The sequence below is a fragment of the Allofrancisella frigidaquae genome (assembly GCF_012222825.1).
In the GTDB taxonomy this organism is placed as follows: domain Bacteria; phylum Pseudomonadota; class Gammaproteobacteria; order Francisellales; family Francisellaceae; genus Francisella; species Francisella frigidaquae.
The window spans coordinates 115,344-173,014 of record NZ_CP038017.1 but is presented as its reverse complement, the minus strand read 5'-3'; the positions used below and the strand labels follow the sequence as shown (position 1 = coordinate 173,014).

Sequence of the window (57,671 nt, the reverse complement as noted above, 5' to 3'; positions counted from 1 at the left end):
CATAAAGCTAGTGTTAAGCTACTAAAAACTAGTGCAACCCAACGTGCAGCATCTCCGTGCAACTCTTTTGTTCTAGTAGCTAAAACTACAAAACCGCCTACAATAGGTAGCCAAATTATCAAGCTTAATAAGTAATTTCCTAAATTCATAGTATAAATCTATCCCCTAACTGCCTAAACTATTATTAGCAACATCATAAATAACAATACACCTATAATCATGATAAACGCATAATCATACACATAACCACGTTGCACTTTTCTAAAGTTATCACCTGTTTGGTATATTAGATTAGATGTACCATGCACAATTGTCTTATCTATAACCAATATATCTACAACCTTCCATAAAAAGGCGCTGATACATAAAAACACTCTCACAAAAACCACATCATACAAAAAGTCTATAAAATACTTTCTAACCAAAATATAGTATATAACTCCTACACCCGAACTAGTTTTTGATAAAAACTCTGGTATACGAGGAAACCAAACGTATAAAACATAAGCTAATACTAGCGCACTTAATGCTAACCAAAAAGGCAAGGTATCTATAGAGTGCTCCATAAAAGCAAAAGCAGCAGTAGTAAACGGTTCACTAGCTAAATGTGCAGTTACAGATACACCATGTAAACCAGTTTGGCTATATGCACTTATTGTATCTCCAAACAACCCATGATTTTGAGATAAAATACTATCAAAAAAGTATTCGCCAATAAAAGCTGATGGAATAGCTAGCAATATTAAAGGAATTAATATACTAATCGGAGATTCTTTAAGATGCGATTTTTCATCTTCAGACATTCTTTCTTTACCATGAAACACTAGAAAAAATGTTCTAAACATGTAAAACGAAGTTACAAAAGCGCATGCTAGAACCATGTAGTAAGCTAACTGATGACCAAATACAGTTGTACTTTGAGCAGCTTCGATAATTAAATCTTTTGAGAAAAATCCTGAAAATGGCGGTAATGCAGCTAAAGACCATGTTCCTATAAACATACATATATAAGTTACTGGCATATACTTTCTTAATCCACCCATTCTGCGAATATCTTGCTCATGATGCATTGCTACGATTACAGAACCTGCTGCTAAAAATAATAATGCCTTAAACATCGCATGTGTCATAAGGTGAAACATTCCTATAGAAAATGCTCCGGCACCTTGAGCCACCATCATGTAACCTAACTGTGATAAAGTACAATAAGCAATAACCCTTTTTATATCTGTTTGAACTATTGCTATAAGACCCATAAATAAGCAAGTAATTGCTCCAATTATAAGCACAAAACTCAAAGCCGCTTCTGATAATACAAACATCGGTGATAATCTAGCAACCATAAATACACCAGCAGTAACCATTGTAGCAGCATGTATCAAAGCTGAAATAGGAGTAGGACCCTCCATAGAGCCCTCTAGCCACGAGTGCAAAGGAAATTGAGCTGATTTACCCATAGCCCCGATAAATAAAAGCACACACATAAGCGTAACTGGACTAAAGCTCAAACCTAAGAAATGAACAACTTGAGTATTATCAATATTAGGCAAAGCTGCAAAAACAGTGCTGTAATCAACTGAACCTGTGTACAAAATTACTGCACCGATACCTAATAAAAATCCTAAGTCACCAACCCTATTTACAATAAAAGCTCTTAAGCTAGCAACATTTGCTTTCTCTCTATTAAAATAAAAACCTATCAATAAGTAAGAGAAAAGTCCTACTCCTTCCCAACCAAAAAATAACAATAGGAAATTATTACCCATTACTAAGCATAACATGGCAAAAGTAAAACCAGAGATATACGCAAAAAATCTCGCATACCCATCTTCACCTTTCATGTAACCTATAGAGTAAACATGCACCAAAGTAGATACAAATGTAACTATAAGCATCATGTAAACAGTTATTCTATTTACAGTAAACCCAACATCCAGAGAAAATTCTTTAGATATAGGTGCCCACTGATAAAAGCTTATATCATATACATGACCGTTAAAAACACCATATGCTAAAACTGCGCTAAGCACAAAAGAGAGTCCACATAAACAAATGGTAAAAAAGCTAACTCCTTCATTTTTGACAGACCTACCAAAAAAACCTGCAATAACAGCACCCAATAAAGGTGATAAAACTATAACTGCAATTAATACGGCTGCTATTTGATTATTTATTATCATTATTGCCTAGCCTCTCAAAGTATTAAGTTTACTCAAATCAATTGTCTTGCGCTTTCTAAATATTGCAACAACTATCGCTAAACCTATAGCTGTTTCAGCTGCTGCTACTGCCATGATAAAAAACACAAAAACTCCACCTACTGCTTGTTGGTGCATATTAGCAAATATTAAAAAATTAGTATTAACAGCTAAAAGCATTAACTCTATAGACATTAGTAAAATTAAGATATTTCTTCTGTTTATAATGACCCCAGCAATACTTATAACAAATAAAATAGTACTAAAAATCAAACCATTTGTTACTGAAACTGATATTAAGTTACTCATTTGTCTTACCTTTATTACTTGGTATTTTTACCATTGTTAAACGATCTTTTGCTCTAACTTTAACTTGTTTAGCTGGATCAACAGCTTTGTTATTTTTACGTTTAGACCTTAAAGTTAAAGTCACCGCTGCTACCATAGCTGCTAATAAAATAAAGTCAACTAGCTCAAAGACGTACAAATTGTTATCATTAAACATAGTAAAGCCTATAATTTTTAGACCACCCACACCAGCTTGCATCTGACTACCAGCAAACACATGTATAGCGGCATAACTTATAATAGTAGCAAATATAGTACAAACGATTATGGCGGCTAAAGCATAAAAAAACCTACCTACTCTACCTTGTTCTTCAACGTGTAAATCCAACATAAATACCACAAATAAAAACATTACAAGCACTGCGCCAACATACACCACAATCAACAGTAAAGCTAAATATACTTGTTGTAATACAATCCATACACATGCTGTAAATATAAATGTAAAAATCATAGCTATCACAGAATTAACAGGGTTATTAGCCAACACTAATACCAAAGCAGAAACAATAGCTAACGATGCAAAAATATAAAATAAAATGTCTGTTAAAAACATATTTCTACCTAAAATCCTTATCTTGTAGTCTATCTGCTGCTATTTGAGATTCATACTTATCGCCTATTGCTAAAAGTTTAGCTTTAGTCATGATATTTTCACCACGCTCTTCAAAATGGTATTCTAATATATTTGTTTCTACTATAGAGTCAACTGGACAAGATTCTTCACAGAAACCACAGAAAATACATTTAAACAAGTCTATTTCATAACTAGAGGTCCTACGTGAACCGTCTTCTCTTTCTGTTGACTGTATAGTAATAGCTAAAGCAGGGCACACTACTTCACATAATTTACATGCTATACATCTTTCTTCGCCATTCTCATAACGTCTAAGAGCATGTAGCCCCCTAAACCTATTAGATATAGGAGTTTTTTCATCTGGATACTGTACCGTAACTTTACGGGTAAAGAAGTGCTTACCAGTAACCTTAAGACCTTTTAATAGCTCCCACAATAAAAAGGTCTTAAAAAAAGTCGTTATATTTCTCATAATACTATCCTTTTTACCACCAAGGTCCCACACCAAATCTGACCATGCATGCTACCACCACTACCCAAATAAATGTTAGTGGAATAAATATTTTCCATCCAAGACGCATGATTTGGTCATATCTATATCTAGGATATGTCGCTCTTATCCATAAGAACATAAACATAAATATACCAGTTTTACCGAATAACCAAACTGTTGCTGGGACAATATCAAAGTAGCTTTCTAACGAAGTTCCTTGGAAAGGTGAATTCCAACCACCTAAAAACATAATTGCCGTTAGGATACTTATTAATATCATATTTGCGTATTCTGCCAAGAAAAATAACGCAAATCTAGATCCTGTATATTCTATATGGTGTCCAGCTACAATTTCAGATTCACCCTCCACAACGTCAAAAGGCGCTCTATTAGTTTCTGCAATTCCTGATATAAAATAAACTATAAATAGCGGAAATAACGGAATAAAATACCAATGTAAAATACCACCTTGCTGGGACTCTATAATACCAGTTATCCCCATTGAACCTGATGCTATTACAACGCCAACTATTGCAAAACCCATAGCTAATTCATATGAAATAACCTGAGCTCCTGCTCTTAATGCACCAAATAAAGAATATTTACTATTTGAAGCCCAACCAGCTATCACAATTCCATATATTGAAAAAGAAGTCATTGCTAAGATATATAATAACCCAAGATTCATATCTGATAGTACAACACCTTTTGCAAATGGTATAACTGCCCAAGCAGCATAAGCTGGTGCAAAAGCTAAAATAGGTGCTATAAAAAATAGATATCTATTAGAATTTGTTGGAATAATTATCTCTTTTAGAAAAAGTTTTAAAGCATCCATTATTGGCTGTAACAATCCAAAAGATCCAACCCTATTTGGACCTATCCTATCTTGCATATAGCCAATAACCTTTCTCTCAGCATAAGTATAATATGCAACCACTAAAATCAAAGGAACTATGATAAGCAAAACATAAAGTGAAGTCCAAAGAATATACTTTAACATGCCTATTCTCCTCCTTGAACAACTGTTTTAATATTAATATTAGAGTTATGAATGAAGGCTTTATTCAGACTCCTTGGTAACATAAAATTCTTAGAGTGCAAGCTAGGATCAACTATTACATCTAACTGCAACTCATTATTTATATCATAGATTTTTATACTTGCCTGAGTGTCTTGTAAACCTAGCTCACTTGCTAGAGCCTGAGATATTCTAACCCCCTTGAATCTTTGTGCGTCTTGGGTCTGTTGGAGTGGCTTAGCTCTTCTAAGTAAGCTTGAAGAATCATACATAGAGTTAGAGGCTACAAAAGCTACGCTTTTTTCATAATCAAGGTCGGTATTAAGAATTTGTCTCACATGATTTGGAGTAACACGCGCTCTAAAATTATAAGTATCATCTGAAATTTCTGTAATAGTATTATACTCAAAACCTTCTAAACCTAATAAATTACCCAAAACTCTTAAGATTCTCCAAAGTTCTTTATTATCTGCATATGGCTTAACAGCTTGCTTGAACTCTTTTTTATTACCGAAAATATCAATAAAACTACCTTCAGTCTCGTAATGAGTAGCTACTGGAATGATTATATCTGAAACATCCTTAGTAAATTTGTCTGCAAAAGAGGTAAAGCTTACAACAACGTCTATCTCATCTAGTGCTTGTTTAAGCTTATCTTCACCATATAAAGCATCCTTGGAAAGCTCTGTATGAGTAGTAAGTAGAAGTTTTGTCTTTGTTTGTCCATTCAAGCACTTATAAGTACTAAAATCAGCTTTAGATGAACTTAGAATCCTATCAGCTGCTACAGAGTTAACATTACTAGCTAAAAAGCCTCCTCTTACATGTGTAACTTTTTCAAGTATCGCAAATATACTAAACACTGTTTCAAAACAGTTATTATTTACTATATCTTGGCCAATTATAATCTTAGGATTATTTGCAGCAATTATCCTATCTGCAACATCTCTAACCTCACCTGCTGGATCGACTTTTCTCAAAATATCATTTAGCTCACCATAAGCAATATTTGCTCTAACAAAGATAGCCTTTAAAAGAGATAAAGTTATATAGCGAATGTGATCAGCTGCTAATTTAACCTGATTTACACTATAATTAAAATCATAATCGCAAATATTCCATGCAACGGCTTTAGCTGAATTCTTCTCAACAGCTTCCTTGATAGCTATATTTATTAGTGGGTATTCTTTTCTAACATTAGAGCCCAAAACAAGAATAAAATCACTATTTTTAATATCATCATATGAGCAGCTAAGCCCTTTACCAGAACTAACTCCCGCAGAATTAGTAAACTGTCTAATCCTAGCATCTATATTAGAAGAGCCTAAAGCTTGAATTAGCTTTTTCATCAAAAACATTTCTTCAGATGTGGATGTTTCTGAGACAATAGCAGATATACTATCAGCTGTATATTTTTCTCTTGTATGTTCGATAGCAACTTTCACAAAGTCCAGAGCTTCTTCCCAAGAAACTTCAACCCAGCTACCAGATTTCTTAATCATTGGTTGCTGAATTCTATCTTCACTATATAATCCTGCATACTCAAATCTATCTCTATCAGCTATCCATGTACCTGTTATCTGATTCTCTGCTGGTACAACTCGTATGAGCCTATTTTGGTACACATGTGCATTAATGTCTATGGCTAAACCATCTCCAGCGGATACTGTTGGAAACTGTTTTAATTCCCAAGCTCTTGCCTTAAACCTAAATGGCTTGGATGTAAGAGCTCCAACCGGACAAAGGTCTATAACGTTACCAGAAACTTCTGAATTAACCATATCTCCAGATATGTAGGTACTGATTTCAGAATGATCTGCTCGGCCGATAACACCTAATTCTTTAACCCCTGCAACCTCTTCACCGAAACGCACACAACGCGTACATAATATACACCTAGTCATGTCAGTCGCTATAAGTGGGCCAAGATTTGGATTAGCAACAGCTCTTTTAGATTCTTTATAATCAGATGTTGTTTTACCATAACCCATGGCTATATCTTGTAGTTCACATTCACCACCTTGGTCACATATCGGGCAATCAAGAGGGTGGTTTATGAGTAGAAACTCCATCACATCTTTTTGCATCTTAAGAGCCGTTTCAGAACGAGTTTTAATTTTCATCCCATCGGCAACTGGTGTAGCACATGCAGGAGATGAACGTCTTGCACCCTCTACATCAACCAAGCACATACGACAATTTGCTGCTACCGATAATTTTTTATGATAACAAAATCTAGGAATATAAATTCCGTTAGCATCAGCTATCTCAATTATAGATTGATTAGGTAAAGCTTCATAACTCTTACCATCAATCTCTATGTTTATTTTTTTGGACTCTTTATTGTCTGACACAAAACCACTCCAATCAACTATTGATCCACAATACTTTTACCATTATTTTCAATCATATAAACAAATTCTTCTCTGAATTTGCGTATATAGCTCTGTACTGGCCATGCTGCTGCATCACCTAAACCACAGATAGTATTACCCTCTATATTTGTAGCTACCCTTACTAAATTATCTATATCTTCAGGTTTTCCTTCGCCAGACATTATTCTATGTAATGTGCGTGACAACCACCCTGTACCTTCACGACATGGTGTACATTGACCACAAGACTCTTCATAATAAAAGTCTGCTAACCTAGCTAAGGTTTTAACCATACAAACAGTTTCATCCAATACCACTACTGCTCCTGATCCCAACATTGATCCAGCTGCAGAAATTGACTCATAGTCCATATTAACTTTCATCATTTCTTCACCTGTTAGAATCTGAGATGAACTTCCTCCAGGAATCACTGCTTTTAGTTTCTTGCCATTTCGCACACCACCACACATATCCAAAAGTTCACTAAACGGTGTACCTAAGCCAATTTCAACAACTCTTTGTTGTTTCACATGCCCAGAAACACAAAAAAGCTTGGTACCACCACTTTTTTCTGTTCCTAAATTCTTAAACCACTCTCCTCCGTGCTGTAGTATAGCCGGTACTGAGGCATAGGTTTCTGTATTATTGATATTTGTTGGTTTACCATATAACCCTTTAAATGCTGGAAATGGTGGCTTAAACCTTGGACGCCCTTTTTTTCCTTCAAGCGACTCTAAAAGCGCTGTTTCTTCACCACAAATATATGCTCCTGCACCAACTGCCGAATAAAGATCAAAAGAAATACCTGAAGATTTAATATTAGAGCCTAACAAACCAGCCTGATACGCCTCTATAAGAGCGTCCTCAAATCTTGCGATAGGTTCATAAAACTCTCCTCGTGTGTAATTGTAACCTACTGTTGCACCTACAACATACCCGGCTATAGCCATTCCTTCTATAAGTTGGTGAGGATTATTTCTAAGTATCTCTCTATCCTTACAAGTACCTGGCTCACCTTCATCTGAATTACAAACTACATACTTTTGACCTGGTAAACTACGAGGCATAAAGCTCCATTTTAAGCCAGTTGGGAATCCTGCACCACCCCTACCTCTTAATCCAGAGATCTTTAACTGTTCTATAATTTGTTCTGGCGGAATCTTTTCGGTTAAGATCTTGTTCCAATAAGAATATCCTCCCACAGATAAGTAAGACTCCAAACTGTATGGCTTATCTAAATGCAGGGTACGAAAACAAACTTCATTAGCCATTTTTACTCCAAAGAATCAATTATCTGATTCACTTTATCTATAGTTAGATTTTCATAAAAAACCTTATCCACCTCTAGCATAGGTGAACCACAGCAAGCTCCTTGGCACTCAACTTCTTTTAGAGTTATCCTACCATCATTTGTTGTTTGACCAGGCTTAATTCCTAACCTTTTTTCAATATGAGCCAAAATATCATAAGCTCCATTTAACATACATGATACATTGGTGCATAAATTAAGCTTATGTCTACCAACTGGTTCTAGATCATACATACAATAAAATGTAGCAACCTCATAAACATCCACCTTACTAACTTGCAAATATTCCGCCAAAGCAGTCTGCAAATCATCAGTTAGGTAGCCACCATTACTATCTTGCAATATATGTAAACCTTCTAAAATAGCAGATCTTCTTTGATCTACAGGAAATTTACTTAAAACTCTTTCTAATTCTTCTCTCGCTTGTGGCGGTATTAGTTCTATTAAAGACATTATTTTCTACCTATCTACATCACCAAACACAACATCTATTGTCGAAATGATAGCTGGAGTATCAGCTAACATATGCCCAGACAACATTTCATCCATAGCACTAATATGAGCAAAACCAGGTGCTCTCATCTTTAGTCTGTATGGCTTATTTGCACCATCTGATTTAATATATACGCCAAATTCACCTTTTGGATGCTCAGTTCCAACATATACCTCACCCTCCGGAGTACAGTAACCTTCAGAAAAAAGCTTAAAATGATGGATTAACTCTTCCATACCATTTTTCATAGCGTTTCTGCTTGGGGGAGCAATCTTATGATTGTCGGATAAAACTGGACCTGAATTAGCTCTTAACCAATCTATACACTGTTTTATAATTTTGTTAGACTCTCGCATCTCTGCCATTCTGACTAGATATCTATCGTAGCAGTCGCCATTTTTTCCTATAGGAATATCAAAATCAAGCTGATCGTAAACTTCATATGGTTGCGATTTTCTAAGGTCCCAAGCCACACCACTACCTCTTAGCATCGGGCCTGTAAACCCAAGAGCTTTTGCTCTGTCTGCAGTTACAACACCTATATCAACTGTCCTTTGTTTCCAAAGCCTATTGTCAGTAAGTAAAGTATCAATTTCATCAAGAGATTTCTCAAAATCCACAACAAAGTAGTCTAGAAAATCTAGCATACTTCCTTGTCTTGGTTTGTTCATTTTTTTAGTTTTTCTCTTACTAGAAAACCTACTTTTCTCATACTGTGGCATTTGATTAGGTAAATCTCTTGCTACCCCACCAGGCCTAAAATAAGTTGCGTGCATTCTAGCACCCGAAACTGCCTCATAACAGTCAAAAAGATCTTCTCTGACTCTAAAAGCATACAGAAATACTGTCATTGCTCCTAAATCAATTCCACAGGCAGCAACCCATAAAAGATGATTTAAAATTCTTGTCATTTCAGCAAACATTACTCTGATATACTTTGCTCTTTCTGGAATTTCTAAAGTAAGTAATTTTTCTATAGCCATGACATAAGCATGCTCATTACACATCATCGATACATAATCTAACCTATCCATATAGCCTATACTGTGGTTATATGGTTTAAATTCGGCTAGTTTTTCCGTACCTCTATGTAATAGCCCCACATGTGGATCAGCTCTAACTACAGTTTCACCATCAAGTTCTAATATAAGTCTTAATACACCGTGTGCTGCAGGGTGAACAGGTCCGAAATTTAACGTATAGTTTTTATATTCTGCCATTATCACAAATCCATAAATTATTTACTACGAATGACTCTAGGAGTATTAACCCTATCGTCAATCTCTACAGGTTCATAAACCACTTTACCAAGGTTTTCATCATATCGCATTTCAACATAACCTGTTTGTGGAAAGTCTTTTCTTAATGGATGCCCCACAAAACCATAATCAGTAAGCACTCGTCTTAGATCTGGGTGGTTATTAAAGTAAATACCAAACATGTCGTAAACTTCTCTTTCAGCCCAGTTTGCTGAAGGCCATAAATCATTCACAGAATCCACAATGATAATTTGCGCATCTTTTAGTTTACATTTAACTCTAACACGCACATTATTTGTCATACTCAAAAGCTGGTAAATAACTTCAAACCTGTTATCAAAACCACTTTCCACAAATCCCTGTTGGCGGCCACGAGAGAACCCTGTTTGAGAAACTTCTTTTCCAACCTGCCAATCAGTTTGACCATATGTCAGATAATCTACAGCAGTGATGTCGCTTAACTGCTCAAAAGAATACTCTTTTTTTAGTACCTGCAATACTTGGTATATGTCTTTTTGATGTTTTATAGCTACATTTATTTCTTTGTGAGCAATACAACAATAAGCATCAAATCCTTCTAGAACCTTTTTAATATTCTCTAAATGAGGATGTAAAGAAATACTCACACCTATTTCCTCGCTATAGTATTTGTTCTAATAATTTTATTCTGTAACTGAATAATCCCATAAACTAAAGCTTCAGCAGTAGGCGGGCAACCTGGAACATAAATATCAACTGGTACAATCCTATCACATCCTCTAACAACAGAATATGAGTAATGATAATAGCCACCACCATTTGCACAAGAACCCATAGATATTACCCACTTAGGGTCTGGCATCTGGTCATAAACTTGTCTTAGCGCCGGAGCCATCTTATTACAGAGGGTACCAGCCACTATAAGAACATCTGATTGCCTTGGCGATGGTCTAAAAACAACCCCAAATCTATCTAAGTCATATCTAGCAGCACCAGCGTGCATCATCTCTACCGCACAACAAGCCAGACCTGTAGTTACTGGCCACATAGAACCTGTACGCACCCAATTTATAAGAGCATCTGCACTAGCGGTAATAAAACCTTTATTTTCGTTACTTATTCCCATTCTAAAGCCCCTTTCTTCCAACCATAAATTAAGCCTAAAAATAGCACTACTAAAAATATAATCATTGCAAAAAATGCATGGTTAGATATTGCTGGTGCTATAGCTGTTGCTCTTAGGTTTATTCCCCACGGAATAACAAAAGCTAACTCCAAATCAAAAACCAAAAATAATACTGCAACCAAGTAAAATCGGACATCTAGTTTTTCTCTAGCATCCCCAAAAGTTGGAAAGCCACACTCAAACGTCTCATTTTTACTCTTACTTGGATTATTTGCACCCACAATAATAGAGATAACCTTACCAGCTATCGCAAAAGCAGCACCTACAGCAAAGGCTATAATCAAAAATATTAATATCGGAGCAAATTCTAAGTAAACATTTGTAGTCATAGAAAGAATTTTCATAAATAGATTAATCCCAATATAATACCACAATTGGAAATTAAGTACAAAATAACAGCAGCTGGATAAAGGGGAATATAAACATCAATCAATGAGAAGTCTAATAACAATTACGTTATACCATTTGCTTTTGCGTTATCTTTAAATAGAGCTACTTTGTTTAACTTCTTAGCAAAACACTGGATAAGTGGGCTAAGGAAGTGTTGCAGCTGGAACTAGGGTGTTAAACACTAAACAATGGTAGCTATAAAACGTTTTTGTGCTTGTAAAAACAATAATGTAGTTGACCGATTAGATTCACATATATAGTATTTCGTCAGCACCTCATCTAATTATTTAGCTTCGAAAACTATATTTAACTACATGCGGTGGTGCTATGTTATAAGAAATTTGGTTCATGAAGCCCAATCAATAAGTATGAAAAAAGTAGAAATATAATAAGGAGATATAATGCCTGCATATAATATAATCGAACCTAGTGATAACACTGCACAGTTAAATTGTACAATTTGTCTTGAGAGTTTACATAGTGAAAACCAAGAAGAACAAATGATAATATGTGAAACCAGTTGTAAACATTATTTTCATAAGCAATGTATTGACACATGGTTGGAGCGCTCAGAAGAGTGTCCATTATGCAAGACAAGCTTTGGAAATAGGCGACAACGGCCAGAGGATAACTTCAATATTGAAGAATTTCTGGAACAAGAACAGAATGCTAACGCTAATGCGCTGGGGCAGGAGGATGATTGTATAATTTGTCTTCAGCCATTAGATAGAAGGTTTAATATATCATGTCCAAATAATCATGACTGTTTTCACGAAGAGTGTGCTAGAGATTGGTTGTATACCTCTAATAGGTGTCCTATTTGCCGGCAAGATTGTCGACGAGATCGTCCTGCCAGAAATATAGCAAGAGTTATAAATTTAAACGTTCCAGAACCTATATACAGAACAAATTTAAATCCCTTATTGCCAAACCGGCAAGAATTTTTCCAAAATTTAGTGAACCAAGCCGTTCCACCTGAAAATATAAGTTTGCAAAACCTAAAGCAAGCCATTAGAACCGCAACTGAAAACTATTTAGCGTGGCGAGGAAATGGCAGAGGTTTTTTTCACAGAGGAAATACAGGCAAAGACAGGGCGTTGAATTTTAGAACCGAAATTAATAATTATAATGGAACAACTAGTGATTGTTGGCGACATATTGCTAATACTATTAGAGACTATCCTAGACACAATCATTCGTATACGTCATTTATTTTGAATAGCTTTAAAAATATTCCTGGTTTGAGACTTCGAAATCTTGACTATACATTAGATACTCGCGAGGTGAAAAAGGAGCGTTATCGATTGCTTGGTGGTGGATTATCGCAGATTAATATAGCTGAGCAACAAGCGCGTAATTTAAGAGCAATAATCCTTGGTAATACGCAAAGCCAACGTTTATTTTGGCGCATCTGTTTTAATGAAAATGAGCCCGCTGGTTTCTCTACAACAGGAATAGCAACAAAAACAGTTAATCTTCAAAATAATGACCGTTTAACTATGATGACTACTGCTGGGCAAGAACGCTTTAGAGTTTTTACAAGACCTCTCTACAGAAATGCGCAGATAATCATACTGATAGGTGATAATGACGAGCTTAGAGATCTTGCTTCGCGCATCCAAGATAACGATAGCGTCCCAGTGGTATGGGTGAGATTACCTAACTAATCTGTAAAAGTTTACCAAATTATTATTGTTGTATTTCTATTTAGAATCTGGGATTTAAGATAAAGCTGAAATTAAGTCGGTGAATCTCCTAATAAATCAAACATATTTGTATGAAAATCGCTAATAGGTTTTATAATACTTTTATAGTTATTATAAGCAGTTTCGCAGGACAGATTATAGATTGGAAAATCTATTAATTTTTCGCAAAGTTCTATAGTAATTTCCTCATTACATAGTCGCCAATACAATAACTCAAGATCGCGCTGAGTGACATTCCTTAGTTGAGCTTCTTTTTCTATATTTACCTTATGATTTATGTATTCTTTATGCTCAGTATCAACTTGTCGATGAGTTTTAAGATATGAAAATTTTTTATCCAAATTTAAACTATTTTCCCAGTAATTATCTTCCCTAACCTTATTCCAAGCTCCCTCCTTATTAAATAATAAAGTAGTTCCAGAATTACGGCGAACAAGCCCAAATTCAGGCCCTTGAACCTTTATATCAAACCTCAACTCAGATCTATCTTTTTTATGATTTGCAAAAGCAAGATTTCTAGTTTCATCATATGATGGATGTGAATGAGCAATAATTTGACGGCTCCAAAAATGATTGCTTAAAAATCCTGATGTATTTATGGTTGCACCTAGATTTTGATTTTTATCCACATCTTTATTACTTTGAACTTTCAGTCCCATAGTGGGAATAAGCATCTTTCTAGTTAAAGAATCTGGACGAAATGCTGGCGGGTATTTACCATTAAAAATTGATACGTGGTTACCAATATTATTGACATGCTCAGGATTTATAGATGGTTTAGCATAAAAAATACCAGCTTCACAATCAGGGCGCCCAAGTAATTTTGGAAGTGAGGCCATAGTTTTAAGAGTAACCCCAAGCTCTGGAATATTCCAGCATATAGTTTCTCCTTTAGCTAATGCTTCCAATATTTTAGCATTTAATTCTAATTCCACATTTAACTCCAGTTACTAACTAATACAGTATTTGTTTAATGAGAAAGGTTTAAAATTTACTCCAAAACTTTGCCTTAGTACTAAATATATTGATTGATTGCTGTAATACTAATTTCAAGATTAGATTTGTGTTAGGTTTTGTAATTGCTGCTCTATATTTTTGTCATATCCTTCTTTAAATTTATGGGTTTGGTACCACTCTAAAGCATCTCTGTTTTTAAACCTCACAGAATTACTTAAACTAGAACTATAATTATTTAAAAGCCACGATATGCTTCTATTATTCATAAAATAGCATCCTTGTATTAAAGGAGTTAAAGGTTCTGTTTTAATACTGTCTATAGGCATATTCCATACTGTATTGATATTATACATTGGGAAATATTTTTTTAAACTTTCTAATACCTTGTTATTTGAAAATTTATCACACCCGCCAATGAAGTATTGACTAATCATTCCTGCGGGATTTTTTAGTCTAGGATGTTGCAGTAGTAACTCGACTATCTCTACATGACCATTTTGGCAAGCAATATATAAAGGTGAAGAACCATCTGCTTTAAACTTGTTTGGGTTAGCATTATTTTGTAATAATAAATTGACTATCTCTGTATATCCTTGTTCACAAGCAATATATAAAGGTGAAGAACTATCTGCTTTAAACTTGTTCGGATTAGCATTATTTTGTAATAATAAATTGACTATCTCTATGTATCCTTGTTCACAAGCAATGTATAAAGGTGAAGAACTATCTGCTTTAAGCTTGGTCGGGTCAGCATTATTTTGTAATAATAAATTGACTATCTCTGTGTATCCTTGTTCGCAAGCAACGTGTAACGGCGATGATCCATCTGGTGTAAATTGGTTTGGGTTAGCATTATTTTGTAATAATAAATTGACTATGTCTGTATGACCACCTTGACAGGCAACATATAATAGTTCACTATCTTTCCAAGATGGAATTTTTGTGATGGTTTCAATAAGGTATGGTTTATAACTCCCAAGACCTACGTATTCTTTGAAGGTTTTTTCGGTATATTTTATAATTTCATGAGTTATATCGTAATACTCAGGCTTTTCACCTAATTTTTTAGCGGTATTATTATAATCATTATTATTTAGCTTTTGTCCATCTAACGCTAAAAGATTTTCTTTCTTAATATATGACAACATATCGCTTACGTTAGTAAAGCTCTTAAGTTTATCTACTAGCTTATGACCATGGCATATACTGTTTTTATTATCTAAGATTAAATTACAAGCATACTTTTTTATACTTTGAAGCTGTAATCTTTCATACTCATTACTATAAATAACTGAACTATAATTCTGCGGGCATTTCGGGTTCATATAGATTGATATATTTAAAGCTAATGCTTGAAAGTGATTTGAACCAAAACTAAAAGCATCAAATATTTCGTCGGCTAATTTTTTGTAATTTGCATTTAGTATGGTATTAGCTTTAAAGCTATTACGTTGCATTAGATTAGCATCATAAAATAACAGATTTGCACCGTCATGACTTATTGCCACAGCATGGTTAATGTTATTTAAGAAGAAGTAAAAATGAAATTTAGACTCTACACATTTAGTGATTAAAGATTCAAAAACGTCAGTGTAGTCTAAAACCTTGCCATAGAATGGTTGGTTGTATACCTGTAACAAAGGTGAGTTTTCTGTGTAAGTTACATTAAGATTTTTATTATAAACTTTACTAACGCTATGCGTTAATTCGCTATTTACAACATACGGAGATGTTTTTAATACATTTTGGTTTACTATTTTATAATCATTATTTAAGAGTGTGTTACTAGGCTTATGGTATGCTAATAATCCATCTAAAAATGCTCTTATTGATATGATGAGTTCGTATATAATCCTAGAATTTCCAAACTTCGGGTATAAATTAGCCTGACCAACTGATTTGTGCCTAGATAATTCTTTTTCAAATAAGCATACATCATTAATAAGATCAGTTAATTTGTTATATTCTTTACCGTTAAATGACATTTGCGGCATAGTTTTACTTGTAAGTATTCGTAATCTCTCATAGAATGTAACCACATCATTAGCTAAGATGGCTTGTCCCCACATGGCAGAAAGTCCAAAGCACAATCCACTTGGAAGACCTAAAGCATCATAATAGTTACCCCATTCACAGTTTTCTGATATGTTAAGTATATTTTTTTGAAGATTATTATAATAAGTCATTTAAGCTATTTTCTCCTAAACATAATTTCTTCGATTGTATTTTTAAATAGTTTAAACTTAGTTGAAAGATAGTTTAAGAATGTAGTTTATAGATTTGTGAAACCAAATAAACTAAAAGTAACTAAAAATGGCTAGCCATTTAACTCTTTCAGGTAGGTATTATATAGAAATTTACTTGAACTTGGATACATATAAGTGAAAATATGTAGCAAAATATGACTACAATCGTGTTAATTTTTGCTAAACCTTTTAGTTTTTTATAGTGTCTGGAAGCTGCTTTAATAGCTACCCATTGGCGCATTAATTCCTGCCCTTCATAAGCATGGTACCCCACCTGGCTTCATCCAGTAGGCACATCTTTCATTAAACCAAATTTAGCACCGGCTCCTCTACCTTAGTATGATCTTTGATGCCAGCATTGCCTGCTATCATATAATTAACTACTTGTAAAACGGCTATACTAGATGTAATCCAGCAAGGATGACTAGAAGGACAAAAGTTGTTTCTAAAAGTGAGAGAATGGTTAATAAAACCTTAAAACTTTGGGTCAACCTACTAAAACAAAAAGATTTTTTTGTTAAATTCCAACAAATTGCTCTAGCTATCTTTTATGTTTACACTCTCACAATTTATTTCTAAAAGCACCGATTTTGACGGTATATCACCCCAATATCTTAGTAACTGAAGTTACTAAGTTACAAATCAACTTGAACAATAGACCTAAAAAACGTTTAAATTACTTACCCCTAATGAGGTACATTTCGGAATCAATATAAACATTAAGAATACAATCTAGCTAATAAATCACCTTAGCAAAGGCAAATGTTTGCAATAACACTTACAATTATGTCAAAATTTATTAACAATTAGTTTTCAAAGAGAAAAAATGAACTCAAAAAATCTAGACCTGAAAGAATTTGGCTTTAAAATTACGCAGCCACGCTTAGAAATACTAAAATTATTTGAAAAAAATAAAGATAAACATCTAAGTCCTGATGATGTTTTCTCTAAACTTAAAACTCAAGGTAGTAGCATTGGTATTGCAACAGTGTATAGAGTTTTAGGACAATTTGAATCAGCCGGTATAATAAATCGACTTAAGCTTGATAATGAGCAAGTGATGTATGAGCTAAACCAAGGTGACCATCATGACCATATAATCTGTATCAAATGCAATAAGATACAAGAGTTTTATAGTGAAGAAATTGAAAAGCTTCAAAAACAAATAGTTGAGTCACTAGACGCAGAAATTATAGATCACAACCTTAATATATATGTTAAATGTAAATCTTGTCGAGGAAAATAATTTTTAAACAGTACTTATGACAAATTTTAACATCTATTAATTTAACTCAACTAAATAGCTCTAATAAGAGGTCCTTTTAAAGGCAAAAGAAGAAATTTTAAAGAAATTGATGTCTAATATACAGGAAAATCTTTTATTCCTAAGCGTTATAAAACAAGGTCATAATTATAAGCTAGTTATTGAAAACTCCTGTGGGCTGATACATCAAGTCTAGACCTTTACATTTTAAGATATCTTAGGTTTATTAATCTCTTTAAAATAGCGCCTTATACACTCTTTCCAAAACACGCTCACTATCTGTTAAAAAATATAAACTACTACCGTTAGCTCCATAACCAGACAGCTTTATATTAGAAATATTAGAAGCCTTTATGACCTTATTTAGAAGTTTTGGGAGTTTATCCAAATTGTTGCCTACAATAGCTGTTAGTGAAAGATTACGCTCTATCTCTATAATTATTTCATCTAATAAATTTAAATCTTTGATTATTAGCTGCTCAAGAGGCTCTCTAATTTGGGGAATAACAAAAGAAAGAGATGTTTCTGTTAGGTTAACTATATCCGGACTGATACTATATTTTTTTAAAACCAAGAATACACTATAAACTATACTTGAAACATCATTATTAGAAAATTTTACCTTTATTAGAGATTGACTTTTTCGCTCAGTAATAGCTCTGACTATACTTTTTTTACCTTTAGGTTCATTATCAATATATGTACCTCCTCTTTCTGGGGAAAAAGTGGAGCCTACAAATACTTTTGTACCACTTCGCATCACCGGCCAAAGTGTATCAGGGTGCAGAACTTTTGCCCCAAAATTTGTTAATTCAATAGCCTCATCAAAATTTATCTTTCTTATAACTTTTGATTTAGGTATTAACCTTGGATCTACCTGATGGATTCCAACAACATCTGTCCAAATATATAACAAATCGGCTTTAACAGCTTCGGCTATAAGTGCTGCAGAATAATCACTACCTCCTCTACCTAAAACTGTTGTCTCATTTTTTTCATTAGAACCAATAAACCCTTCTAATACCACTACTTCTTCATGATCTGGCATATAAAGTTTAGTCTGATCACTAATATCTTTTAGTAACGGTTTTGCCTTTGTATAATCACTATCTGTTTTAATAATTTTCCTTGCATCGATATGTGAAGATCTTATACCATTCTTTTTCAAAGCTTGATTAAAAAGGACTGCAGAAACTCTTTCACCAAAAGATAATATTTGCGCGTGCAGTTTTAAATCTAAGGGGTAACCTTGGTATAACTTATGACAAGAAATCTCAAGTTCTTTGAATAAGAAATCTACGTTGAACCTTTCATCATTACTCACATACTCAACTATAGGATCTATAATTTGATAAAGCTCAAGGAAAAGTCCTTTATAACTATCTACATTACTCACTATAAGTTTTTCAAGTAAATTAGTTACCCCAGCTTGGGCACTTACAATGATAATTTTTATATTTTTGTTGTTATTAATTATTTCTATGCATTTTTGAATAGCTGAAACACTACCTACACTAGTTCCACCAAATTTTGCCACACTAAATCGTTTTGTCATAAAAAGTTAAAAATATTTACTAATTAAGTATTGCATTAGAATATAATATAAATGATAATGATTATCAATATTAATTGTATAAAAAAGAAATAATGAATACCTCCATACAACAAGCTATGTTAAAAGATCAAGATAATTGGGAATCTAATGCTAGAAGCTACCCAAGAAAAAATCCTTTAGTGATAGAAAAAGCTCAAGGGATCTATCTAACAGATATTGAAGGAAAAGTATATATTGATTGCTTAGCTGGAGCTGGCACCATAGCTCTTGGGCATAATGATCCTGAAATTACAGATGCCTTATCCTCGACTTTAAGTAAAAAAGTGCCAATACACACATTAGACTTGCTTACTAAAGAAAAGCATACCTTTATGAATGATCTCCTAAATACATTACCTAAATCTTACCATGGAAATACAAAAGTACAGTTTTGCAGCCCCAGTGGAGCTGATGCTGTTGAAGCTGCTATTAAACTATGTAAAACAGCAACAGGTAGAGAAACCATAATAGCTTTTCATGGCGCTTATCATGGTATGACACAAGGAACACTATCTTTAATGGGAAACCTAGGCCCAAAACAACATATTAATGGTCTAACTCCGTATGTGCATTTTTTACCTTATCCATATGCTTATCGCTGCCCTTTTGGACTAAAAGGTGAACAAAGCATTGATGTAAATATCCAAATGATTTCACGTTTATTGAAAGATCCAGAAAGTGGCATAAAAAAACCAGCTGCAATTATTTTAGAGCCAGTACAAGGCGAAGGTGGAGCTATAGCTGCGCCATCTAAATGGTTAAAAGCTATTAGAGAAATTACTAAAGAGCTAGATATTCCTCTAATTGTTGATGAAGTTCAATGTGGTATAGGTAGAACAGGCTATTTATATGCCTTTGAAAAAGCTGGTATCGAGCCTGATGTAATAGTTTTATCAAAAGCTCTAGGAGGAGGCTTACCAATATCTGTAATTCTTTACAAAGAATACTTAGACAAATGGAGTCCTGGAGCCCATACAGGAACTTTTAGAGGTAATGTGTTAGCCATGGTTGCCGGTAGCATTGTTTTAAATAGAGTTAACAAACCTGAATTTCTAGAACATGTGAAAGAAACTGGTAAATACCTACTTGATAAACTACATGAATTAAAAAATAAATATAACATCATCGGAGATGTACGAGGTTCTGGCTTAATGATTGGTGTAGAAATTGTAGATACAACATCTAAACCAGACATTATAGGAAGTTTTCCTGCAGATGGAGAAAAAGCCTTAAAAATCAAAAAAACCTGCTTCGATAAAGGCCTTATCATTGAATTAGGAGGACGCTTTGGAGCAACTCTTAGATTCCTACCTCCTCTTACCATAAAAACAAAGCAAATTGACCAAGTAATTAAAATATTAGAAAGCTCGATTAAGGAAAATATATGAGCCTAGAACTTGATAAATATTTTTTAAACAACTCGATTCAAAGTATCGACACATATACCTATAGCATGCAAAAAGCTTTGAAGATAATCTCCAATAATTTAAAAAATAATGAGATTTTTAGTGCCAAAGCAGCAAAAGATTTAGAAAAAATAGCTAACCAGTTTGATATAGATGAAAACCCTAATGATATTAGTATAATTCTTGAAGAACAGTTAAATGATATTTTTAAACATTCTTTAAACGTAAACTCTCCAAAGTCGATGGCTCATCTACACTGCCCCGTAATGGTACCATCACTAGTTGCTGAAACCTTCATATCAGCTTTAAATCAATCTATGGATTCTTGGGATCAAAGCCCTATTGCCACATACATAGAGCAACACATTATTAACTGGTTAAGCTTATTAATCTACAAAAAGAGTAATTTATCTGATGGGGTATTTACTAGTGGAGGAACACAATCGAACTTAATGGGTTTACTTTTAGCTAGAGATCATTTCTGCAAAAATACTCTTAACCATAAAGTAGCAGATAAAGGTTTGCCAGATATTGCTAACAAATTTCGCATTCTATGCACAGAAAAAACACACTTCTCCGTGCATAAGTCACTAGCCCTTTTAGGCTTAGGTAAAAACTCTATTGAGATTGTAAATACAGATGATAATTTACAACTAGATACGCAAGACTTGGTAGTTAGGATAAGTAACCTTAAAGCCCAAAACTTAACACCAATATGTATAGTTACTACTGTAGGAGATACTGATTTTGGATGTATTGATAATATTAAAGAGATAGCAGAAATTGCAAAACATAATAATATCTGGCTTCATGCTGATGCTGCTGTTGGAGGAGCTTTACTCTTGTCAGATAAGCACAAATATCGACTTGATGGTTTAGAATTAGTTGATTCAGTAACCGTTGATTTTCACAAACTCTTCTTTCAGCCTATCAGCTGCGGAGCTTTCTTTTGTAAGGATAAGTCAATATTAAAACTTCTTAGCTACCATGCTGACTACCTTAATCCAGATAAAGATGGTTTTGACACTATAAATCTAGTAGATAAATCGATACAAACTACTAGAAGGTTTGATGCTCTTAAACTCTCTATTGCCTTAAAATGTAGTGGAACAAAATTATTTTCAGAATGGATTAATCATATTATTGAAACAACAACTAAAAGTATCCAATCATTTAGCAAAGATAAAAATCTACAATTAGCTTTTCATAAAACTCAACATCTTAACAATAGCCTTAACACTATTGTTTTTAGATACTTTGATGAAAATTTAAATCAAGAAATACTAAATGCGATTAATAGCAAGATTCATAAGGCTATCTTTCATAGTGGAAACTTTGCGATTGCACAAACAAAAGTAAATATGAATACGTACTTAAAGATTACCCTTGTCAATCCTATGGTTACATTGGAATTAGTAACTGAGTGTCTTAACCAAATAAAACTATATGGCAATTTATTTAAAAATCAAATAGGAGTAAATAATGATGATTAAATATGCCAATGAAATAACCCTTAAAAATTTTCTTAACTGCTATTATCGAGAATATGATAATTATAAATTACATAAGACCTCTAATGGTAATTACTGCTTTAGCATAGAGCTGGATACTATTAAATCCAAGTTTGAGATTTCAGCAAAAGTCTCTCCGATTTTAAGATCACCATCATGGCAGCTACCTTGCTACATCATTAAGAATGAAAGAAAATCAAAGCTAGATCCTCTTGAGGCGGTATTTTTAATTACTAAAGAACTCGATAAGACTAATGATAATGAAATTATAAATAGAATATCAAATTCAGCAATAAATATAGCTAAGATATTACAAACTAGAAAACACAAACTAGATGAAGTTTTTGGCTATAAAAATCCTTTTATTACAAATGAGCAAAATCTTTTAAGAGGCCATAGATTACAACCCGATCCCAAAAGCAGAGAAGGTTTCTCAGACGCTGAATTTATTAAATACTCTCCCGAAACAAACGGACAATTGCAACTTTATTATATGTATGTTGATAAAAGCATTTTAGAAACACAATCTTTACTTGACAAAACTACAAATGAACTATTTCTAAATTTTTTAGCAGGAAATGATCTACCTAAAAAGATAAATGAGAATTATGAACTTTTTATACTCCACCCATGGCAAGCTGCGTACCTAGCTAAACAAAACGAAATTCAAAAATACAAATCAGACAATAAAATTATTGATATAGGTATTACTGGACCCTGGTTTTACCCAACAACTTCTGTCAGAACTGTATATTCCCCAGAAGCTAATATTATGCTGAAATTTTCGCTAAATATTGCTATCACAAACTCTGTAAGAGTAAATCTTGCTAAAGAGTGTAAAAGAAGCATATCTGTACATAAGCTCTATACAAACCACCTTAAGCCTATTTTAGACAATCTGTTTCCTTACTTTAACATAATTACAGACCCAGCTTATTCAGCGATAAAGATAAATAATAAAATTCTTGACCCTAGTATATGTATTATTCGTAATGCTAATTTTAATCCACAAGATGATATAGCGTGTATTGCTAGCTTGACTGAACCAAACCCATTTAACGAAAGAACTCGTATCAGCTCATTAATTCAATATTTTAGTGTTCATAATAATTCTAACACCCATGATGCAGCACTTTGCTGGTTTGAAACATACCTTTGTGTAGCTATAGCTCCTGTACTTTGGTTATATTCAAAGTATGGCATTGCTCTAGAAGCTCATCAGCAGAATTTACTAATCAAATTAGAAGATGGTTTACCAGTAGAAAGCTTTTACCGCGATAGCCAAGGATACTATTACATAAAAGACCACGAAGGATTAAGAGAAGCTGACTTTGGTGATATTAAAGATCTCTGTGAAGGTTCACAAGACTTTATCGACCACCATTTTTGTTACTATTTTATAGTTAATCAACTAATTTCTGTAATAGAAGCTATAGCCAATACTGGTTTTATTAGTGAGCTAGATCTAGTAAAAATGACTATCGACTTTTTTAAGAACTTTCCTAATAAATATCAAATTTGCGATGAATTTATAAAAAAACTTCTAAGTCTAGATCAACTACCGTTAAAAGCTAACCTTCTTACGAGACTAAATGGTCTCGATGAGTTACAGGCCCCATTAGAAAAACAATCAATCTATGTTGATACAAAAAACCCATTTAAGGAAAACTATGAAAATTTATGATGTTATTGGAATAGGGATAGGACCATTTAACTTAGGGCTATCTGCTTTATTAAATGATAAACCTATAAATAGTATTTTCTTTGAGAAAAAAGAAAGCTTCAGCTGGCATCCAGGTTTAATGATGGATTGGACAACGCTACAAGTACCATTTCTTGGAGATTTAGTAACTATGGTTGACCCGACTAATAAATTTAGTTTTTTAAATTATTTACAGCAAAAAAATCGCCTTTATAAATTCTACTTTAAAGAAAATTTCTTTATCACTAGACAAGAATATAATGATTATTGCTTGTGGGTGGCTGAGAACTGTCAATCATGTAAATTTGGTTATGAAGTTACAAATATAAAGCATACAAGAATTTCAGGGGATGAAACTTGGGTTGTCACAGTTAAAAACATTAATAATAAAGAGCAACAATACCTAACAAAAAATATTGTATTAGGTCTAGGGACAAAACCTCACCTTCCATCTTACCTTTCTGACACAGAAAATGTACACCACAGTAGTGAGTATCTCGATATAAAAGCCCAAGCATTAAAAGATCAACATATAACGTTAATAGGTTCTGGGCAAAGCGCTGGGGAGATATTCTTAGATTTAATGAAATCAAAAAATGACTCTACCCAAATTAGCTGGGTAACAAGAAGTAAAGGATTTTTCCCTATGGAATACTCCAAACTTGGTTTAGAGCACTTCTCACCTGAGTATATTGATTATTTTTATAACCTTCCACAAACTAAGAAACCTAAGCTTTTAATGGAACAAGATTTACTCTATAAAGGGATTAGTGCAGAAACCATATCTAATATTTATGAGGTTCTTTATCAAGAAACAGTTCAAAATAAAAATAATGCTGAACTTATTTCAAATAGTGAGTTACGTAATACAGATTATAATAACGATAAACTTAACTGCTTTTTTTATCATAATCAACAAAATGAAGAGTTCTTAATTAAGACAGACAGAGTTATTGCAGCAACTGGCTATAAATCAGATATTACTCACTCACTTGCAAATATAGAGAAATTTATTACCAAAGACGAAAATGGTAATCTACTTATAACTAGAGATTATAAGTTAGTAACTCAAGACACGAATCTAAATATTTTCGTGCAAAATGCTGAAATGCACACTCATGGTGTAGGAACACCTGATTTAGGCTTAGGAGCATATAGAAATGCTGTAATAGCAAATAAATTACTGCAAAAAGAGATTTACAAAATTTCATCAAAAAATATCTTTTCTACATTTGGCGTGCCAAAGAAATATTTAACCCAAAAATCCAGTATCAAAGCTGCATAAGCATGCAAAAATTAGGAGATAATTACTATGAATACTAAAATAAACTACTATAAATTAGCAAGCACACGGCTTCTAGAAAAAATAATTTCTGAATTTAGTTATGAAGGAATTTTTGCTCCAGTTCAAAACGATGCTGATCAAGAGGTCTATACCATAAAAATAACCTCAGTTATATATTATAAATTTAAAGCTACTAAAAGAATTTATGGTAATTTGATCGTTCACCAAGACTCCACCATAAGACACGAAAATGACTGTTCAGAAGTTGCCGATGATGCTATAAGGTTTATTATAGATACTTTACCTATAACTAAAATCAATCCTGTAACAACTGCTCATTTTATAAAAGAATTAAATAATACTATATATGCAGATATTGCTATCTTACAAAAAGATAAACTCTCTGCTAGTGAGATTTATAAACTCCCTTATGCTTATATAGAAGGTAATATGACAGGACATCCTTGGTTTGTTATTAACAAAGGTCGCATTGGTTTTAATTCTTCTGATCATGCCAATTATGCTCCAGAGATGCAAAAAATAATAAATTTATCGTGGATTGCGGTAAATAAAGATCTAATAACTTTCTCATGTATTTCCAATCTAAGCTATTCAAAAATAACGCAAAAAGAGATACACCCTGATATTTTAGAAAGTTTTAATAAAACTATTATGACAAATAATAAAAATCCTGATGATTACTTTGTTTTACCAGTTCATCCATGGCAATGGGAAAATGTCCTAAAACAACAATTTACCAAATACATAGCTGATGGTGAAATCATATTTCTAGGCGAATCTACAGATCAGCATTTAGCTATGCAATCTATAAGGACTCTTTCAAACATATCTCACCCAGAAAAGCACAGTATAAAGCTCCCTCTTAATATATTAAACACTGCTGTTTATAGAGGATTACCTAAAAACCAAACCATCAATGCTCCGATGCTTACAGAATGGGTTAAAACGATAGCCAAAGAAGATGACTTTCTATCTACATGTAACTTTATTTTATTAGGTGAATTGGCAAGTGCATACTGCAAACATCCTTATTACTCAGACATATCAGAATCTCCTTACTACTTTACTGAGCAACTAGGAGCAATATGGCGAGAAAGCATTCATTCTAGGCTTAAAAACAATGAAAAAGCTATAACTATGGCAGCTTTAACTTACATTGACCCTGATGGTAAAAGTGTACTATGTGAAATGATAAAAGAGTCCTCTCTTAATGTAAGTCAATGGTTAGATATATTTTTTGAGAATACTATTCCTGCTTTGCTTCACTTTTTATATAAATATGGCATGGTATTTTCACCACATGGTGAGAATAGTATATTAATTATTGAAAATAATCTTCCCGTTGGTCTGGCTATGAAAGATTTCGTTGACGATATTAATATATGTAAAAACCCAGTTGAAGAATTAGCTACATTACCACAAGAAGTAAAAGATGTCATCCCTCAAGTAGATGATGACTATTTACTGCAATTTATTCATACTGGTCTCTTTGTGGTTCATTACAGATACATATCAACAATACTTGCTGATAAGCTTAACTTTCCAGAATTATATTTCTATCAAAAACTACACGAATGTGTTGAGCGCTACCAGACTAGTAATCCAGAATTAAAAGCTCGTTTTAAACGTTTTGATTTATATAAAAAAAACTTTGAGAAACTTTGCTTAAACAGATTAAGAATATTTGAGGTTGGATATGGTGATTATTCTTCTAGACCTAAAGTTATCTCAACAGGTCAACTTGAAAATCCTCTTTACCTTGGCAAACGTTTCAAAGAAATAAATACCCAAGAGTTCTACTACAACAAAGTATCATTTAGGCCTTTTTGCCTTGAGAAAGACTTAGACACTATTCATAAATGGATGAATAAACCACATGTGGCTAAATTCTGGAATCTTGATAAGCCTAAAGAACACCTAAAGAAACATTTTTGTAACATGTTATCAAACACCAATCAAAATCTATTTATGTTGTCAATAGATGGTAGAGAAATTGCATATGCAGAAATTTACAATGCTAAAAAAGATCGAATCGCTGAATATTTTCTTGCTAATGATAATGACTACGGTTGGCATCTTTTAATAGGCCCTGAAGATGCTATTGGCAGAGGGTATTCAAAACTACTCGTTGAAGCTCTTAGTAAATATTGCTTTTCTGAATTAGGCGCTGATAAGGTGGTTTTTGAACCTGATGTTAGAGTTATACCATTTCAGAAAATAGCACCTAAAATAGGCTATAAGAACCAAGGCCAAATAAATCTGCCAGAAAAACAAGCGTATTTATTTATTTGCTCAAAAGACTCTTTTAATGTTGGGAAAGAATTATGATTGAATGTGATACAACAAAGTGGCCTATTGTTAATATGCATTTTGGTAGCTACCCAACTTATAAGGACGCTCTTGATTGGCTTGATAATTGTAGTGAAATTCTTAGAAGGCAACAAAAGTTTCTAATAATCAGCACTTTCTCTGAAAACTATCAGTTTGAACATAAAGCTAGAATAAAGCAAGCAAAGTGGTTTAAACAGGCAAAATCAGAGCTTGCCAAATGGTGCCTTGGTATGATTAGAGTTACTCAAGACCCTATTATGATAAAAAAGATCAATACTCCCGCTATGCATAAAGGCATGCCTCTTAATTGTATAGCAGTCAAAGATATCTCTTCTGCAAAAGAAAAAGCTTATCAAATACTTATAGAAGGTAACTTAATATGAAAAAACAAAGTTTTGATCTTATAGTATTATACCTAGCTCAAGCTGTTTCTTTATATTTTTGTACTTTTGGGTTACCTACTATTTTAAGGTCTGAAGGTGTTTCTCTAGAAAAAATTGGGCTTTTCAGTATTTTACTATTACCTTGGGTTATAAAATTTTTATGGGCTCCATTTGTAGATAGAAAATACATACATAAAATAGGTAGAAGAAGAAGTTGGTTTTTAATAATGCAATTTTTTACGATATTACTATTTCTAATATTTTTCATTTATAATCCTAAAGATTATACAAACTATATTTTCTTATTTGCTTTTATACTGTCGACTATTGCAGCAACTCAAGATATTGCTGTTGACGGATTTTCAATTGAACAAACTAAAGTTAAAAACTTACAATGGAGTAATTTCTATAGAGTAATTGGCACAACCTTAGGTAGTTTAGTAGGAGGTGCATCCTTAATTGCTTTATATAATATACTTGGTTGGCATGAGATAATTTTATATTTAGCTATTCTAAGCATTGGTATTTGCTTATATATGTTTTCTATCAAAGAAAAAAATGAAAATGTCCAATATCAACATAATATACCCTCTATAAAATCCTTTTTTAAAAGAACTGAAACAAGAACTCTTTTAATAATTTGCCTAAGCTACAGAGCCTGTGAAGGACTGGTAATGGGTATGCAATCATCGTTTTTGGTAGACTTGCATATTCCTTTAAGCACAATAGGTGTGGTAATGGGAACTGGTAGTGCTATTATAGGAATCTTTGGTGCTGCTGTAATTAGCTATCTATTTAATTTTTATAAGGAAACAGCATTATTAACTTTATTAGCTATAATACGCGGTTTTTGCTATTTTTCTCTTGGTTTTATTAGCTTTAGTGGAATCGACAACTCTACAATAATATTTAGTATAGTATTACTAAATATGACTTCTCGTCTTATGGAAATGATTGTTCTATATACTATATTTATGAAATTTAGTTCAAAAAACCAAGCTGGAACAGACTTTACGATCTTAATTTGTTTTGAACTTCTAATATATATATTAGGGATGTCTGTAAGTGGCTTCTTAGCTGCAAATATAGGTTATAGCATGCTTTTCACGTTAGGTGGAGCTATTTCCATCCCAGGTTTTTTAATAGCTTATTTCTTTTTAAAGAAACTAAGCTACAAACGATTGTAAGATCCTAAACTAGGAACTCTAAAACTAGTACTTATAGTTAATAAAGCCTATAAACCCTTAAATTCAAAACCGATTTTTTGTTTTTTACAATAGAGTATTCCTTCTTCGTATTTTTCATTCAGTAGGTCGCAATTGCCATAGAACATTGGAACATCATGATTGCTTTTTAACGAATCTACAATCTCTTCGATCTCCCTACTGTGTTTATTTTCAATATTATGCATACCATTTCTTATACCTTCAGTTGCTAATTTTGAGTATGAACCTAACATTCTTTTTTCAGTTACTCCCCCTAAAATTTTAATAGCTAACTCTGGTGTCAGATTTACTTTGCCATTATAAACTTTAAGGAAAAATAAGTCATCAGAACCAAACAGTCCAGCTGAACCTTTCGATAATTCAGAACTTAGAATATCAGTTTTTTTATCCTTCCTTTTATCCACAATAGATCCAAAAAGTTTATAATAAATACTATGTTCTAATTTTATAGAATATGGTTCTGATTCAGTTATCCATGGGTCTATTACAATATGCTCGTAATTCTCAAAAGCATCCTTACGTCCATTTTCAGTTCTCCAGTCTATTGATTCTTCTATTGGCACAAAACGTGTAAATGAATTATCTTCACGTTGATATTTTTTAAAACTAAGAATAGTATAATAATGGTTCATACAGTGGTTATAGGCCCAAGAAACATTAACATGGCCTTTAACAAATATCCTTCTCATTAACGCATAGCAGGCAGAAGAAAATTCTTGACACATACCTGAAGTTGTTTTACTTGGATTTTCTTCTGCAGATGTAAAAACAGCCATAGCAATTCGTAAAGGTCTAGTTGGCATCGATTGATATGACCCTTCTAAAGGAATTTTCACCTCCTTACCATAGGTAAAGAAAGTATCACGATCCATATTAAAATATGTTCTTGACATATCGAGCCTTTCCACTTAACTGTGTAAATTCACTTACATGAATCTCTGAATTCTATGCTCAAACTCGATAGCGAAATAAGGCATAGCCTCATTCCAATATTTAACAGGCATAGACCATTTTTTAGTCAAATAATCTATAGCCAAGTACAAAGATTTGAAAACAGAGTCATCTTTAGGAAATAGCTTTTTATTCTTAATGACTTTCCTAAACTGGCTATTAAGCGATTCAATCGCATTAGTAGTGTAAATAACTTTACGAATTTTTGGAGGATATTGCAAGAATACAGTTAAATTATCCCAATTATTTATCCATGACTTTGAAATTAAAGGATATTTAGTATCATATTTATTTGCAAAGTTATCAAGCTCAGATTGAGCTATTGCAATGGTATCAGCATCATATATTTTCTTTAACTCTCTAGCTACCTCTTTCTTGTCTTTATATGGCACATACTTAAGACTATTACGAATTTGATGAACGATACAAAGCTGATGCTTTGTCTCAGGGTATATAGCTTGTATAGCATCAGACATGCCTTTTAAATTATCAGTACATGCTATAAATATATCCTGTAAGCCTCTATTCTTTAATTCAGTAAAAACACTAAGCCAATATTTAGCACCTTCATTTTGACTGATCCAAAGACCTAATACATCCTTATGACCAGTTAACGATATGCCAAGAGCCACATACACAGCTTTATTAATAATATGCTTGTCTTCTCTAACTTTAACGACTATACAGTCAAAAAACACTATTGGATAAACTGACTCTAAAGGTCTATTTTGCCATGCTTTAACATCATCAATAATAGCTTCTGTAACATCACTTATAAAGCTTGTACTTATCTTTGTATCATATAACTCAAATAACTGTTGTTGGATATCTGTAGTACTCATACCTTTAGCATACAAAGATATAATTTTTTGGTCTAAGCCGTTTATCTTGGTGACTCTTTTGGGAACTATTTGAGGTTCAAAGTCACTATCTCTATCTCGTGGAACTGATATTTCCAAATTACCTGTGTCTGTAGCTAATGTCTTGTTACTATAGCCATTCCTAGCATTTGATGAATTAGTCCTTTGGTGTTTTGAATAACCAAGATGACTATTCATTTCTGCATCTAGTGCTTTTTCTAATAATCGTTTTGTTAGTTGCTTTAGCAAACCATCTTTCTCAAACATTTGATTAATATCAACACCTGAATCTATTATTTGATCTGCAATAGCTGTGTAAATATCTTCTGACTTCTTATTCTTAGACATTGTTTCTATCCTTAATATTTCGCTAGAAATAATCTAGCAGGTTAATTAAGAATTTACACATTTATTTGGAAAGTCCCGACATATCAGAATCAAACTTTTTAAGTTTTTCCTTTTCTCCTGGCATAAGTTGCTCTACGCCAAACCTTTCTCGACGATGCTCAAATATTTTGTTAAGTTGCTCCTCCTCAACTTTGCTAATTTTTCCATTTTCCTTTCGGCTTATCAAGCTATCAAGCCTATTTAAAGACTGTAAATCATCTCCAAGCATACGCTTATCACTTCCAAATTGGATACGACGAAGGTTACTGTATTTTTTTGCGTTTTGGCTCTGCTGCTCATTTAATCGCGTTGCATTTGACCAATAATACTTAACTCTCTCATATTCTTGTAATTTTTTAATCATTACAGCTTTATCTAAGTCTTTAAGTTTGGTCTTATTAACAGCCACACCTAAAATATTCTTAACCCCTTTAGCTATATGATTGGACGCTTTAATTGCAACATACTCTGCTTCACTTATTTGTATTTTTTGCATATCTAGTTTCCCCTTTAGTATTGACAATTTCCTAGTACTGGATATGTAGTCTATATGAACCGATTTGGCTCTATTTTACCGAACCAGTTTTTTCAATATTTTGGTTATGAAGATATATTATCAATTAAAAGAATTATTTCATATGTAGTAAAATTAACAGTTAATAACTATTTTTAACAGGAAGTGGTGTTATTTTTGTTTATTTTTTTGTTGGTAATTATACTAAGACTTATATAAGCTTTATTTATTAAATATAACTTCTCGCCTTATGGAGATGATAGTTCTATATACTATATTCATGAAGTTTAGCTCAAAAAACCAAGCTGGCACAGACTTTACGATCTTAATTTGTTTTGAACTTCTAATATATATTAGGAATGTCTGTAAGTGGCTTCTTAGCTGCAAATATAGGCTATAGCATGCTTTTCACGTTAGGTGGAGCTATTTCCATTCCAGGTTTTTTTAATAGCATATTTCTTTTTAAAGAAACTAAATAATCAAAAAAACCTCACACAGCATTTAAAATAATTTTTAACGCTCTTCTAAGTGGTTCTGCAGCACCCCATAGTAGCTGATCTCCAACGGTAAAAAGCTGTATGTGTTTATTTGATAAGTTTGTCTTTTTGAGCCTCCCTACAGCGATGTCTAAAGTATCGGTTACAGCTAGAGGGGTTAAATATTTAGCTGTTGCTTGTGGAGTATTTTCTATTAGTTTAACCCAGGGGTTAGCAGATGAAATAATATCTTCTAAAACTTCTATAGAACATTCTCTTTCAAGTTCAATCGTAAGAGCTTGACTATGCGCTCTAAAAACTGGTACTCGTACACAAATGCCATCTACTAATATAGGTTTATTTCTATTGAGAATTTTATTTAATTCGGCTTGAGCCTTCCATTCTTCTCTACTTTGACCATTCTCTAATTTTGAATCAATAAAAGGAATTAAGTTAAAGGCTATTGGAGCGAAATATTCTGAACAAGGAAATCCTTTTTGGTTAACAGTTTCATAAAAAGATAATTCTTTTGGATCTTTAATACTTTTAATTATCAGGTTACTTTGCTGGATCAATTCATTAATAGCTTTTGCTCCAGATCCTGATACAGCTTGATAACTCATACTAGATATAGATCTAATCAAATTAGATTTAATTAAACCATGAATTCCTAACATCATTAAACTTACAGTACAATTTCCGCCGATAAAATTTTTTATTCCTTGTTCTATAGACTCATAAATAACTTCATAATTTACAGGATCCAAAACTATGGTACTATCATCGTTCATACGTTTCTCAGAAGCTGCATCCAACCAAAAACCTTGCCAACCTTTTTGATTTAATTTATGCAATATTTTTTGGGTATACTCACTGCCTTGGCAAGTTACAATAATATCCATATCTAAGAGTTTACCTAGATCATAAGCATTTTCTATAGTTCTAGCAAGGTTATTAATCTCTGGAGCTTTTTGACCATATAAACTAGTGCTAAAAAATACGGTCTTTATAGAATTAAAATCACCTTCTTCTAACATTCTTCTTACAAGGGTTGAACCTACCATACCGCGCCAACCAATAAATCCTACCTGTTTCACATAAATCCTATTTTAAAAAAATATCTTACCATTATACAATAATGATAATCATTATCAAATAACATAGAGGGAAAATACTCTTAAAATACTAAATGCTTATATATCTCTTATTAGCCTTGGATGGTAATTTTAGATTAAATTTATGAAATTGTTTTAAACTTCGTTGCACTACAAAACCGAATCTGGGTATTAAAATTTAGTTCCAATAACCATTAACTTCAAAACGATCGATAAAATGTTGACTAAAGTGGGTCTTGTTAAGTTGTAAATTATCTAAAAACGCTTTGTATTGACCAGACTGAAAAATATAATGTAAAACATAAAAAACATTACCTTTACCGACAATTTTTTCGACTTTCTGTTCAAACCCAGTAAAGTCAGCTTTCTCATCGATATAATCATCAAGAAGCTCGCATAGCTTATCCATATCTTTTTCATCAGCTCTGTCAAAAAATTTAGCGACTTCATAATGAAATTCATACTTACTATCATGAAAAAAAGGGTAAACGTTGCCTTCCCAAGCTACTTTATAACTATCTTCAACGTAGTTACTACTTAAAATATTAAGTTTCATAAGGTCATAATAAAATTTATTTGTATTCACAGATTTCACCTATTTATTTAATTCTTCTTGGACAATTTGATTAACTTGCTTAGGGTTTGCCTTGCCTTTACTAACTTTCATAGCCTGACCGACAAAAAAACTCATAAGTTTAGTTTTACCAGCTTTAAAATCATCAGCCTGCTGCGGGTTTGCTTTGATTATCTCCCGCACCAATTCACGGATTGCTCCCTCATCTGAAACTTGTTTTAGTCCAAGATCTTCTATTATTGTCTCAATATTTCTTGGACTCTCGATGTAGCTAGACATTACCTGCTTAGCTGCCTTTTGGGAAATAGCATCCTTCTGCACAGACTCTATAATTTGACCTAAAATATCAGCTGGCAGAACAGCTGCACTAAACTCTTTTTCCAGCCTATTTAATATAGATATCAAATCAACCGTTAACCAATTATATGCAAGCTTATAATCAAACTTTTGGATAAGCTTATCATAGTAGTCCGCCAGCTCCAAATTAGAAAGTAAAAACTCAACCTCTTGGTCCCCTAAATGCTTATGGTACAACTCTTCACGCTGCTCTGGTTTTAAAGGCATCTGGCTTTTTATTTCTTCGATATATTCATCTGTTATCTTTAGTGGTAATAAATCAGGATCTGGAAAATAACGATAATCAAAAGCATCTTCTTTTGCACGCATAGAGCGAGTTTCATTAGCATCAGCATCATAAAGTCTAGTCTCTTGGATAACTAACCCGCCTGACTCCAATACTGCCACCTGACGAGCATATTCATACTCAATAGCTTTATCTATAAATCTAAATGAATTTATATTTTTTAATTCTGCTCGAGTACCAAATTCTGCTTGACCTTGTGGTCTAATAGAAAGGTTAACATCACATCTAAATGATCCTTCCTGCATATTACCATCACAGATATTCAAATGCTTAACCAATTGGTGTAATTTTTTTAGATATACTACAACCTCTTCAGCTGACCTAAAATCAGGATAGGTTACTATTTCTAAAAGAGGTGTACCTGCACGATTATAATCTAGCCCCGTTTCGCCGGCCACATAACCATGTATAGATTTACCAGCATCCTCTTCAATATGAGCTCTTTCTATACGGATAACTTTGTCACCTTTTGATGTTTGAATATCAAGTTTACCGTCTTGTACTATAGGATTATTAGACTGACTAATCTGATAGCCTTTTGGAAGATCCGGATAAAAATAATTTTTACGCGCAAAAAAGCTATCTTTTGAAATCTTTGCATCAACTGCTAAACCAAAAATTATCGCTTTACGAATAGCTTCTTTATTAACCACAGGTAAAGTTCCAGGCAATCCTAAATCTAAAAATGAAGCTTGTGAATTTTGATGCTGCCCATATTTCGTTGCAGATGATGAAAATAGCTTAGATTTAGTATTTAATTGAATATGGACTTCTAGTCCTATTACCATTTCCCAATTCACAATTAAACCCTCGCTTGTTGTAAAATAAAGTCATCAACGCCAGTTTGCTTTTGATACTGTGTTACTAACTGCGTCAACACACCATCATTAAAAGCTCTCCCTATAAGCTGACCACCTATCGGTAACTTATTAACAAAACCTATAGGAAATGAAATAGCTGGCAAACCAGAAATATTTGCTGGAATAGTATAAATATCTGACAAATAAGCTGATACAGGGTCTAACTTTTCGCCTTTTTTAAAAGCTTCTGATGGTGATGTTGGCATAAAGATAGCATCAACTTTAGAAAATATTTCATTCATCTGATTTGTCATTATTCTACGTAGTTGCTGAGCCTTATTATAATAAGAGTCATATTGGCTAGAAGCCAACACATAATTACCTATCATTATCCTACGCTTAACCTCTTGACCAAAACCTTCTGTTCTTGATAGTTTATATAATTCTTCCAAATCTCTAGCTTTGTCATTACGATAACCGTATCTTACCCCATCGTACCTAGCTAAGTTTGCCGCAGCTTCAGCCGGAGTAATAATATAATAAGTTGACAAAGCTTCTTTTAAACTAGGTACTTTAATTGACCTAATTTCAACACCCATTTTTCTAAAATTATCTATAGAACTTTGTATCACAGACTGAAATTCACCAGCAAGACCTTCTAATAGACTTTCATCGACTCCTATTATCTTACCAGCAACATCTTTCTCTAAATCTTTAGTAAAATGGTTTTCTGGAACACCTACACACGTAGAGTCAAACTCACAATCTCCAGAAATAGTATCTAACATAACAGCAACGTCTTCAGCATAATGACCAAATATACCAGCTTGGTCAAAAGAAGATGAAAAAGCTACCATGCCGAACCTTGAAGTACTTCCGTAGGTGGGTTTCATAGCCGTTAGCCCACAAAAACTTGCTGGTTGCCTGACAGACCCGCCCGTATCAGAACCAGTACTAACAGGGGCAAACCCTGCAGCAACAGCTGCCGCTGATCCACCTGATGAACCACCTGGAACTCGATCTAAATCCCAAGGATTACTGACGCTTCCGTAATAACTATACTCGTTTGCTGAACCCATAGCAAACTCATCCATATTAAGCTTACCTAAAGTTACCATCCCTTGGTCTTTACATTTTTTAGTAACTGTAGAATCATAAGGAGATATAAAATTACTTAACATCTTTGAAGCAGCTGTAGTTTTAATACCCTTGGTACAAAAAAGGTCCTTGTGCAATATAGGAATACCCGTAAGTAGTTTTTGCTCACCTCTAGATATTGCACTATCAGCCTCTTGAGCTTCTTTTAAAGCTTCGTTCTCACATAATGTTATAACAGAATTTATATCTCTGTCGAAAACCTTTATCTTTTCTAAATAACTTTTAGCTAAATCTGCTGCGCTTACTTCTTTATTATCTAATCTTTTTCTTAACTTTTTAATGTATGACATTATTTATCCTACTTAACAACTTGTGGCACCATAAAATAATCATCTACGATTTCGCAAGCGAATTTATCAAAACTTGCTCTATTATCTTGGTCTTGTGGAACATCTTTACGGGATTTAAAGCTCTTCTCTATAGGTGACACCATTGGTTCAACTCCCTTAGCGTCAAAATCTTTAACCGTATCTAGAATCTCACAGATATTTGTAAGATCTTTTGTGTAATGCTCTAGCTGTTGCTCATTTAACTCGAAATTAGATAGCTTAGCTATATGCTTGACCATGTTTTTATCCATACAAAGCACCCTATAAGTTTTTAATAAAATAAATTACTTGTAAAATTATAGTGCACTATAAAGTATAAAAAAAGATCATTAGCTTAAAATCAGTCTAAACCTACAAATTAACCTAAGTGTAACTAGTTATATCCTTATACTTTTTTAGTCTCTTGCTCCTCGTACATATTAATATATAACTCACTACTGTTAAGATTTATAGGAAAACCATTATATCTACGCCATAGTTCATAACCAAGACTAACATCTCCCAGTAAAACCCAACCATGGACCTTTGTGCCCAAACGTAAAACATTTGGCGATGGCCAGTCTCGTTTTCCACTTTGTTTTATAAAAACTTTAAATTGACCGCGAAAGTTGTCTTGAGGAGATATAAAGATAACCTCTCCTTCAAAAGTTCCTATAGCAACCTGAGGCCAGCCACTAAACTGTATAGCTGGCCACCCTTCAAACTGGAGCATCACTTTATCACCAATACTAATAAGCGGAATATCCATGCTATTTACCCATAGTTGGACAATCCTTGAGGCGCTCTCTGGGACAATAGTTGCTAGAGTATCAGTTTCTTTGACTATAACCCCTCCAAACCCATGCATACGGTCAACGATTACTCCATCAGCGTGTGCTGTGACAAGGCGGCTTTTTTGCCTAGCAATTTGAACCTTGATTTTTGCCAGATCAACATTAGCATTAGCAAGATCTTTAGTATAATTAACCATCTCCATTTGAGCTTGCTCATATATCCTCTGTGTACTGGCACCCTTTTCAACTAAATATTCATGTCTTTTTATATTTTTCTTAGTATTTTCAATAGCAAGCTTAATTGATTTAATACCTAACTCTATAGCCTCTTTTTCTTCTTCAAGTCTAGATACAACTTCTGGGTCCAAATCCAGAACTTCTACGATAGGATCTCCTTTTTTGACAACATCTCCTTCAACAACATACCATGTTCCTAGCCTACCACCAATTGGTGCTGAAATATTTTGTTGCCTATCAGATGGTGAACGTGTTGTCACCTCACCATAGCCATCAACTGTTTGTTGCCAAGGTATCATAGCTAAAGTCATGACCGTTCCAAAAATACATAATACAACTAAAAATATTACTCTCTTTAAGCTAGGATCTCTTTTTAGCATTTTGCTTGATTCTAATTGCATAAAAACACCTTTTTACTCTATAGATATGATTAACGTAGGTACCATAAGGTTTTCAAGAATCTGAACTACCGTCTTATCCTTACACCTATTAGTTAAACCATATGAATCAATCAGTATCAAAAGCTTTGGTTGTTTTAAAATTGCTCTTATGATATTTACCTTTAGTAATACCAGAGTGTCAAACTCAAGATTATATTTCACTATCTGGGAGTCTATTTTTTGCTCAAAATACTGTTCAAGAAAACTTATATCAAAAATTTCCAATAACTCACTTAAATACCTTAACTTAGCTTGGGAATAACCAGACTCACATAAGTTGTCTAAAACGGTCCCTGAAACAACTTCAACACCACTAGCGATATGTAAAAATTTACCTAATTGCTCCTTTTTATAGTTTCTAATACAAACTTTATCTATTTTGATAACCTCTTTAGCTGTATCATCAAAAAAACTATTTAAAAGAGTCTGCGCGTTTACTGTAGGTAATGACAAAGTATTAATAATATTACTTTTAAAATCTAGAAGATAGTTATGTTCATTTAGTTTAATTTGAACCTCCGTAATCTTAGCTGCTAAAACTGCTGCTTGATGCTCTTGTGGTATCTCTTCTTTTTTAGCTATTTCTAAGAGATCTAAAACCTTTCTGACTCCAACTAAAAATCCATAACAATCATATAAGTACTGACTAAATTTAAGGAGTCCTAAAAGCATAATATTAACTAATAACTCAGCTGCTATAAGCTGGCCTATTGATAACTGCCCATTGATAATAAGATAGCTTCCTATACCCAACAACAAAATATTAATCAATATGTATGTCAGTCCTATGTATATATGTTGCCTAAGTATCACACTAAAAAACTTTGATCTAGAATCCAAATAATCACATAATTTCGTATCAATTTTCTGGACAGACATTTCAATCGGCCTTTGTCTAAAAGATAAAAATTCTGCTGTTTTCTCCTCAAACCATTCCACTACGTTATAAACTGCTGTAGACTCAGAAAGCCCAGCTTCATAACCAGCCTTCATTGGCAAAAATATGGCTAAAACTATACATAACACAAGTAAAATATCAAAAACCAAAAACATGGGATGATAAAAAGCCAAAATAATTACACAAAATAGTGTTTGAAGGAAAATATCCAGTAAGATTATAAAAATAACTGCTATAGATTTTTGTAAGAATTTAAGCTCAAATATTCTATTTAGTTTCTCTCTTACATTTATTTTCATCAAATCGTTAAAATCAACTTTATAAATGCAAGAAATTATTCTAAGTAGCGTATTCACAAACACCTTTCTTTGAAGGTCTTCTACTAGCTTTAACTGAAAAATCCTTACAAAAAAAGATGCTGTAAGTAAGATAAATAAAATTGTTATCAATGAAATTACAGGCCTAACAGACAAACTAACGCCAACCAAATTTACTAGAGTTTGTACAGATATAGGAACTGCAAGAGAAAGAAACCCTAACAATAAACTATATATAATCAGGATATATACTGTTTGTCTTGGTATGTTAAGCACATATTTTATTTGTCTATATAGCACGATAAAAAGGTAAAATTTATTATAAAAAACTTATACTAAGTTAGTATAATCTAGATTTTCTTAAAGTCCACTTGTATAAAACTAATATGAGTAAAGATAGAAATTTAGATTAAGCTTTTACAGCTCTCTCAAATACATGTTCTATTTCTTTTAGATACGTTTTTTTGATACCTTCAAAATCCATTTCTGGTATATCAAGAGTAATATTATGCTCATCTTGCATAACTTTTTGTAAATTTATAGAGAAAGATTCTCCTGATTTCAGATCAAACGCTACTTGCTGCACGATCTTGTAGCAATCCTCACGCATAAATGGAGTATTTGCAACCAAGAAGTGAAGATAAAAGCTTGATAAATATGCGCTTGTACTTCTTACCCTACCTTCAATAATGTCCTTTTGTACTACAAGATTATCTATAGTACTTTTCATTCTACGTAGTGCATAAACCATAATACCAAAATTATCAGGCAGGTAAAAACGCTCTGCTGAAGAGTGTGAAATGTCTCTTTCATGCCATAACACACAATTTTCTAAAGCAATAGATACATGTGATCTAAGCATTCTAGCCATACCTGTTAAGTTTTCTGTAGAGATTGGATTTTTCTTATGCGGCATAGTAGAAGAACCTTTCTGCCCTTTTGAAAAACCTTCATAAACTTCAAAAACATCACTTCTATGCAAATGTCTAATCTCAACTGCTAGTCTCTCAATAGCTGAAGCTATAAGCCCATGAATTGATATTAATTTAGCAATTCTATCTCTAGGAATAACTTGCGTAGAAACTTCCTCGACTGGCAAGCCTAGTATATCAGCAGCTTTTTTCTCATCTTCCGTAGTTAAAATACAATAGTTACCAACAGCACCTGAGAACTGTACGGTAAGCCCATCTTTTTGAAACTCTTTAAGATCTTTTAGTCTGCGTTTAAATTCCACATAAGCACCTAAGAATTTTTGACCAAAACTCATGGGTTCTGCAAACATACCATGACTTCTACCCATAGTGATAATTTCTTTCGTCTGTTGAGCTTTTGCAAGTAATGAATCACAAAGAGCTTCTAAGTCCTTGGTAACATACTCCATAGATTCACGAATTTGTAAACTAAGAGCTGAATCAATAATATCTGATGATGTAACACCAAAGTGAAAAAATTTGCCTGTTTCAGCTGTAAACTGCTCAGCTATAGAAGTACAAAAAGCGATAATATCATGCTTTGTTACCTTCTCAATCTCATCAACTCTTTCTGGTCTAATTGCTGCTTTAGCTCTAATTTCAGCAGCTGTACCTTTTGGTACCATTTTATCTTCTAAAGCTTCTAATATAGCTAACTCAACCTCAAGCATCTTAGCGTATTTATTTTCATCTGCCCAAATTTTTGAGATCTCTGCTACATCATATCTTTTTATCATTTCACTACCCTATTCGATAAACATGTATAAGTACCCCGATACATCAGACACAAAAAGCATATGGCTAAAAATACGCAGTACCTGTATACAATGATTTACTTGATTCAACATAAATATATTTTAATTCTCTCAAATGGAGTCATATTGTCAACATTTTTATAAAAGCTAGATTGTATTCTGAAAGTTTTAAAATAGTTGAAAGAGAGTTTCAGAAGTAGTTTATTAGGTTTGTGAAGGTTAAATAAATGAAAAGGAACTAAAAATGTCCCATAGACATTTATGCTTGAATTAGGATACTCAGAAACAGCAATAGCTAATTATGTTAAACAAATTATGCCATAAAATTTAATACGCATTATCAATTACTATAATGTTTTTTGTTAAAAATTTTTAATAAAATAATAATACTAAGATTTTAATTAAGGCTTCAAATGAAACTGCCTACTCTTGATTTACAAAAAGTGCTTGGTTACAAAATAAACCAGAATGGAATGTGCTATGGAATAGCTTTTATGGCCATACAAGCAATCCTTAGAAATGATTTTAAAACGTACAGAGACCGTTTAGACCTAATTGATTCTTATTATTCTAAAATTAAATATATAAAAGAAGTGGATGATATAAGCAAAGCTAAGGACCCTAAATACGAAGGCTTAGTAATTAGAACACCGTATTCTTTCAAAATACGAGTAGACAATGACATTATTGAATATAACTATGAAAACGTTGCTGATGACCCTCAAAAAAATATAGCTTTATATTGGTTAAAGCACGACATAGAAAAAGCCCAAGAAAAAAGATGTAACAAAAACACAAGAAATTATCTAACTTATAATGATCATCAATTACTAGATATCTTAAGCTGGTTTGACGGAGTTCAAGTATATTATGGATTAGACACAAAATCCCTTGACAAAGATAACAAATATCGCTTCGGCACCCAAAACTACCAGAAATCTATAGACTTTTTCAAAGCTAATGATAGTAGTAATATATATCTTCACTCTAGTAATTTGACAATTTTTACATTAGAAGTAGCTAAACAATTATACAGAAAAATAATTCTAAGCAATACACCAATAGCTTTTTCTCTATCTAATGGTCGCCATATCATAACAATAGGTGGCAGTAAAAAAGAAGGAGTGCATCTAATTAATCATGATTATAACGTGAAACTTTTGCCTATTTCTTATCAGCTAATATATACAGATATTTATACAAATCTTTATGATAAGTTACCTTCTAATGTAAATGACGAGGCTATTTATATTAGCGAATTTAAAAATGTTCAAGCTCAAACTTATAATGCAGCTTACTTTAGCATAGATGAAAAACATACAATATTCCCACAACAACAAGTAAATAACTTATTATCTTTAGCGCTCATTGAAGGGCATGCTGAGGCTGTTAAAGCATACATTGGAAGTATTAAAGACATACCTATGGCACCTATGATCAACAAAGAAATGCTTTTAGCTGCGAAAAGTAGTAAGGGTTATCCCGGGTTGTACATGGCTTTACAAAACGGTCACGCCAAGACAGTTAAAGTGTATATTGAGGGGGTTAAAAACATACCAGGGATTAATAAAGATATGCTTTTAGCTGCGAAAAGTAGTAATGGCACACCAGGATTGTACATGGCCTTACAAGAAGGGCATGCTGAGACAGTTAAAGTGTATGTCGAGGGGGTTAAAAACATACCAGGGATTAATAAAGAAATGCTTCTAGCTGCGAAATGTAGTAATGGCACACCAGGATTGTGCGTAGCCTTACATCAAGATCATGCTGAGACAGTTAAAGTGTATGTCGAGGGGGTTAAAAATATCCCTGAGGTCAATAAAGACAATCTTCTAGCTGCGATAAATAGTAAAGGCGCACCTGAACTATCTATAGTTTCACTTCCAGACCCTCTAGAAATCAGGAGAAAAGAATGCTTTATATGGTTTAATGATCAGATAAATAATATAGTGAAAGGCCCGTTAGAACAATCAACTATAAAAGACCTTGCTGTATTAATGAAAGAAATAGAGCAGGGCAAAATCATAAAACATAAGTGGATTACATTTTTTCTCGTCAACGAAAAACAATACATGTGGGTCAGTAAATTACGTGATAGATTCTACGTATTACTAAATGCCCTATCAAACCATGATCCCTTAGAATTTGGGAAAAAAACCACCTTTATCTGGTTTAATGATCAAGTAAATGATATAGTGAAAGGCCCGTTAGAACAATCAACTATAAAAGACCTTGCTGTATTAATGAAAGAACTAGAGCAGGACAAAATCATAAAACATAAGTGGATTACATTTTTTCTCGTCAACGAAAAACAATACATGTGGGTCAGTAAATTACGTGACAAATTCTATATATTACTAAACTCTCTATCAAAGTAACTTAACTCAAAGTCACGGTAGCCGTGTCTAAAAATTAAACAGCTTGTAAAATAATGAATCTCCTTCATATAGATTATAGTTACAGACCCAATTCAAAGACAAATTGATCTATATATTTTGAAATCTTGATCTATTTGGGTGATTTAAGATTAATGTTTTAATGCTGAGCCATCTCAAACAACTATTCTAAAGTTTTTCCTTATGTTTTATTAATATTGTTGATATTTGGATACACTACTCCCTAGTTAAGGCATAAATGTGGTGTGTCAAGTACTACAAGACGTTTAAGATTGAAGCAAATAGATTTCAAATAACTTTTACTATACATATTCTAACAAAATTTGGGCTTGTCAACATTAGATTTCAACAGGCCCATAATCTCAAAAAATCAACTTTTTATTCAACAGTCTTTATAATCTCATTTAGTACTAGGATATTTGGTATACTTCTAAATGCTATTTTTAGTGGTCTTATCTTAACCGATTAACTATTCTCTCAGATGTACTTATAAACTCTTTTAATACAGCTTCGCATGCTTCCTGATTATTTGTATTTTTATTGCCAATCCTTCGTAAGTTTTTTTCCAAAAAATTTCCTTCAATTTCGAGGAATTTAACAGCATTCTCTTTAGAAAACCTCCTGAGGTTATTTACATTATGGTTTGTTAAAAGATGATGTAAAGGAAAATGTTTTTCCATTCTATCTTGATTGGTTTCATTAGAGTAGTCTAATTTTCGAGATATTCCCTCAAAAAATCCTACTATACGCAAATTGTGTTTGTTTGTAGTAAAACAAGCTTTTTTTTGAGAAGATCTTTTAAATAGATAATCTAAATCTGCATACCTTTGACCTCCATAAACCCCTTTACAATCTAATATGGCGTGTCCAAAATCAAAGGCTTTGATATTAAAAAAAGCCTGATTTCCATAATTAAACTTAATCCATTTAATATTTTTCATATGCATGTCACCATGTTTTATCCCGTTTATAAATAAGATAAAGTGTATGAATAATAGCTGATGGATGCAGCTAAAAAGCTGTTGTCTTTCGATTATTTCATTGTATCCTTTAGTTATCATATCTTCATATAAAGATACTTTGCGAAAATCTTCTTTTTGCCGTCCATAGAGCTCGCCAACGTCTTCATCTAATTCATTTTGAAACGAAATAAAACTGTTAAAATATTCTTTTTGGATTCCTCTTTCTGCAAGGAATTTTGGAATATAAGTACTATTATTGAGGATATTTTTTACTGAGCTTTCTTTATCATAATCACTTCTTCCACTGTCCTTCATTGTTATAACATAACCTCTATATGGATCAAATTTTTTATTCACACCTCCTTGAAGATCTTTAAAATCAATACTTTTGGCTTTATTTGATTCTTTCTTTGTAAGGTTGTTTTGGTTTTTTATGATAAAATATATATACTCTTCAAAAGCTGCCATCACGTCTCTCCTTATATTTAAACCAAATTTAGATAACAAAAAAACATATGAATAAGGTTTAGAAAATTTTTCAGGTAAAACCACTGAAAACCTTTGAACCCTTAAAACATAATAGATAATATAACGCAAAAGCTATACGACCACTATATAGTCTATATGATAGACATGATCAATTATTAATAGAAGCTGTCCAATATTTTAATTAACCTCAGTTCGGAATTAAAAGAGTTGTAAATTAAAGGTTTGAGAGTATTTTTAGGTTAAAATAAGCGAAAAACCTTTAAATTTCGACAACAATGATAGATCAACTTATTTCAACCTTTTGTCGTATAGACGACTTTTGTATTATTTACCCATAAAGAATTACAAATGTAATAGCTTTGACTTAATCTGACATTATGAGTAAGATAAGATATCCAACACTCTAAACCTAAGTGCGACACATATTTAATTCTTTTTTTAAACCTCATCAAGCTACCCAACCCATTTCCTAGCATTTCTAAACATTCTCATCCATACAGAATACTCATCATACTCTGCTGGAATATATGAGTTTGTTATTGCTCTATAAACACGTTCAGGATGTGGCATCATCGCAAGCACACGACCATCTAGGGCTGTTACAGCTGTTAAGCCATCTATTGCACCGTTTGGATTATAAGGGTACATTTCTGTAACTTTACCTTGTCCATCAACATACTTAAGCGCTACTTGTGAACTGGCTAACATAGCCTGTCGCTGCAAATCATTTTCAAAAAGTGGGCGACCCTCTCCATGTGCTACAGCAATCGGTGCTTTTGTACCAGCCATATCAGCAAACCAAATAGAATCAGACTCTTGGATTTCGACCATAGAAGTTCTTGCTTCAAACTGCTCAGATTTGTTTTTAACAAATATTGGCCAGTTTTCAGCACCTTTGATTAGTGATTTAAGTTGTGCAAGCATTTGACAACCATTGCATACGCCAAGAGCTAAAGTATCATTTCTACTAAAAAATCTACTAAACTCATCTCTTAACCTTCCTGTAAAGAGGATATTTTTAGCCCAACCACCGCCGGCTCCTAAGACATCACCATACGAGAAACCACCACAAGCTACTAATACTTTGAAATCTGCCAAAGTTACACGCCCAGCATGTAAGTCTGACATATGCACATCATGAGCTTCAAACCCAGCTGTAGTAAATGCAGCTGCCATTTCAACATGACCATTTACACCTTGCTCTCTTAGGATTGCAACTTTTGGCTTCTCTACATTGATAAACTGCGCTGTAATATCTTCTTCAATATCAAAAGTAGCCTTGACATGGATACCTTTATCATCAGTATTTAGAATACTATCAAATTCCTGCTTTGCACATTCACTGTTATCACGAAGTGACTGGATATTGTAAGAAGTTTCTGCCCACCATCTTTGTAGGTTTACACGCGTATTTGAGTATATTCTTTCACCATTTGCAAAGATGTTTATCTCATCACTAGAATTTAACTTAGCTATTGCACACAAATGAATTTGAGAATCTTTAAATAACTCTTCAACTAGTGCTACATCACTATTTCTCACTTGGATTACAACGCCAACCTCTTCAGCAAAAAGTTTAGTTAGTATTGAATTATCAAGCATAACCATTTGAGATTCCGGATCGGAGTCCGAAATGACGGATGTTTTTTGAGTTTGTAGCTTGATATCTAAGCCTTTACGTCCAGCAAAAGACATCTCTGCTAAAGTAGCAAATACGCCACCATCCGAAACATCATGATATGCTAAGACTTTATTTTCAGCTTTTAGTTTAGTGATATTCTCAAATAATACCTTTAGCTTACTTGCCTCTACATCAGGGGCAACATTGCCAACCTGATTATAAGCTTGTGCAAGAGATGAAGCACCTAGCCTACCAGCTTCATTTGATAAATCGATATGTAACAAAGTAGTATCTTTGTCATCAGCTAAAACCGGAGTAAGAGTTTTACCTGCGTTAACTACAGGTGAAAAACCTGAAATCACTAATGATAATGGTGATGTTACAGATTTTTCTTTGCCATTGTCAGACCATTTAGTTTTCATAGACATTGAATCTTTACCGACTGGTATTGCAATGCCAAGCTCTGGAGCAAATTCCATACCAACCGCTTTGACAGTCTCATATAATTTTTGGTTTTCATCGCCTTGATTTGCAGCAACCATCCAGTTTGCTGACAACCTAATATCACTTAGTTTTTGAATATCTGCAGCTAACAGGTTTGTTACAGCTTCGGCAATTGCTAACCTACCTGAAGCAGCGGCATTTATCGTAGCTACTGGAGTTCTCTCACCCATTGCCATAGCCTCACCTGTTTGACTATCTACAGTTGCTGTAGTAACTGCACAATCTGCAACCGGTACCTGCCATGGACCAACCATCTGATCACGTGCAACCATACCTGTAATACTCCTATCACCTATAGTGATAAGAAAAGATTTAGAAGCTACAGCTGGTACTTTTAGCACTCGCTCAATCGCATCATCAAGCTTGATAGCACTTATATCAAAAGCATCTTGCTCAACTTTTACAGTTTTAACATCAATATGCATTTGTGGTGTATTACCAAATAATAGCCCCATTGGTAAATCAACAGGCTTATTATTAAAATACTCATCATTTAACGTAATATGTTTTTCACTGATTGCCTCACCAACAACAGCAAATGGACACCTCTCACGCTTACATAATTTTTCAAAAAATTCCAAGTTTTGTGGATCTACTGATAATACATATCTTTCTTGAGATTCATTTGACCAAATTTCTAAGGGTGACAATCCTTCTTCACCCACTAAAACTCTTCTCAGCTCAAAGTGGCCACCAACATTACCATCTTTTACAAGTTCCGGGAAAGCATTTGATATACCACCAGCTCCAACATCATGGATAAACGTGATAGGGTTTTTTTCACCCATCTGCCAACACTTATCAATCACCTCTTGGCAACGACGTTCCATTTCAGCATTATCACGTTGAACAGAAGCAAAATCTAACTCAGAATTAGCACCAGAGGATACCACGGAAGAGGCAGCTCCTCCACCTAAACCAATACGCATAGCTGGACCACCTAAACAGATTAGCTTAGCTCCTAGTTTGATATCACCTTTCTCAACATGCATTCTTTTAATATTGCCCATACCACCAGCAATCATAATTGGCTTATGGTAACCAAACATCTCTTTACCACTTGAAGTATTTGCTAACTGCTCATAAGTACGAAAATAACCACACAAATTTGGTCGACCAAATTCATTTGAATAATGAGCACCTCCAACGGGTGCTTCTAACATAATTTGCAAAGGTGTAACTATATGGTCTGGCTTACCGTATTTAGTAGTTTCCCAAGGCTGCTCAAAATTAGCTATATTAAGGTTTGAAACGCAAAAACCCGTTAAACCTGCTTTTGGTTTTGCTCCAAGACCAGTTGCGCCTTCATCACGTATCTCACCACCAACACCGGTTGCCGAACCACTAAATGGTGCAATAGCTGTAGGATGATTATGAGTTTCTACTTTCATCAGGATATCTACTTCTTCTTGCTTAAAGCTATATACACCTGTCTCTGTGTTTGTATAAAATCTCTGAGCCGTTGCACCCTCTATAACAGCTGCGTTATCTTTATAAGCTGATAGCACTCCTTCAGATGCATTTTGTGTGGTATTTTTAATCATTTTAAATAATGATTTATCTTGCTCTTGGCCATCTATAGTCCAATTAGCATTGAAGATTTTATGCCTGCAATGCTCTGAGTTAGCTTGTGCAAACATATAAAGTTCCGTATCTGTAGGGTTTCTATTTAGTTTGATATATTCTGAAGCTAAATAACTTATTTCTTGCTCGCTTAATGCTAGACCAAGCTTTTTATCAGCATCCTTAATTGCTTGTTCGCCTTTTTCTAAAACATTAATAAACTCTATTGGCTTAGGCTCAGCTCTTTTAAAAAGATGCTCCAAACTAGACTCATCAGCAAAAACCTCTTCAACCATGCGATCATGTAAAAGGTTTTGAATATCTTTTAACTCTTGTACGGAAATATCACCCTCTATACCATAGAGTATTGCTCTCTCAACTCTTTTTACAACCATAATCCCAGTATTATGTATTATATCTGTAGCTTTAGATGACCACGGAGAAATTGTTCCACTTCTTGGTGCCACTATAAATGTTGTACCACAAGTTTTTGAAGCACCATACTCTTTATTATAATCTAATAGTGATCTAATAATCCCCTCTTGAGCTTGACTTAGCTGGCTTTCTAGCTCCAAAACATGTAAAAATTTAGCTTCTAGTGATTCTATACTTTTTGAAATAGTCTTAGCTTCTGCCAAAAGTTTGTCTTTTCTAAATTGGGATAATGCACTTAAACCTTCGAAAATCTTAATCATACTTGATACCTTTTTATACTTTGACACTTCACTCTATTGTCATTCTTTAAACTACTGATTTAAACTTGTTGATATTCTTAATGTGTCTTTAACACATACATCTATTTAGTAATTTTTATTTATACCTCTAGAGACCATTTGTAACAGGTCCGTCTAGTCAAATCCTCTATATTTTTGTGCTTCTCTTTTTAAAGCAATTCTTTCACTTTCAAGCTTATCTAAATAACTTTCATTCACATCACCGGTAATGTAGTGTCCAGAAAAAACACTATCTTCAAACTCAACTATACTTGGATTTTGTTTTTGAATTACATCTTTTAAATCTGATAAAGGTAGGTATATAAGCCCATCTACCCCTATCCATTGACGAATTTCCTCTAAAGATCTACCATGAGCAATTAGCTCTGATTTGGTGGGCATGTCTATACCATAAACATTTGGGTAACATACAGCAGGTGACACAGAAGCCAAATAAACAGACTTTGCTCCCAGATCTCTAATCATCTCTATAATACGCTTAGACGTTGTACCACGGACTATAGAATCATCTACAAGCAAAACATTTTTGTCTTTGAATTCTGCAGGGATTGGGTTTAATTTTCTTCTGACATAGTTTTTTCTATCAGCTGATTCTGGCATTATAAAAGTTCTGCCAACGTATCTGTTTTTAACAAATCCTTCTCTATATTCAACGCCCAATGCTGTGGCTATTTCTTGAGCAGAAGCACGACCTGTTTCTGGAACGGGGATTACAATATCTATATCACTACCTTTCCAAGCTTCTAAAATTCTTTTACTTAACATTTTTCCAGCGTCTACTCTTGCTTGATAGACACTGACTCCATTCATGATACTATCTGGTCGAGCAAAATATACATACTCAAATAAACAAGGTGCTAAAACAGGTTTTTTAGCGCAGACTTTTGAATGAACCTTTCTATCTTCTGTTATAACAATAACCTCACCAGGCTCAACGTCACGTAAAACTCTAAAACCAGAAATATCTAGCGAAACACTCTCACTAGCCACCATATATGCTTTTTCACCATTCTCATACTCTTTAACACCAAACACTAAAGGACGAATACCAAAAGGATCTCTAAATGCTATTAAACCAAAATCAGCTATCATAGCTGTACAAGCATAACCGCCTTTTGCGTGCTTAAAAACAAATTCAACTGCTTTAAAAACGGCTTGAGGTGTTGGACAACCCCGCGACTTATTCATACCACAAGCAAAAAAGTTTAATAAAAGCTCTGAGTCTGAAGTCGTATTAAGATGACGTCTTTCTATATCGTGCAATACTGTAGCAAGCTCTCTAACATTAGTTAAGTTACCATTATGAGCAAAGACTATTCCATGAGGATTATTAACATAAAAAGGTTGACTATCTGCTGCTCCTAAACTTCCAGCTGTTGGATACCTTACATGACCTATACCGATTTTACCTCTAGACTTCTCTAGCTTCTCATCAGTAAAAACTTCATTTACCAATCCTGTATTTTTACGAATAAAAAAACGCCCTTTGTCCATAGTTGCAATGCCAGCAGCATCTTGACCCCTATGTTGCAAAAGGCTTAAACCATCAAACAATAAATAACTAACCTGACTAGGACCAGCAACCCCTATTATTCCACACATAAGATTTCTCTGTTCTCTAAAGAATTACCAACTGGATCATTATACCAATATTTGTATCAATAAAAATCTATTTTTAAGCTAGTAACTATACCCTAGCTAACTTTAAAATCCTAATTAGCTTAATCTAAAACCGCGCTACCGTGAACTCTTGAAAACTAAAATCTTTCATAATTTTAAAAATGCTTATATCCTTATTTACTACATCTTTACTGCAAACTGAAAAAATATTCTCATTCTTTTCAAATGAGAAAAAATCATTAGGATAGTTATTACTACACCAATTTTTATTATTTCTGCTAAATTTAGCCTCAGCAAAGCCATAAGCTATTCCTAGCCCATTTCTTTTAACTTGAGCTTCTTTTAAAGTCCAAAGGGTGTAAAAATCTTTATCTAGGTTACTACTTTTTCTTAATATTTGTAATTCACCTTGACTAAAATACCGCTCCGCCACATTAAGAAATTTTCTTTTTCTTTTTATATTTTCAACATCTATTCCTATATCATTACTTGCTACTGCAATAACTACTGTTTCTAAAGTGTGGCTAATACTAAACTTTAAACTTTCAGAATTTTCTAAAAAAGGCTTGTTATTATTATCTACGTAAAAAACGGGGTTACTAATATCAAAAAATTCGCCAAAAACCCAATACCTAAGGAAATTAGAAAATAATTTCTGATTAGAACTAACTTCAATGCTAAATCTATTCTTTAAAAGTTCAGCTACATCTGTAGCTATAAAATCTTTAATCGTTAAGATAAAAACGTAGATATTTTGCATATACGATAAGATTTACTCAATAGCGATTTGTGAAATAATGTTAGTCTTACCTAATAGTGAATTTATATACTCCACATCTTTATATGTCAAACTACCTTGCAATTGCTTTAATTGGGCGTAATGCTCAACGTAATTAAATATAGAATCAGCAAATGAAAGCTGCGCTTGTACAAGTATCGTCTGGCGGTTTAATAAGTCAACTATAGTTTGTGTACCTGCCTCAAAGCCTTCTAAAATAGCTTTAACAGAAGCTAAACCAGAGTAGACAGACTTTTTAAAAGCTTCTATCCTAACTGAATCCAAAACCACAGTCTGAAAAGCTTCAACAGTACCAGCGTAAACTTCTCGTTTAGTTTGAAGTAAAGCATAATTAGCCGCCTGATTATCATAACTTGCCTGCTTAAGCTGGGCAAAGTCAGATCCACCTTTTAGAAGATTCCAATTAACGTTACCTGAAATGTTTGCTACATCATATTTTGTGGGGATAAGAGCTATTTGTTGAGGATTACCTGAAAGGTTATTTCTGGACATACGGATTCCACCAGTCAAATTAGCTTTTGGAAAAAAGTTACCCCACTGTATACCTACACCCTCTTGTGCGGCTTGGTATTCAAATTCTTTTTGTGCAATATCCAAATTATACTGCTCAGCTGTCTTTAACCAGTAATTAATATCATTTGGCGTAGGAGGCTCAAATTCTGTTGACTTAGAAATATATAAAATAGAGCTTATTCTACTACCTATAAGTTTTGCCATTGTGGCTTTTGCTGCTATTAAACTTTTTTGAGCGTCTACTCTATCAGCTATTGCTTGGCGGTATTGAGCATCTGTAGTTTTTAAATCCGCGTACGAAACTGCACCTGCTTTATATTGATACTCCTGTGTTTTATATAATTTTTTGTTCCATGCCTCATTTGCAAGCTGAAACTGTAGTGCTTGTTCGGCTCTTAAAAGTTCAAAATATGCCGTTACAGTATTTATAATAAGAGTTTGTTCTGCTTTTGCATAAATCATAGCGTATGATTTTTGTAAGTAAGTAGCTTGTGTGAAAGTTTTCCATTTACTCCAATCAAAAAGCACCTGCTCACCACTGAAGTTGAAATTGTTTGCAGTGTCTCCAACTTGGCCTCCAAACTCATCATAAATATCTCTTCTGAGGTTATATTGAAAGTCTATCTTTGGGAGTAACCCACCAAGAGCTTTAGGGACTGTCTCTATATTAGAAGCAAAAGTTGATCTAGCTGCTAGGTACTCAGCATTATGTTCAGCTGCTAAATTATAAATATCTATTAAACTATAAAATTGTTCCTTAGTAGAACTAACCATAGCAACTTCATCAGCTTTTTTAAGATCATAAAATCGATTATCTTGCTTAATTTGATCAGCTTTAGCATACTGTTTAGCGACACTATATGGGTTTTCAAAAATATCCGTACCTATAGGTCTACCAGCAGAATTATATTTCGACTCAGCATCTTCTGACATTATATCTGCTGCAAAAATCAAATTAGCACTAAAAAAACATGCTAAACATAATAAACTCTTTTGCATATTAACTCTTATTTATTATATATATCGAAAAGAAAGCTTTTCTCATATACTTCATTATCCACCCTAATTGCCAAATAGGCTTTATCACAGACATCCTCTCGGACTACAAACACGAACCTTCCTGATATTTTTAGCAAACCCAATAGTGACTCATCAATCTCATCTGCTTTTACTGGATTCAAACTATATATACAACTATACTTTTTTTGACTATCAATAATAGATTGTAGTTGCTCTAACGTATTAAAATCAATATTTTGGATGTGTTGAGTTACAAGACACCTTTTAACAGAGCCCATCACCTTCTCATCATAGTCTAAAACATCTACATGCTGACTAATTTTCGCTAAAATAGCCGTTGTATAGCCACAGTCTAACCCAAGCTGCAAAACATTATCACCATGCTCAACATCAAGAGCATTTATCAGCTTTGCTGTTAGCATAAGGCTTCTTACTTCTCTACCATTAATTACAAAACCAGTATCACAATATGCTAAACTTTGGTATTCTTGTGGTAGAAATTTCTCACGAGAAATATTTGCCATAGCATCAACAAGAGCGCCAATAGGGATCCCCTCAGGCAAAACTTGCTGTTTGATCATATTTTCTCTAGCAAATTCAAAGTTCATTATAAGACCCTATAGTTTAATAAATAAATTTTTAACTAGTTTAATCTTGAGATAATATCACAATAGCCTACTAAAGAAAACTATACTAAAATTTTAGAATTGGAAAATAGCCCAAAAAAAGTTAAAATTCACATCAACAAAATAAACAATAAAATAAAAATCTAAGATGTTACTTAGATCTTCTTTAAAGACCACTCTTTAATTAATAAGGTATCATATGAAAAGACCAGAATTACTTTCCCCTGCTGGGACACTTAAAGCAATGCGTTATGCTTTTGCATATGGAGCAGATGCTGTTTATATCGGACAACCAAGATATAGTTTAAGAGCTCGTAATAATGAATTTTCAAAATTGGAGATTCTTGAAACAGCTATAAATGAAGCGCATGCTCTAGGTAAGAAAATCATGCTAGCAAACAATATAGCTCCTCATAACTCAAAAATTAAAACATATATAAAAGATATAACTCCTGTCATAGCACTCAAACCTGATGCTATGATAATGTCTGATCCAGGCATGATTATGCTAATTAGAGAACATTTTCCTGACCAAGAAATACATCTATCAGTACAAGCAAATGCCGTAAATTATGAAACTGTAAGATTCTGGCAGAAATTTGGTATAAAGAGAGTTGTACTTTCTAGAGAATTATCATTAAAAGAAATTGCTGAAATCAAAGAAAACTGTCCAGGTATGGAAATAGAAACTTTCGTGCATGGATCACTTTGTATGGCATACTCTGGCAGATGTCTACTATCGGGCTACTACAGCCATAGAGACCCTAACCAAGGAGTTTGTAATAACGCTTGTAGAAATAATTATAAGGTTGCTGAAGCTAAGCAAAATGAGTGGGGGGATATTGTACCCACAACAATCAACTCAACCCTAGGAATTGGGCAACCATCAGAAAAAATTGTTTTAATAGAAAATGATAAAGAACCTGGACAATTTAATCCCATGTTTGAAGATGAACATGGCACGTATATAATGAACTCAAAAGACTTACGAGCTATTCAGCATGTAGAATACCTAACAAAAATCGGGGTTGATTGTTTTAAAATAGAAGGTCGAACTAAATCTTTCTTTTATGCTGCTAGAACTGCTCAGTTATATGATCAAGCTATCAAAGACGCTCTAGCAGGAAAACCTTTTGATATGACTTTAATGGACAAACTAGAAGGGTTAGCACATCGAGGGTATACAGAAGGTTTCTATCGTCGTCATGTACATGATGAATACCAGAAATATGATAATTCAGACTCTCGCAGTTCTACTCAACAATTCGTTGGTGAAATTACACATTTTGATGAGCATACTGGTTATGCCGATATTAATGTCCGTAACAAAATTCAAATAGGTGATAGTATTGAGCTAATGCTACCATCAGGAAGCAGACAAATGGTATTAGATAACATGCTTGATAAAGATGGTAACCACATGGAAGAAGCAAAAGGTAGTGGTTATCAGGCTAAAATAAAATTTGGTAATGTATCACCCGAAGATATGAAATTTGCCCTAATGATTAAAAATTTATAATCAGAACTTCTATTTAACTATGCATGAGACTGTTGCAAACTAAAGTTATATGTTTCTAACGAGCCTTTGCAATTAAATGTTAAATCGTTAATTTTCTAAATCTCTACAACTTTATCAAACCACATCTCACTAAGGTTTATTTATAATTAGCCATAGATCACAATTGCATATAACGTTGTGTTATAATTTAATATAAATTCTATCAAAATTTGATAGAAGGTATCAATAAAAAGTCGTATCCTTATCAAAAATAGTAGAATAAACAAAAGTAAATGATAAAAACATAGGATAATTATGGAACTAAATATAATGAAGGATTATTTTAAGGGTAAGTGGAGATTTAAATCGCAAGGTATTGAAGAGTTACAAATAAACATATCAGCCTCTCAACTGGGAAGCCAGAAAAATATGGATGTTTGCTTTACCGCTATTAGAACCAAAAAGAATGAGATTACCTGTCATGTAGGAACATCTAAAGATGCTAATTATGACTTTAATACGGCCGCATTTATAAATGAAGAACAACAAAGTCAGAACGGTAGAAAAAGTGTTATATTAATAAATGGAGGTTTTTTTGACAGTCCCGCAATTAATAACGATGGCTTGCCCAATTACGGGCAAAACCAACCTATTGGATACACCAAATCAAATGCTCCACATATTAATTTCGTAAACCCAAGTCCCACCTACTGCCACAATGTAAATAAAAAATATACAAACTACTATGGTTTAATAACTGCTTCAAATAATGGGTATGATATATTTGAATATAAATCCATACTAGATCCTGATAATTTTCTTAGTCAATTTGATAGCTACTTAACAAGCGCGCCCATTTTAATAAAAGATGATAACATTGTTTTTACACAGGCAACTATGAATTTACCTATTTTTAGATGGGACGACCCAAGTAGAAAAAATGCTCCTGGATTCTTACATCATGCTGACCAACCCAACCCTAGATCATGTTTTGGATTTAACGATCATTACTACTTCTTTGTCACCATCCTTGGAAGAGCCGGTCAAATTAAAGGTTTAAATCTGGCAGAATGTGCTATTTTAATGAAAGCCCTAGGATCTAGCCAAGCAATAAATTTAGATGGTGGAAGATCTTCACAACTATTATATGCTAACCGTGTAAGTAGTCTTGAAACCAACTTTGGAGGCAAGAGGAAAGTTCCTGATGTGCTGTTTGTAAAAAGAAAACACAACGACCCTTGGCTCCAAAATTTAGCAAATACAGAGGGTAAAATAAGCCTCATTCAAAGAAGATTCCGCAATCATCGCAAAAACAACATAGAAGTAATGAGACAGATATACTTTCTCATCAAGAATACCAAGGATGCTACTTCTAATGCCTATTCATTCATAGGCAGGTCAGACCGGAAGAATATAGCTTTTCAAAAGATTATAGATTTTTGCAACACCAAGCTAGAAAAAGGTTTAGATATAGGTACCCCGGGTTTAATTTATATACTAAAACTCACTATTGCTATTGCATTAATACCTAGAGGAGAGACAAACAATATAAGTATAATATCAAAGAAGACCTCCTTGAAACAAACTAAGAGTGCTAAATATATATTGGATTCTTTTAACAAAAACACTTTCCCAGAAATAAAAAAAATGATCGGTCCAAATACTATAAATGAGTATAATGATTTACTAGAGTTTTCTGATTTAAAAGCAATATTTAAAAACATAAAGGGTAATACTGCTATTAATAACGACTTTCACGACCTATATAAAGAACAGGTTAAAATTTATCTCTATAATAAAACAAATACCCTAGCTAACGCCTACTCTTAGAACATATGTATCGCTCGTTATAATTATAATCAGTCTTG

Annotated in this window: 45 protein-coding genes and 1 pseudogene (1 of these 46 only partly in view); 13 read left to right on the top strand and 33 right to left on the bottom strand. The window is 33.3% G+C overall.

What is annotated here, in order from left to right:
- The 13 genes in view from E3E15_RS00745 to ndhC are tightly spaced (at most 24 nt apart) and all read right to left on the bottom strand, a layout consistent with a single transcriptional unit that may run on beyond the window.
- On the bottom strand, positions 1-149 hold the beginning of the coding sequence (locus E3E15_RS00745) for a complex I subunit 4 family protein (RefSeq protein ID WP_172106228.1). It extends 1,441 nt beyond the left edge of the window; 149 of the gene's 1,590 nt are visible here — the first part of the coding sequence; the start codon lies at positions 147-149; its stop codon lies off the left edge, out of view.
- A 24-nt stretch (positions 150-173) separates the two neighbouring features.
- A complete protein-coding gene (gene nuoL / locus E3E15_RS00740; protein ID WP_172106227.1) occupies positions 174-2,180 on the bottom strand; it encodes an NADH-quinone oxidoreductase subunit L in 2,007 nt (668 codons plus the stop codon).
- Between the two features lie 6 nt (positions 2,181-2,186).
- The gene (gene nuoK, locus E3E15_RS00735; protein WP_035720810.1) at positions 2,187-2,507 is read right to left on the bottom strand and encodes an NADH-quinone oxidoreductase subunit NuoK; all 321 of its coding nucleotides are present in this window, start codon (positions 2,505-2,507) and stop codon (positions 2,187-2,189) included.
- Complete coding sequence (locus E3E15_RS00730; protein WP_172106226.1) at positions 2,500-3,102, bottom strand: NADH-quinone oxidoreductase subunit J; 603 nt, start codon at positions 3,100-3,102, stop codon at positions 2,500-2,502. Before E3E15_RS00730 ends, nuoK begins: the two co-directional genes overlap by 8 nt.
- A gap of 4 nt (positions 3,103-3,106) precedes the next feature.
- Complete coding sequence (gene nuoI / locus E3E15_RS00725) at positions 3,107-3,595, bottom strand: NADH-quinone oxidoreductase subunit NuoI (RefSeq protein WP_172106225.1); 489 nt, start codon at positions 3,593-3,595, stop codon at positions 3,107-3,109.
- Positions 3,596-3,608: 13 nt separating this feature from the next.
- Positions 3,609-4,619 (bottom strand): NADH-quinone oxidoreductase subunit NuoH, encoded by a 1,011-nt coding sequence (nuoH, locus tag E3E15_RS00720; RefSeq protein WP_035720805.1) that lies wholly within the window; start codon positions 4,617-4,619, stop codon positions 3,609-3,611.
- Positions 4,620-4,621: 2 nt separating this feature from the next.
- On the bottom strand, positions 4,622-6,991 hold the full coding sequence (gene nuoG / locus E3E15_RS00715; RefSeq protein ID WP_172106224.1) for an NADH-quinone oxidoreductase subunit NuoG: 2,370 nt from the start codon (positions 6,989-6,991) through the stop codon (positions 4,622-4,624).
- 17 nt (positions 6,992-7,008) lie between these two features.
- Positions 7,009-8,283 carry an NADH-quinone oxidoreductase subunit NuoF gene (nuoF, locus tag E3E15_RS00710; RefSeq protein ID WP_172106223.1) on the bottom strand — a complete coding sequence of 425 codons (1,275 nt, stop codon included), beginning with the start codon at positions 8,281-8,283 and terminating at the stop codon, positions 7,009-7,011.
- Between the two features lie 2 nt (positions 8,284-8,285).
- Positions 8,286-8,774 (bottom strand): NADH-quinone oxidoreductase subunit NuoE family protein, encoded by a 489-nt coding sequence (locus E3E15_RS00705; protein ID WP_035720797.1) that lies wholly within the window; start codon positions 8,772-8,774, stop codon positions 8,286-8,288.
- Between the two features lie 6 nt (positions 8,775-8,780).
- Positions 8,781-10,034, bottom strand: a complete 1,254-nt coding sequence (locus tag E3E15_RS00700; RefSeq protein ID WP_172106222.1) for an NADH-quinone oxidoreductase subunit D — start codon at positions 10,032-10,034, stop codon at positions 8,781-8,783.
- Positions 10,035-10,051: 17 nt separating this feature from the next.
- Positions 10,052-10,705, bottom strand: coding sequence for an NADH-quinone oxidoreductase subunit C (locus E3E15_RS00695; RefSeq protein ID WP_425352915.1), 654 nt, complete (start codon positions 10,703-10,705; stop codon positions 10,052-10,054).
- Complete coding sequence (locus E3E15_RS00690; RefSeq protein ID WP_035720791.1) at positions 10,702-11,178, bottom strand: NuoB/complex I 20 kDa subunit family protein; 477 nt, start codon at positions 11,176-11,178, stop codon at positions 10,702-10,704. The genes E3E15_RS00695 and E3E15_RS00690 overlap by 4 nt, the downstream gene beginning before the upstream one ends.
- A complete protein-coding gene (ndhC, locus tag E3E15_RS00685; RefSeq protein WP_172107215.1) occupies positions 11,169-11,567 on the bottom strand; it encodes an NADH-quinone oxidoreductase subunit A in 399 nt (132 codons plus the stop codon). Before ndhC ends, E3E15_RS00690 begins: the two co-directional genes overlap by 10 nt.
- A gap of 462 nt (positions 11,568-12,029) precedes the next feature.
- On the opposite strand from ndhC, the gene E3E15_RS00680 reads away from it, so the two are divergent.
- Complete coding sequence (locus E3E15_RS00680; protein WP_172106220.1) at positions 12,030-13,295, top strand: RING finger domain-containing protein; 1,266 nt, start codon at positions 12,030-12,032, stop codon at positions 13,293-13,295.
- A gap of 71 nt (positions 13,296-13,366) precedes the next feature.
- Here E3E15_RS00680 and E3E15_RS00675 read toward each other — a convergent pair whose 3' ends face one another.
- Together E3E15_RS00675 and E3E15_RS00670 are read right to left on the bottom strand one after the other, a co-directional pair.
- A complete protein-coding gene (locus tag E3E15_RS00675; protein WP_172106219.1) occupies positions 13,367-14,269 on the bottom strand; it encodes a hypothetical protein in 903 nt (300 codons plus the stop codon).
- Between the two features lie 120 nt (positions 14,270-14,389).
- Positions 14,390-16,477 carry an ankyrin repeat domain-containing protein gene (locus E3E15_RS00670; protein ID WP_172106218.1) on the bottom strand — a complete coding sequence of 696 codons (2,088 nt, stop codon included), beginning with the start codon at positions 16,475-16,477 and terminating at the stop codon, positions 14,390-14,392.
- 625 nt (positions 16,478-17,102) lie between these two features.
- Here E3E15_RS00670 and E3E15_RS07980 point away from each other — a divergent pair.
- Together E3E15_RS07980 and E3E15_RS00665 are read left to right on the top strand one after the other, a co-directional pair.
- Positions 17,103-17,273: pseudogene (locus tag E3E15_RS07980) on the top strand (IS30 family transposase); the annotation flags it as partial.
- A gap of 90 nt (positions 17,274-17,363) precedes the next feature.
- Complete coding sequence (locus E3E15_RS00665) at positions 17,364-17,783, top strand: Fur family transcriptional regulator (protein ID WP_172106217.1); 420 nt, start codon at positions 17,364-17,366, stop codon at positions 17,781-17,783.
- Between the two features lie 253 nt (positions 17,784-18,036).
- Here the strand turns inward: E3E15_RS00665 and E3E15_RS00660 are convergent, their stop codons facing one another.
- The gene (locus tag E3E15_RS00660) at positions 18,037-19,356 is read right to left on the bottom strand and encodes an aspartate kinase (protein ID WP_172106216.1); all 1,320 of its coding nucleotides are present in this window, start codon (positions 19,354-19,356) and stop codon (positions 18,037-18,039) included.
- Between the two features lie 92 nt (positions 19,357-19,448).
- On the opposite strand from E3E15_RS00660, the gene E3E15_RS00655 reads away from it, so the two are divergent.
- From E3E15_RS00655 to E3E15_RS00625, 7 genes are read left to right on the top strand one after another with little or no spacing between them, the layout of a single operon-like run.
- Positions 19,449-20,783, top strand: a complete 1,335-nt coding sequence (locus E3E15_RS00655; RefSeq protein WP_172106215.1) for a diaminobutyrate--2-oxoglutarate transaminase — start codon at positions 19,449-19,451, stop codon at positions 20,781-20,783.
- Positions 20,780-22,294 carry a pyridoxal phosphate-dependent decarboxylase family protein gene (locus E3E15_RS00650; protein ID WP_172106214.1) on the top strand — a complete coding sequence of 505 codons (1,515 nt, stop codon included), beginning with the start codon at positions 20,780-20,782 and terminating at the stop codon, positions 22,292-22,294. Before E3E15_RS00655 ends, E3E15_RS00650 begins: the two co-directional genes overlap by 4 nt.
- On the top strand, positions 22,284-23,996 hold the full coding sequence (locus E3E15_RS00645) for an IucA/IucC family protein (RefSeq protein WP_245313669.1): 1,713 nt from the start codon (positions 22,284-22,286) through the stop codon (positions 23,994-23,996). The genes E3E15_RS00650 and E3E15_RS00645 overlap by 11 nt, the downstream gene beginning before the upstream one ends.
- Positions 23,983-25,299 carry a lysine N(6)-hydroxylase/L-ornithine N(5)-oxygenase family protein gene (locus E3E15_RS00640; protein ID WP_172106213.1) on the top strand — a complete coding sequence of 439 codons (1,317 nt, stop codon included), beginning with the start codon at positions 23,983-23,985 and terminating at the stop codon, positions 25,297-25,299. The genes E3E15_RS00645 and E3E15_RS00640 overlap by 14 nt, the downstream gene beginning before the upstream one ends.
- A gap of 27 nt (positions 25,300-25,326) precedes the next feature.
- On the top strand, positions 25,327-27,648 hold the full coding sequence (locus E3E15_RS00635) for a GNAT family N-acetyltransferase (protein WP_172106212.1): 2,322 nt from the start codon (positions 25,327-25,329) through the stop codon (positions 27,646-27,648).
- On the top strand, positions 27,645-28,034 hold the full coding sequence (locus E3E15_RS00630) for a hypothetical protein (protein ID WP_172106211.1): 390 nt from the start codon (positions 27,645-27,647) through the stop codon (positions 28,032-28,034). Before E3E15_RS00635 ends, E3E15_RS00630 begins: the two co-directional genes overlap by 4 nt.
- Positions 28,031-29,221, top strand: a complete 1,191-nt coding sequence (locus E3E15_RS00625; RefSeq protein ID WP_172106210.1) for an MFS transporter — start codon at positions 28,031-28,033, stop codon at positions 29,219-29,221. Before E3E15_RS00630 ends, E3E15_RS00625 begins: the two co-directional genes overlap by 4 nt.
- A 47-nt stretch (positions 29,222-29,268) precedes the next feature.
- Here E3E15_RS00625 and E3E15_RS00620 read toward each other — a convergent pair whose 3' ends face one another.
- The 11 genes from E3E15_RS00620 to purB form a co-directional block, all read right to left on the bottom strand.
- Complete coding sequence (locus tag E3E15_RS00620; RefSeq protein WP_172106209.1) at positions 29,269-30,153, bottom strand: hypothetical protein; 885 nt, start codon at positions 30,151-30,153, stop codon at positions 29,269-29,271.
- A gap of 33 nt (positions 30,154-30,186) precedes the next feature.
- On the bottom strand, positions 30,187-31,419 hold the full coding sequence (locus E3E15_RS00615) for an IS256 family transposase (protein ID WP_172106156.1): 1,233 nt from the start codon (positions 31,417-31,419) through the stop codon (positions 30,187-30,189).
- Between the two features lie 61 nt (positions 31,420-31,480).
- Complete coding sequence (locus E3E15_RS00610; RefSeq protein WP_172106208.1) at positions 31,481-31,954, bottom strand: hypothetical protein; 474 nt, start codon at positions 31,952-31,954, stop codon at positions 31,481-31,483.
- A gap of 508 nt (positions 31,955-32,462) precedes the next feature.
- Complete coding sequence (gene asd / locus E3E15_RS00605; protein ID WP_172106207.1) at positions 32,463-33,545, bottom strand: aspartate-semialdehyde dehydrogenase; 1,083 nt, start codon at positions 33,543-33,545, stop codon at positions 32,463-32,465.
- A gap of 196 nt (positions 33,546-33,741) precedes the next feature.
- The gene (locus E3E15_RS00600; protein WP_172106206.1) at positions 33,742-34,149 is read right to left on the bottom strand and encodes a hypothetical protein; all 408 of its coding nucleotides are present in this window, start codon (positions 34,147-34,149) and stop codon (positions 33,742-33,744) included.
- Positions 34,150-34,158: 9 nt separating this feature from the next.
- Positions 34,159-35,580, bottom strand: coding sequence for an Asp-tRNA(Asn)/Glu-tRNA(Gln) amidotransferase subunit GatB (gatB, locus tag E3E15_RS00595; RefSeq protein WP_209451679.1), 1,422 nt, complete (start codon positions 35,578-35,580; stop codon positions 34,159-34,161).
- A gap of 2 nt (positions 35,581-35,582) precedes the next feature.
- On the bottom strand, positions 35,583-37,028 hold the full coding sequence (gene gatA / locus E3E15_RS00590) for an Asp-tRNA(Asn)/Glu-tRNA(Gln) amidotransferase subunit GatA (protein WP_172106205.1): 1,446 nt from the start codon (positions 37,026-37,028) through the stop codon (positions 35,583-35,585).
- 8 nt (positions 37,029-37,036) lie between these two features.
- Positions 37,037-37,318, bottom strand: coding sequence for an Asp-tRNA(Asn)/Glu-tRNA(Gln) amidotransferase subunit GatC (gatC, locus tag E3E15_RS00585; protein ID WP_172106204.1), 282 nt, complete (start codon positions 37,316-37,318; stop codon positions 37,037-37,039).
- A gap of 134 nt (positions 37,319-37,452) precedes the next feature.
- A complete protein-coding gene (locus tag E3E15_RS00580) occupies positions 37,453-38,478 on the bottom strand; it encodes an HlyD family secretion protein (RefSeq protein WP_051686790.1) in 1,026 nt (341 codons plus the stop codon).
- Between the two features lie 12 nt (positions 38,479-38,490).
- Complete coding sequence (locus tag E3E15_RS00575) at positions 38,491-40,032, bottom strand: ABC transporter ATP-binding protein (RefSeq protein WP_172106203.1); 1,542 nt, start codon at positions 40,030-40,032, stop codon at positions 38,491-38,493.
- 109 nt (positions 40,033-40,141) lie between these two features.
- Complete coding sequence (purB, locus tag E3E15_RS00570) at positions 40,142-41,440, bottom strand: adenylosuccinate lyase (protein ID WP_172106202.1); 1,299 nt, start codon at positions 41,438-41,440, stop codon at positions 40,142-40,144.
- A gap of 431 nt (positions 41,441-41,871) precedes the next feature.
- Here purB and E3E15_RS00565 point away from each other — a divergent pair, with 431 nt between their 5' ends.
- The gene (locus tag E3E15_RS00565) at positions 41,872-43,836 is read left to right on the top strand and encodes an ankyrin repeat domain-containing protein (protein WP_172106201.1); all 1,965 of its coding nucleotides are present in this window, start codon (positions 41,872-41,874) and stop codon (positions 43,834-43,836) included.
- Between the two features lie 470 nt (positions 43,837-44,306).
- Here the strand turns inward: E3E15_RS00565 and E3E15_RS00560 are convergent, their stop codons facing one another.
- From E3E15_RS00560 to E3E15_RS00535, 6 genes are all read right to left on the bottom strand, one after another.
- Positions 44,307-45,284, bottom strand: coding sequence for a hypothetical protein (locus tag E3E15_RS00560; RefSeq protein ID WP_172106200.1), 978 nt, complete (start codon positions 45,282-45,284; stop codon positions 44,307-44,309).
- Positions 45,285-45,758: 474 nt separating this feature from the next.
- On the bottom strand, positions 45,759-49,688 hold the full coding sequence (purL, locus tag E3E15_RS00555) for a phosphoribosylformylglycinamidine synthase (RefSeq protein ID WP_172106199.1): 3,930 nt from the start codon (positions 49,686-49,688) through the stop codon (positions 45,759-45,761).
- Between the two features lie 153 nt (positions 49,689-49,841).
- Positions 49,842-51,329, bottom strand: a complete 1,488-nt coding sequence (purF, locus tag E3E15_RS00550) for an amidophosphoribosyltransferase (protein WP_172106198.1) — start codon at positions 51,327-51,329, stop codon at positions 49,842-49,844.
- Between the two features lie 124 nt (positions 51,330-51,453).
- Positions 51,454-52,107, bottom strand: coding sequence for a 4'-phosphopantetheinyl transferase family protein (locus E3E15_RS00545; RefSeq protein ID WP_035720720.1), 654 nt, complete (start codon positions 52,105-52,107; stop codon positions 51,454-51,456).
- Positions 52,108-52,119: 12 nt separating this feature from the next.
- Positions 52,120-53,658, bottom strand: a complete 1,539-nt coding sequence (locus E3E15_RS00540; protein ID WP_425352912.1) for a TolC family protein — start codon at positions 53,656-53,658, stop codon at positions 52,120-52,122.
- Positions 53,659-53,666: 8 nt separating this feature from the next.
- On the bottom strand, positions 53,667-54,287 hold the full coding sequence (locus E3E15_RS00535; protein WP_035720714.1) for a protein-L-isoaspartate O-methyltransferase family protein: 621 nt from the start codon (positions 54,285-54,287) through the stop codon (positions 53,667-53,669).
- 217 nt (positions 54,288-54,504) lie between these two features.
- Between E3E15_RS00535 and trhP the strand changes: the two genes are divergently transcribed.
- Both trhP and E3E15_RS00525 read left to right on the top strand, forming a co-directional pair.
- Positions 54,505-55,824, top strand: coding sequence for a prephenate-dependent tRNA uridine(34) hydroxylase TrhP (gene trhP, locus E3E15_RS00530; protein ID WP_172106197.1), 1,320 nt, complete (start codon positions 54,505-54,507; stop codon positions 55,822-55,824).
- A gap of 294 nt (positions 55,825-56,118) precedes the next feature.
- A complete protein-coding gene (locus tag E3E15_RS00525) occupies positions 56,119-57,633 on the top strand; it encodes a phosphodiester glycosidase family protein (protein WP_172106196.1) in 1,515 nt (504 codons plus the stop codon).
- Positions 57,634-57,671: the final 38 nt, after the last annotated feature.

Bases quoted from the DNA above. Each gene is read 5' to 3' on its own strand.
- nuoI (WP_172106225.1), bottom strand. From the start codon at position 3,595: ATGAGAAATATAACGACTTTTTTTAAGACCTTTTTATTGTGGGAGCTA.
- gatC (WP_172106204.1), bottom strand. From the start codon at position 37,318: ATGGATAAAAACATGGTCAAGCATATAGCTAAGCTATCTAATTTCGAG.
- E3E15_RS00645 (WP_245313669.1), top strand. From the start codon at position 22,284: ATGATGATTAAATATGCCAATGAAATAACCCTTAAAAATTTTCTTAAC.
- E3E15_RS00635 (WP_172106212.1), top strand. From the start codon at position 25,327: ATGAATACTAAAATAAACTACTATAAATTAGCAAGCACACGGCTTCTA.
- gatA (WP_172106205.1), bottom strand. From the start codon at position 37,028: ATGTCATACATTAAAAAGTTAAGAAAAAGATTAGATAATAAAGAAGTA.
- nuoH (WP_035720805.1), bottom strand. From the start codon at position 4,619: ATGTTAAAGTATATTCTTTGGACTTCACTTTATGTTTTGCTTATCATA.
- purF (WP_172106198.1), bottom strand. From the start codon at position 51,329: ATGTGTGGAATAATAGGGGTTGCTGGTCCTAGTCAGGTTAGTTATTTA.
- nuoK (WP_035720810.1), bottom strand. From the start codon at position 2,507: ATGAGTAACTTAATATCAGTTTCAGTAACAAATGGTTTGATTTTTAGT.
- E3E15_RS00680 (WP_172106220.1), top strand. From the start codon at position 12,030: ATGCCTGCATATAATATAATCGAACCTAGTGATAACACTGCACAGTTA.
- E3E15_RS00615 (WP_172106156.1), bottom strand. From the start codon at position 31,419: ATGTCTAAGAATAAGAAGTCAGAAGATATTTACACAGCTATTGCAGAT.
- E3E15_RS00665 (WP_172106217.1), top strand. From the start codon at position 17,364: ATGAACTCAAAAAATCTAGACCTGAAAGAATTTGGCTTTAAAATTACG.
- ndhC (WP_172107215.1), bottom strand. From the start codon at position 11,567: ATGACTACAAATGTTTACTTAGAATTTGCTCCGATATTAATATTTTTG.
- E3E15_RS00525 (WP_172106196.1), top strand. From the start codon at position 56,119: ATGGAACTAAATATAATGAAGGATTATTTTAAGGGTAAGTGGAGATTT.
- E3E15_RS00560 (WP_172106200.1), bottom strand. From the start codon at position 45,284: ATGGCAGCTTTTGAAGAGTATATATATTTTATCATAAAAAACCAAAAC.
- E3E15_RS00610 (WP_172106208.1), bottom strand. From the start codon at position 31,954: ATGCAAAAAATACAAATAAGTGAAGCAGAGTATGTTGCAATTAAAGCG.
- E3E15_RS00535 (WP_035720714.1), bottom strand. From the start codon at position 54,287: ATGAACTTTGAATTTGCTAGAGAAAATATGATCAAACAGCAAGTTTTG.
- E3E15_RS00565 (WP_172106201.1), top strand. From the start codon at position 41,872: ATGAAACTGCCTACTCTTGATTTACAAAAAGTGCTTGGTTACAAAATA.
- E3E15_RS00705 (WP_035720797.1), bottom strand. From the start codon at position 8,774: ATGTCTTTAATAGAACTAATACCGCCACAAGCGAGAGAAGAATTAGAA.
- E3E15_RS00620 (WP_172106209.1), bottom strand. From the start codon at position 30,153: ATGTCAAGAACATATTTTAATATGGATCGTGATACTTTCTTTACCTAT.
- E3E15_RS00545 (WP_035720720.1), bottom strand. From the start codon at position 52,107: ATGCAAAATATCTACGTTTTTATCTTAACGATTAAAGATTTTATAGCT.
- E3E15_RS00640 (WP_172106213.1), top strand. From the start codon at position 23,983: ATGAAAATTTATGATGTTATTGGAATAGGGATAGGACCATTTAACTTA.
- E3E15_RS00730 (WP_172106226.1), bottom strand. From the start codon at position 3,102: ATGTTTTTAACAGACATTTTATTTTATATTTTTGCATCGTTAGCTATT.
- E3E15_RS00625 (WP_172106210.1), top strand. From the start codon at position 28,031: ATGAAAAAACAAAGTTTTGATCTTATAGTATTATACCTAGCTCAAGCT.
- E3E15_RS00660 (WP_172106216.1), bottom strand. From the start codon at position 19,356: ATGACAAAACGATTTAGTGTGGCAAAATTTGGTGGAACTAGTGTAGGT.
- purL (WP_172106199.1), bottom strand. From the start codon at position 49,688: ATGATTAAGATTTTCGAAGGTTTAAGTGCATTATCCCAATTTAGAAAA.
- trhP (WP_172106197.1), top strand. From the start codon at position 54,505: ATGAAAAGACCAGAATTACTTTCCCCTGCTGGGACACTTAAAGCAATG.
- E3E15_RS00540 (WP_425352912.1), bottom strand. From the start codon at position 53,658: ATGCAAAAGAGTTTATTATGTTTAGCATGTTTTTTTAGTGCTAATTTG.
- E3E15_RS00580 (WP_051686790.1), bottom strand. From the start codon at position 38,478: ATGCAATTAGAATCAAGCAAAATGCTAAAAAGAGATCCTAGCTTAAAG.
- E3E15_RS00650 (WP_172106214.1), top strand. From the start codon at position 20,780: ATGAGCCTAGAACTTGATAAATATTTTTTAAACAACTCGATTCAAAGT.
- E3E15_RS00630 (WP_172106211.1), top strand. From the start codon at position 27,645: ATGATTGAATGTGATACAACAAAGTGGCCTATTGTTAATATGCATTTT.
- E3E15_RS00690 (WP_035720791.1), bottom strand. From the start codon at position 11,178: ATGGGAATAAGTAACGAAAATAAAGGTTTTATTACCGCTAGTGCAGAT.
- nuoL (WP_172106227.1), bottom strand. From the start codon at position 2,180: ATGATAATAAATAATCAAATAGCAGCCGTATTAATTGCAGTTATAGTT.
- E3E15_RS00700 (WP_172106222.1), bottom strand. From the start codon at position 10,034: ATGGCAGAATATAAAAACTATACGTTAAATTTCGGACCTGTTCACCCT.
- purB (WP_172106202.1), bottom strand. From the start codon at position 41,440: ATGATAAAAAGATATGATGTAGCAGAGATCTCAAAAATTTGGGCAGAT.
- E3E15_RS00655 (WP_172106215.1), top strand. From the start codon at position 19,449: ATGAATACCTCCATACAACAAGCTATGTTAAAAGATCAAGATAATTGG.
- E3E15_RS00670 (WP_172106218.1), bottom strand. From the start codon at position 16,477: ATGACTTATTATAATAATCTTCAAAAAAATATACTTAACATATCAGAA.
- nuoF (WP_172106223.1), bottom strand. From the start codon at position 8,283: ATGGCTAATGAAGTTTGTTTTCGTACCCTGCATTTAGATAAGCCATAC.